Genomic DNA, 57671 nt, shown 5'->3' with positions numbered 1-57671 from the left:
CGGTGCCAGCTGGTTGGCGCACGCCACCCTGTTGTCCGGGCTGTGGGTGGACAACAACCAGCGCTACCGGAACCTCCTGGCCACGGACCGGCTCACTCTCGGTGACGCGTTCCGGCGCGCCTCCTGGCGTACGGTCGGTGTGATGCCGGCGGTGAACCAGCCCTGGCCGGAGGGGGCGTTCTACGGCTACGAGCAGTTCTACAGCGGCCCCGACCTGGAATACCAGGGCCCCAAGTTCGCTTTCGCCCCGATGCCTGACCAGTTCGCCATCCATCGCTTCCACCAGCGGGAACTGGCTGGGCAGCCGGCCCGACCGGTCATGGCCGAGTTGGCCCTCGTCTCCAGCCACTCCCCCTGGACGAAGGTGCCCTCGCTCGTCGACTGGGACACCATCGACGACGGTGAGGTCTTTCGGCGGGGCATCATCGGCACACCGACGGCGCAGGCCCGTACCGGTTACCGTCACTCGGTCAGCTACGCCCTGCGTACCCTCGTCTCCTACGTGGAGCGGTACGGCAACGACGACACGGTGCTGGTCTTCGTCGGTGACCATCAGCCGGCGCCGGTGGTGACCGGCGAGAACCCGAGCCACGACGTGCCGATCCACATCGTGGCCAAGGACCCGGCGGTGCTGCGACAGATCGACGACTGGGGCTGGCAGGACGGTCTCACCCCGGACCCGAACGCGCCGGTCTGGCCGATGAACGAGTTCCGCGACCGCTTCCTCACCGCCTTCACCCCCACCCCCCGCTAACCCCCTCCCCACCCACCCCCGGCACCCCTGTTGATCATGAGGTTAGCGGCATCATGGAGATCAACATCGCCGTCAACCTCATGATCAACAAGGAGGGTGGGGGTGCAGGGTGGGGTGGGGTGGTCAGTGGGGTTTGTGGGCCACCAGGACGTCGCGGACGATGGCTTGGTCGACGCGGTGGGAGAGGGCCCGCCACGGACCGGCGTCCAGGACAGTGAGGCCGGCTGCGGTCAGGCGTTCGACGGCGGCCTCACGCCGGGCCACATTGGTGTTCCACGAAATGCCCAGTGCGCCACCGGGACGCAGCACCCGCACCCACCCGGGCACGGCGGCGGTGAGCAGGGCCAGCGGGTCGCGGGCCAGTCCGTTCTCGGCGGTACGGCTGCCGTGCTGCACGCCGTACGGAGCGTCGGCCACCACCACGTCGATGGTCTCTGGGCGGAAGAACTCACCGACCCGGGTGGTGTCGGCGTTCACCACGTCCACCGACTGCGTGTCGCCGGCCTTGTGTGCCTCCTTCGAGGCGGCGACCTCCACCCGCAGTCGCCGGCCGACCACTTTACGCTCCCGCCGGATCGGCCCGGACTCCAACACCCGGTGCTTGATCCGTTTGCGTTTGAGCCAGGTACTCAGGAACGTCTGGTACGCCTCGAAGTCCTTGCTCTCGCGATCCAGGCCGGCGGCGTCGAAGCCGTACATCATCGCCTGGTTGAGGGTGGTACCCCGGCCGCACAGCGGATCGAGTACCCGGAACCGCCGGGTCAGCAGGTCACCGGCTCCGTCCGAGGCGAGCAGCGTGACGTTGAGCAGCAGCTTGGTGAACTGCTCGTTGGTCTTGCCCGGGTACTTCTGGATGGTGAGCAGGTCGTCGTCGAAGCGGTCCAACCGGGTCACCGGCACCGGCCGTAGCAGGTCACCGACGAACTCGAAGATCGCGTACGCGCCGGAGAGGTTGCCGAGCAGCGCCGCGTCCCGCTCACTCAGGCCACCGTCGGCGTCGAACGTCACGTAGCGCGCCCCGCCGATCGTCGCGGTCGCCACGTCGCCGATGCGCCCGCCCAGCACCGCGTCGCCAAAAATCGACAGCTCCGCCCGGGTCAGTTCCACCGCCGCTCCCGAGTACACCCGGTTACCCGACGGCAGACTCAACACCCCATACCTAGCCACAACCGCTCACTATCCCACCCCCATCCCGCCCCACCCGCCCCGCCCCGATCATGCGGTTGCGGCACCCGGAACAACCCGTTCCGCGGAGTTCCTGAGGCACTCGACCAGATGACCGGCAGCGGTGCCGGGCGGGGCTGTCAGGCGGGGAGGCCGCCGACGACCTCACCTGCGCTTACGCCGCCCCCGCCCGCCAGACCGTCGGCTCACCCGCGGTTTCGGCAGGACGAGCGTACCGGCCTCACCGCCCCGCACGGACCTGCCCCGCACGGCGGGGGCAGGTCCGACCGGGACCGTGTCGGGCAGCCGCCGTTCGATGTCGGCGATGATCGCCTGCACCCGGGCCAGTTGCTCACGTACCGACGGCTCGTCATCGGCCTGCCGACCCGCCGCACGTACGCCACGCTGCGCGGCGACCTGCTCGTCCTGGTGCGCCTCCTGCAGGGCGGTCAACACCAGACCCACCAGCAGATTGGTAAGCAGGTAACAGGCGGCCACCATGTAGGAGACGTAGTACAGCACCGCCCAGTCGGTGACATCGCGGCCAGCCTGAAGGGTGTCGGTGATCCCGTCCAGCGACAGCAGCAGGAACAGGGTGAGCATCGCACGGCCGACGGTGCCGTAGTCCTGCGGGTAGGCCGCCCCGAACAACATCCAGCCCAGCATCGCGTACCCGTACAGCAACAGCGCGGTGACCAGCAGGAAGCTGGCCAGTCCGGGCAGGCTGCGGCGGATGCCGACCAGGATCACCCGTAGGCTCGGAAAGAGCCGGAACGCGCGCACGATGCGGGCCAGTCGCAGCAGCCGCAACAGCGTCACGTTCTCCCGCACGCCGGGCAGCAGCGGGGCGACGACGATGAGCAGGTCGAAAACGTTCCACCGGTCCCGAAGGAACCCGCCCGGAGCCGGGACGTGGGCGCCGAACCGGATCAACAGTTCGAGGACGAACAGGGCCACACAGGCGTACTCGACCGCGCGCAGCGCTCCACCCACGGCGGCCACGACGTCGCCGTACGTCTCCAGGCCCAGCGCCGCCGCGTTGGCGATCACCACCGCGAAGCTGGCGAGGTTGAACCAGCCGGCGGCCACGACGGCCTGACACCGCCCGGCGAGCCGGTGCAACGGAGTACGGACAGCGCGCGTCATGGATCTCCTCGACCGGCATCGAACCGGACGCAGCCTATGACACCCCGGGACCCGTCGGACGGTGGGACCAGCCACATCGGACGGTGGGATCAGCCACACAGTACGGACGACCTCGACCAGGTCATCCTGCTGCGCGGTGATCCTGGTCGAACGGCCCGAGTGCCGGGGTCTACTCCTTGCCGGCCCGGCTCAGTCGGGTGTCGTCGCGGTCGATCCGCAGTTCCCGTTCGAGTTCGACGATGAGCGTACGCAGGTCGTCGAGACGTTGACTGATCGCGATCCGGTCCACCTCGTCGGCCACCCCGTCGCCGTCGGAGTCGTAGCCGTGCCCCAGGCCCTCGGTCATCTCCAACCGGCGTGCCTCCTCCATCGAGTTGACGAAGACCGCGACCAGGATGTTGAGCAGCAGGTTGACGGTGATCACCACGAAGCTGCCGTAGTACAGCACCGTCCAGGGCGAGAACGCCATGCCCTGCTCGATGAGGTCGGGCAGCGTCTCCAACGACAGCAGGACGAACAGCGTCAGCAGTGCTCGACCGATGTCGCCGTACTGCTCCGGATAGACCTCGCCGAAGATCAACCAGCCGGCCATGCCGTACACGTAGAGCGTCACCACTGCCAGCGCGAAGAAGCCGCCGATGCCGGGCAGGCTGCGCCAGAGCGCGGAGACGATCGTTCGCAAGCCAGGTGAGAACCGCACCAACCGCACGATCCTCAGCACCCGGACCACCCGCAGCAGCGCCGAGTCGCCGTGCAGACCGGGGATGAAGATCGCGGCGATGACCAGGAAGTCGAAGACGTTCCAGCCGTGCCGGAAGAAGTCCTGCGGGCGGCGACCGTACGCCAGGATCCGGATGCTGATCTCGGCGACGAACACCGCCCGGAACGCCCACTCCGACGCGCGCAACGCAATGCCCGCCAGACCTGTGTGGTGGTACGTCTCCAGACCGAGTACCACTCCGTTGGCGAGGATGACGCCGACGATCGCGATCTCGAAGGAGCGCGACGTGGCAAGCCGGGCGCAGAGACCGACCACCCCGGTCGCGCGGGCCGACCCACGTCGAGGAACCGGCACGGGCGGCTTTCTCACCGCGCGGCCAGCAACGGCGTACACGGCAACCGTACGTCATGGTCTCGCTGACGTACGGCAATCATGGGTGACAGCCTACGGGGCGACGCGAACGACGCTCAGCCGCCCACAGGCACGACGGTCCATGGCAGGTCCATCCGGGTCGCTCTCCATCGGACAGTCGAGGTGTCAGTCGGCCGAGGAACGGGTCACCGGTAGGTCGAAGTAGGTGTCCGGCCAGGGTTCGTCCCGGTAGCGGAAGTGCCACCACTCCCGGTCGTAGCCGACGAAGCCACCATCGGTCATCAGCCGCCGCAGCTGCCGCCGGTTCTCCACCGCGACGGGACCGACCTGCTCGGAGTCGGTGTGCGACAAGGGGTCGAAGCAGTCGAAGCCGGTACCCATGTCCACGCTGTTGTCGGCGGGACGCTGCGACGTCGCCACGACGCACTCCACCACCGGCTCTGCGGGGCGACGTTGGTCCGGCTCGGTAGCCGGCAAGTCGACGAGCGTGAGATCGACCGTGCTGCCCCGGCTGTGCGCACTCGGTGCACCGAGATAGCCCCGGGCGACGAGCTCCGCCTTGGGCACCCGGGGGTAGAAGGCAGTTTTCATCGCGTCCTGCCCGGGCTGGCCGGCCCAGTGCAGAAAGTCGTCGGTGGCCCGCTGCGGGCGGTAACAGTCGTACACCTTGAGGCTGCGTCCGACCGCGAGCGCGGCGTCCTGCACCCGGCGCAGGGCCGCAGCGGCCGGGGCGGTGAGCAGGCACAGCGGTTCCTGGTAGCCGTCGACACGGCGCCCGAGGAAATTGTCCGCCGAGGCGTACCGGATGTCGGCGAGAATCCGGTCGTCGACATCGGACAGCACGACGAAGCCCGGCGACACCGACGGCGCCGGTACCGGTGACGACGGTGGTGCCGGCGTGGGCCCACCGCCCGGTCCGCAGCCACCGGTGACGACCAGCAGTGCCGCAACCACCGTCGGGCTCGTCCGGGCGAGCAGACGCGACGAGGTCACCTCAGTGCCGACCGGCGCGTGTCCCGGCGGTGCGCCGCCGCCAGCGACGGCGGTCGACCAGACTGGTTCTCACAACCAGCGACGCTATCGGGTGGATTCCGACGAGTCCGTCGAATCGGCAGCCCGTACCTGGTCGGGCGCGGTGAGCGGCATCGGCGGGCGACGAGGATCGCCAGGGTGATCGCTAGCGCTCCGACGGCCAACGCCACGAACGTGCCCGCCCCCGGCCCCTCGGCCGCAGCGGCGGTGCCCACCGTCTCCGCTGACGTAGCCCCGGCTGGCAGTGTCGCGTCGACCGGCCGGGTCGGTGCCGGTGACGGTTCGGCGTCCAACTCCCCGGGCTCGATCAACCGTCCGACGCTCACCTGCCGGGGTAGTGCGAAGCCCCAGTCGAGGAGCGCGGCGCCCTGCTCCCAGCCGCGTTGCGGCCGAGGCTCGGCGCCGAGCAGCGTGACGACCAGGCGACGACCGTCCCGTTCGGCCGCGCCGACGTAGGTGTGTCGCGCGTAGTCGGTGAAGCCGGTCTTGCCGCCGAGCGCGCCGGCGTATCGGTACACCAGTGGGTTCTCGTTCTGAATCTCGAAGCCATTGGCCTTCAATGCCCGCTGAGCCGGGATTCGGGTGCGCTCCGTGAGCGCGTACCGGCGGAAAGCCGGATCATCGAAGCAGACCCGGGCTATCAGGGCCAGGTCGTACGCGCTGGTGAACTGCCCAGGGGCGTCCAACCCGGACGGGGTCACCGCGTGGGTCTGGTACGCGCCGAGCAGCCTCGCCTGCTCGTTCATCGCCCGCAGCCCACCGGTCACACCGTCGGCACCGCCACCGAGGCGGGCCAACGCGTTCGCCGCCTCGTTCCCGGATTGCAGCAGCAGCCCCAACCATAGTGTCTCCACGCGGTACCGGCCGCCCGGTAACAGGCCGACCGCCGAACTACCCGGAGCGATGTCCAGGTCCTCCTCGGTGACCGTGACGACCTGGGTCGGATCGAGTTTCGGCAGCATCGTCGCGGCCAGCAACAGCTTCTGCACACTGGCGGGGGTCGCGTGCTCGTGGGGACCGCAGCCACCCAGCACCTCCGCGGTGTCCAGGTCCGCCACCAGCCACGAGGTCGCCGTCACCTTCGGTGGGGTCGGTACACCGGGCGGCACGACCAGCCCAGCAGAGGCGAGGGCGGGGCCGCCGACCACCCGGTGTTCCGGCACGGGTGGGGGTGGCGTCGGCTTCGGTGACCGGACGGCCTTCGGTGCCACCGCCCGCGGGCAGGGCACCACCGCCGAGGTCGGCGTGCTGGTGTCCGCTGCGGGTGGCGGCGTCACGACTGGTGGTGACGCGACCGGACCGACAAGTCCGGAACCGACAGTGATCGCCGCACCGCCAGGTGTAGCGGACATCGTGACGACGACGATGGTTGCGCAACCGGCGGCCAGGGCCCGGATCTTCATGAACACGCAGACTATCGGCATTGTTCGCACCGTCACCCGCTCCGTCCCGGCCGGGTCGGGCTGGCCGGGCGCCGCGATCTTCACGTGGAACGTTGAACTGTTCGCCCGCACCCCCCCGTACTCACGGCCGAACACACAGGACGTCCGGACCTGCGACGGGAGCGCTCCCGCAGCTCGATCCGACGTCGCCCGTGAGGGGCTATCGCGCACCAGCCGGCGGGCCGAACCGTCGGGCGGTCAATCATGAGGAGAGAAGCATGGTCAGGCGTACGCAGCAGCACCGAAAGCACGCTGCCCTGAAGCTCGGCGGCGTCGGTGTCCTGGCGGTCGCGCTCCTGGGCGGCGGCCTGACGCTGGCCTCCGCAGCCGACGACGCCGCCCAGCCACAGACGGCGAATTGCCCGACGGTACGGGACAAGCTGTCGGATGTGCCCGCCGCCGCCGTCGCCGGCGTCGAGCAGGAGTTGGCCACCCTCGACAAGCAGATCGCGGAGGCCAACGCCCGCCTCGCCCAGCAGGCCGCCAACCCTCAGGGTGGCGCCAACTTCGTCCAGAACGCCATCCTCGGCCCTCTCGCCAGCAAGCGAACCGCGGCCCTGGACCGTATCGGTATCAACATCGCCCGGGTCGGCGGCGAACGCCCCGACCTCGCCAGCTTGGCCACCTGCGGTCTGAACGCCGCAGGAGTGCCGAGCGCCGTCAACGGCGACGCCGGAGCTGGTGACGCGGGTGCAGACGATGCCGGGGCGGGCAACGGCGACCCGGGTGACGGGAACTCCGGTGCGGGCGATGCCCAGGCCGGCGTGGCGCAGCGGGTGAGCTGCCCGACGGTGGCGGACCGGCTGCCAGCGGTGCCGGCTCAGGCGGCGGCCGAGGTGCAACGCGAACTGGCCAACCTCGACAAGCAGATCGCCGAGGCTGACGCCCGACTGGCCCAGCTGGCCGTGAACCCTCAGGGCGGCCCGAACTTCGTGCGCAACGCCATCGTCGGTCCGCTGGAGGACAAGCGCGTGGCGGCGATCAACCGCATCGCGACCGCGATCGGTCGGGTCGACGGGAACCGGCCCGACGATCTGGTCAACCTGGCCAGGCCCTGCTCGGCGAGCTGACCTGACGAACGGACCGATGGTGCCGGGGGCGATCGGCCTCCGAACGCCACGTTGACGGCACGCTGCGCAGGTTGTCCGCCGACGGTCTGTGTGCCTGTCCCGACAGACGTCGACGGTAGCTCAGCTGGACCGGGGTGCCGACCGGGCGGGAGTCAGCGCTCAGACTCCCGCCCGGTCGGCTGTCGGCCATCGGACCAGACGCTGCGGTAGATGGTGCCCTCACCTGGGAGCCCCCGCACCGGGCGTCCACTCCTGCGGTACCCGGATCCGCACCACCGGTCAGTCCTCCGGCAGGCTCGCCTCGAACCGGTCCAACACGTCGATCACCCGTTCGGCGAGCCCGGCGGAGAGTCGACCGTGGTCCACCTCGTCATCCAGACGCTCCCGCAGCTCCTCGAGTCGTTCCTCCTGATCCGTCGGCCTGACGCCGACCAGTTCGATCAGTTCCTTCCGCAGCCGGTCGGCGGCTTTCCGCTCGATTTCTCCGGTGAGCTGCGCCTCGGTGAGCAACGCGATGAGTTCGGCCGCCGCCCGTCGCAGACTCAGCGGCTCCGGCGGGGTCGCGGTGGCGGGTCGTGGTGCTGCGGCGGGTGCCGCAGAGGTCGGCCGGGCTGCCGGGGACGTGGGTGCAGCGGCGGTCGGCTGCCCGTCGCCGCGACCGTCGAGGACAATCATCACGCCCAGACCCAGGAGCAGGACCAGCGCGAACGTGACAAGTGCGCCGGCCGGTGGGCCGGTACGTCCCCGCCGGCCCACCGGCCCGCCGTACGCCGGGACGAAACGGCCGGGCAGTGGCCCATGCGTCGCGGATCGTGCGCTGCGGGGCACGGCGGTCGCCGGGCGGGCCGCCGGCTCGATCAGGGTCGGTGGATGATGATGCCCCGCACGACCGGCCGTCGCCTGCCGTCCGCCGCCGGCAGCCGGCCCGGTCACCGGCCTGTCGACCGTGGTCGACGCCGCCGCCGCGGTGGCGAAGCGGGCGACCAGTCGTCCGGCCGTGGGACGTCGCTCCGGATCGGGGTCAAGGCAGGCCAGTACCACCTCGGCGAGGTCGGTCGGCAGGTCGGGCACCTGTGGGGACGCCACCGCCGGACGGTCGGCGTGCACCCTGACCGCGTCCTGCCAGCTGTGCACGGGCAACGGCACCTCACCGGTCAGAGCGCGGTACAACAGCACGCCGAGGGCGTACACGTCGCTGGCCGGGTGGGGCGGGGCGCCGCTCAACCGTTCCGGCGCCAGATAGGCGGGCGTACCCATCAGGGTGCCGCCCGCCGGTCGCCCATCTGGGGTGGGCGACCCGGCGAGGGCGGCGATGCCGAAATCGAGCACCTTGGCCCCGTTGTCGGTGAGCATGACGTTGCCCGGTTTGATGTCGCAGTGCACCACACCGAGACGGTGTGCGGCGGCCAGGGCGGCAGCCACCTCGGCGGCCATCCGCAGGGCCGGCCGCCAGGGCAGCGGGCCGTCGGTCAGCCGGTCGGCGAGGTTCCTCCCGACGACCAACTCCATCACCAGGTACGGCACGATGTTGCCGTCGGCCAGGGCCGCCTCGCCGTAGTCGTACACCTGGGTCACGTGCGGGTGGGTCAGGCGTGCCGCAGCGCGGGCCTCCCGCCGCAGGGTCGCCCGCAGGTCCGGATCGACGGCGAACGTCCCGGCGAGGACCTTCACCGCGACAGACCGCCCCAGGACGTCGTCGTCCGCGCGCCACACCTCGGACATTCCGCCGAGGCCGACACGTTCGTGCAGCACGTAGCGGTCGTGCAACCGCAGGCTGGAAGAGAACGGCGACATGGGCTTCCAGTCTGCCTGGTCGACGCCCCGGCGCACCACCCGCCCTGGATCGCAGCAGCTCCACCGGTCAGCGGTCGAGGTCGTCGATCATCCCCTCCAGGATCTCCGCAGTACGCTCCGGTGGCTCGGCCTCGACGCAGAGCCGCTCCATGGCCACCGCGTAGAAGTCGAGGTCCTCCCGCTTGTCCAGATAGATCGCACTGGTCAACTGTTCGATGTACACAATGTCGGGCAGGTCCTGGTCACCGAAGCGCAGAATGGTGAAGGCGCCCCCGGCGGCGGCGTGCCCGCCGGCAGCGAACGGGATCACCTGGAGCCGGACGTTCGGTGTACGGGTCGCCGTGAGCAGCGCCTCGAGTTGGCCACGCATCACCTGCGGGCCTCCGATGGGCCGGCGCAGCGCCGCCTCGTCGACGACCGCCCACAGGCGAGGCGGACGGGGACGGGCCAGGAGTTCCTGCCGGCGCATCCGCAGATCCACCCGACGATCGATCTCCTCGGGACCTGCCGTGCCGTGGCCGAGCAGCACGACGGCTCGGGCGTACTCCGGGGTCTGCAGCAGGCCCGGGACGAACTGGACCTCGTAGCTGCGGATGAGGGCGGCTGCGGCCTCCAGGCCGAGATAGGACTGGAACCACGACGGCAGGACGTCGCCGTACCGGTGCCACCAGCCCGGATTGTTCGCACCGCGGGCCAGCTTGAGCATCGCCGCGCGTTCCTGCTCGGCGGTGACGCCGTAGAGCGTGAGCAGATCGGCCACGTCGCGTTCCTTGAAGCCGACCCGACCCAACTCCATCCGACTGATCTTCGATTCGGACGAACGGATCTCCCAGCCGGCGCTCTCCCGGGACACGCCACGTGATTCCCGCAGGCGTCGCAGTTGAGCACCGAGCAGCATCCGCAGCACGGTCGGGCCGGCCGCCGGGCCCTCCTCGGCGGAAACCATGGTCACCTACCGTCCTCCGCATGCCGAAAGCGGTCGAACCAGTGATCGTCTCGACCGACGTGTAAGCATGCCATGGACCGTCAGTGAGGTGAACCGCCCATCCCGTACGAGAAAATTCCGCTGATGGGATGTGCCGTCATCCGATCAGGTGATCGAAGTCACCATCCCGTGCGCCGAGGACGAATGCGGCGATCTCGTCGACCGTGTAGATCAACGCGGGTCCGTCAGGGTGCCGGGAGTTACGCAGGGCGATGCCCGCCCCACCAGGTAGTTCCGCCAGCTCCACGCAGTTTCCACTGGGATTGCTGCGCCGGCTCTTCTGCCAGGCGAGGGGCGGCAAGTGGTCGACAGGAACACCGTTGGGCGGCTGCTGCATGAGGGGCTTCTGTTCTTTCCGAGTGGCGCCGGTGCCATGGGAGGAGCGGTAACGGCTTGACGGGCGTAGGTCGGCTCGTAATGCACGTGCATCTGCTATTGCATCTGCAATTGACACCGGGGATGATAACGCACGTACGTGGCGCCGACCCGGCGCGTTCCGTCCCGCGAACCTGATCACCATCAGGGGAAACGAGGTGTCTGACAGCGTCCGCCGATCGGCGCCGGGCGCATGTCGCGGAGAAGGGAGATGGTGGTGCCGGATCCGCTGACCGTCGCGTCCGGTATCTGCGCCGCGGGAGCACTGCTCTCCTCCTGGCAGTTGGGGCGCCGGGCCGTACGTGCCGAGGCCGAGATCGGGCGCCTCCAGGCCGAACTCACCGCCGAACGGCACGCCGCCAGCCACGACCCGCTCACCGGCCTACCGAACCGGCGAGCCTTCTACCGGCTCGCCGCGACACTGCTCACCGACCGTTCCGGCTGTCACCTGATCGCCGTGGTCTGCGACCTCGACGACTTCAAACAAATCAACGACCGGTACGGGCACGCCGCCGGAGATCAGGTCCTGATCAGTGTCGCCCAGCGACTGGCCACCTTCGCCGGCGAAAACCTGGTGGCCCGCCTCGGCGGCGACGAGTTCGCCGGGCTGTTGACCAGCCCGACGCTCGACCGACGATGGATCGACCACTCCACCCGACGGTTGTACGACATGCTCGCCGCGCCGATCCCGATGGGCACCGTCACCCTCCGGGTGACCGCCTCCGTGGGACTGGCACCCGTGCGGGACAGCCAGCTCACCGAGGCCCTCGACCGCGCCGACGCGGCTATGTACGAAGCCAAGGCGCTCGGCAGCGGCCGACCAAACCGGGCGCTGCGCGACACCGCACATCTCGCCGAGTGCTGACGTCACACCGGCTACGGCCGGGACCCATGCGTCAGCGGCCCTCAACCGGGTACTCCGCACTGATCAGACTCGCCCGACGGAGGGAAGATCATGGCGGATATCCGGGCGCTGGTACTCAACTGCACCCTGAAACGCTCCCCCGCCCCGTCCAGCTCCGAGGTGCTGGGCCAGGAAGTGCTCGATGCACTCGGCGAGCAGGGGGTCACCGGCGAGCAGATCCGGGTCGTGGACCACGACGTCCGCTTCGGTGTCTCCACCGACGAGGGAGATGGCGACGCCTGGCCGCAGATTCACGCGAAGCTGATGGCCGCACAGATCCTCGTGATCGCCACCCCGATCTGGCTGGGCCAACCCTCCAGCGTGTGCAAGATGGTCCTGGAGCGCCTCGACGCGCAGCTCAGCGAGACCGACGACCAGGGTCGGCTGCTCACCTACGGCAAGGTCGCCGCGGTGGCGGTGGTCGGCAACGAGGACGGCGCGCACCACACGATCGGGCAGGTACAGCAGGCTCTCAACGAGGTCGGCTTCACCTGCCCGGCGTCCGGCGCCACGTACTGGGTCGGCGAGGCACTACAGAAAACCGACTACATCGACGCGCGCCCCAAACCCGACACCACCGGTCGGACAACGCAGGCGCTGGCACTCAACAGCGCCCACCTGGCAAGGCTGCTCACCGAACAGCCGTACCCGCCGCCGGACACCCGCGACGCCGCAACCGGCCAGCGCTCCGGCTGAGGCGACCGACCGCACGGCGCAGGCCGTCCGCTCCCCGGCGAACAGGGGCAGCAGGGCGGTCAGCGCCAGCCGTACCCCGCGCGCAGAGCCTGTCCCACCCGGTCGAACCGGGCCCGGTCCAGCACCGCGCCCTCCCGCCGGATGCTGTCCTCCCGCATGGTCAGCACCCGGTCCAGGCGCACCCAACTCGGGCGGCGGTCACGGTCCCACTCCCCCGGCCCGAGGGCCAGCCAGTGCCGGTCGCCGTGCCGGTCCTGCTGGCTGGAGAGCATCAGCCCGAACAGCGTCCGGCTGTGCCGGCCCACCACGAGCACCGGACGGTCCTTCCCCTGCCGGGGGTCGTCCTCGTAGGGCACCCAGGTCCAGACGATCTCACCCGGGTCGGCCTGACCGTCGGGTTCCGGGGCGTACGACAACTCGCGGCGCTGCAACGCGCTGACCTGACGCCGACGCGCGAGCCTCGCCGGGGTGGGCCCGGCCGTGCGGGGCCTCGGGATCACCGCGCCGACGCGGGACGCCATACTCCTGAACAGACCTGCCACGGCGGCAGCCTATCCGCTGTCACCGGTCACCCCGCAGGCAGGGAGTGTGCCCTGCCCGGTCGCGTGGTCGTTGCGGCTCACCCGACCGTCGGGTCGGTGTCACCACCGTCGGTCGGCAGCCGCGCCACCATCTCCCGGAACTCGTCGACCGTCACGGTCTCGCGAAGGGTGGCGAACACGGCGGCTGCCCCGGCTGCCGCCGTGTTCTCGTCGACGCCGGCCCGGTCGCCGACCCGGCGCAGAAAGTCCGCCGGGCCGCCCGGCGACACCGCGTCGGTCAGCTCGGTCGGTAGGTACCCCGTCGGATCGTCCGGCGCGGTGCCGGTCATCCGCTCGACGACGGTCTGCAGAACCGCGCGCACGACGAAGGCCGCGGGTTCGGGCGCCAGCCCGGAACGACGGGACACCGCGGCGACGAACAACGGGAATCGCACGGCGCCCTCCTGTCGTCGGCGCGCGGAATACCCTCGCCGGCAGCTGACAAACGCCCCTGTCCGCCTGGCGCCGGGCGGGCCCGTCGGGGACCGACCACGAGCGAGGTCGGTGAGGGGCGGGCGCCGCCCGGAGGTCTCTCGGCCGACGCTGCGGCTGCCACGCGCACGTCGCACCCCCGTCTGCCACCACGTGTGCGTGCTCGAAAGACCACGCTGGCAACCCGTCGGATCGGAACTTTCCGACCGCCGGGGGCACCAGTCGCATGACATGGTACGCGTACAGTTAGGAGTCCTGTCAATGTTGTGTTCCGGCTCCGCCCTTTGTGTAAACAAGGTGTTCCGCTGCGCGAGGGGCCTCCATGGCTGAGCAGCCGCACCACCCCGGCGGGACCTTCGCCGAGCGCCTCGACTGGCTGTTCCGCACCACCCCGGATCCGACCGGCAAGCCGTACAGCGTCCGCCACGTCGCCGGCGAGTTGACCCGTCGCGGCTGCCGGATCTCTCACACCCATCTCAACAACCTGCGCCAGGGGCGGGCACCTGACCCGCGACGTTCCGTGATCGAGGCGATAGCCGGCTTCTTCGGACGGCCCTGCTCGTTCTTCACCGAACCGACCGACCGGGAACCCGACGACGACCTCGCCCGCCTGCTCGCCGACCCGGCCATCCGGCAGGTGGCGCGGCGACTGGTCGACGCCCGCCTGTCCCCGGAGGGGCACGCGGTGGTGGTGGCGGTGATCGAGCAGGTTCGCCGGCTGGAGATCGCCACTGGCCTCCGGCAAACCGGCGCCACCCGAGGGGCCGGGAGCCGAACGTCGCGTACCGGCTGACACCGCCGGCCGCCGCTCACCCGTCCCGGCGCACCTGCACACCCGCCGACGCGCGCTCGTCGCCACCGCGCCCCCCCTGCGAGTCGACGCCCCGTTCCTCGTGTCGCTCGGCGGTGCCCACCGGCAGCACCTCGGGCGCGCCCGGCTCGTGACCCCGCAACCGTGCCTCCTGCCAGCGTGCGGCACGTGCCCGGTCCATCGTGTAGCACAGTTCCCGAGGGGACTCCGGCCGCCCCGGCACCCGGTCGAAGGGGAATCCTCGACCCGCGTAGTCGTAGTGGGCCTTCAGCAGCCTGGTCAGGCCCGCCATCGCACCAATGATCTTCTTGCGGGGCCGTCCAGTGCCCTCGGCGAGATCCCCCACCGTGAACAGCCGACCCGGCTCGGCGGCGAGCGCGTCGAGTACCGCGGCGACCGTCCGGTGGGTGGCGCTGCGTCCCTGGCCGAGTCGACGCAGATCCTCGACCGTCCAGTCCGACTCCGCCGGACGGGCCACCGGTTCGACCCGCCGTCTGGGTACCGACCCGACCCGCTGCCGGGCGTCGAGGTCGGCCAGCAACCGCGCCACGTGCGGCAGGTACGCCAGGGGGACCGCCACCAGGACCATGCCCTCCGTCGGCGGGTACGGTGGCAGCGCCGGTGTGTTCACGACGTGGTCGGTGTTGCCGTGGTCTGGGCTGGCACGAACCGGTAGCCCAGACCGCGTACGGTCACGATCATCGGTGCCTGGTCCGCGTCCAGGGCCAGTCGTCGACGCAGCCGCTTGATGTGCACCGTCAAGGTGTTCGACGTGTCGTCGGCGATACCACCCCAGGCCGCGGCGAGCAGCTGCTCACGGGTGACCGTCCGCTCCGCGTGGCTCATGAAGTAGTAGAGCAGGCGGAACTCCTTCAGCGGCAGGGCGACTGTCCGGCCGTCGAGACTCACCTCGAAGGTGGCCGGGTCCACCCGCAAGCCACCGATCTCGATCGGTGGATCGAGAGCGCCGGAGGTCTCCGGGCGGATGGCCCGCAGGATGGGCAGCACCTCCTCGGACCGGTAGGGACGTCGTACGCAGGCCGTCGCACCGGCCTTCAGCGCGGCGGCAGCCACACCGCCGTCCTCGTCACCCACCCCGACGACCGTGGCGATGCCGGCCCGACGGGCGAGCAGCCGAACCAACTCGGTGCAGCTCATCGTGGACAGGCCGGCGGCGACCACGGCCGCGTCCGGTTGCAGCGCCCCGGCGGCCAACAGCGCCTCGGCGGCGTGCGTGAAGTGGTGGCCGCGGACCCGATGGTCGGCCAACTGGGCGACCATCGCGGCACCGACGCTCTCGTCGTCGTCCGCCACGAGCAGCACGAAACGCCCGTCGGATCGATGGTCACCTCTGGTGACCTCGACGAGATTGTTCATCGCACACCGGCTCCGGTTCAGTTCAGGCCCGCCGCGACACCCTCGGTCGCGCCGGGCGGTCCCCCGCACTACAGGTCGGCAACGGGCGGCCGGACCCGGCTGGGCGTCACGACGCAACCAGCCACGCCCCGGTGGGTCACCCTTGACCAACGGGGACCCACCGTCGACCGTCACGTTCGGCCTCAGCCGAAACGACCGGTGATGTAGTCCTCCGTACGCTTGTCCGCGGGGTTGGTGAACAGCTTGCCGGTCTGGCTGAACTCGACGAGTCTGCCGTGCCGTTCCTGCTTCTCGTCCACCTCGGCGGTGAAGAAGGCGGTGTAGTGGCTGACCCGGGCCGCCTGCTGCATGTTGTGCGTGACGATGACGATGGTGTAGTCGCTGGCCAGCTCGAACATCAGGTCCTCGATCTTCGCGGTGGCGATCGGGTCCAGCGCCGAGCAGGGCTCGTCCATGAGGATGATCTCGGGTCGGACCGCGATGGTCCTGGCGATGCAGAGACGCTGCTGCTGGCCGCCGGAGAGCGACAGACCGCTGCTCTTCAGCTTGTCCTTGACCTCGTCCCACAGGGCGGCGTCGCGGAGCGCCTTCTCCACCAGGTCGTCCATGTTGTCGACCTTCATACCGGTGACCCGCGGCCCGTACGCGACATTGTCGTAGATCGACTTCGGGAACGGATTGGGCTTCTGGAAGACCATACCGATACGACGACGTACCTCGATCGGGTCGACATCCTTGGCGTACAGATCCTGCCCGTGATACGTGACCGAGCCGGCGACCCGGGCACCCGGGATGAGGTCGTTCATCCGGTTCAGTGCGCGCAGGATCGTCGACTTCCCGCAACCCGAAGGGCCGATCATCGCCGTGATCTGCTTCTCCTGGATCGGCATCGCAGTGTCCCGGACGGCCTCGTAGTCGCCGTAGAAGACGCTCACGCCATCGAGTTCCATGACCGGGACGGTCGACGTGGGCTGGTGACCCGCGGTGTCGGTCGTGTTGGCGGCCGAGATGCTCACCGCGGGGCGACTGGCGGTACCAGGTTGGTTCACAGGGGTCACCTCTGACTCATGGTTGGGGCGGTGCAGCTGCTCGCTGGTCACGGTCACCACCGCTTCTCGAAGCGGTTCCGAACGAAGATCGCGATCGAGTTCATCGCCAGCACGATGGCCAGCAGCAGAACGATCGCGCCGGCCGCGAGTTCGGTGAACTCGGCCTGCGGACGGGTGATGAAGGTGAAGATCTGGATCGGCAACGCCGTGTAGGCGCTGTCCAGACCGTTCGGGTTGAAGGTGATGAAGGTGACCGCGCCGAGCACGATCAGCGGGGCCGCCTCACCGATCGCCCGGGACAGGGCCAGGATGGAGCCGGTCGCGATACCGGGCACGGCCGAGGGCAGCACCTGCCGCGAAACGGTCTGCCACTTCGTGGCACCAAGGGCGTAGGACGCCTGCCGGATCGACTGCGGCACGGCCCGGATCGCCTCACGGGTAGCGATGATCACCACCGGCAGCACCAGCAGAGACAACACGATCGCGGCGGTGGTGATGGTGAATCCGAAGCCGAGCGCCCGGGCGATGATGCCCAGGCCGAGGATGCCGAAGATGATCGACGGCACCCCGGCGAGGTTCTGGATGTTCAGCTCGAGCAGTCGGTTGTACCAGCGGGTGTTGTCGGCGTACTCCTCCAGGTAGATGGCGGAGAGGATACCGATCGGCAGGCAGATCACCGCGACCAGCGAGATGATCCACAGCGTACCGACCAGGGCGGACTGCACCCCTGCGCCGTCGAGTCGGCTGGTCAGACCGGTGGGCATCTCGGTCCACAGTCGGGAGTCCAGCCGGTTCCAGCCCTTGATCAGGACCCAGGTGAGCAGCCCGGTGAGCACGCCGAAGGCGACCACCAGACAGGCCTGCATGGCCAGTCGGAACGCCAGGTCTCCCGGTCGGCTGCGGCGCTGGGTCAGCGCTGCACCCGGCGCGGAGGGGTCCGGCCGGGTGGAGGTGAGGGTGGGGGCGCTCACTCGTAGACCTCCCTGAAGCGACGGACCATCCGGATCGACACGGCGTTGAGCGCGAAGGTGATGAGGAACAGCAGCGCGCCGACCGCGAAGACCGAGTCGTAGTCGAGCGACCCGATCGGAATGTCGCCGGAGGAGATGTTGGCGATGAACGCGGTCATCGTGGCCGCGCCGTCAAGCGGATTGATGACCACCCGGTCGGAGGTCAGACCACCCGCGATCGTGACGATCATCGTCTCGCCGACGGCGCGGGAAATGCCCAGCACGATCGCTGCGACGATGCCCGAGATGGCCGCCGGGACCACAACCCGGGTCGACACCTGCATCTTCGTCGAGGCCAGCGCGTAGGCGCCCTCCCGCAGACTGCGCGGCACGGCGGCCATCGAGTCCTCGGAGATACTGGCGATCGTCGGCACGATCATGATGCCCATCGCGATACCCGCGATGAGCAGATTCTGGAAGGCTGGGCCGTCGTCGGCTGGCCACCACTTCTGCAGCAGCGGATTCAGCGCGAACAACGCGACGAATCCGTACACCACGGTCGGGACACCGGCGAGCAGCTCGACGATCGGCTTGAGCAGCTTACGGACACCCGGCCTGGCGTACTCGGAAAGGTAGATCGCGGAGCCGAGCCCGATCGGCACCGCGATCAGCAGCGCGATGACCGTCACCACCAGGGTCGCCGAGACCAGCGGCAACACACCGTACGCCTTCTGCGCGAAGGTGGGCGTCCAGCTGGTGCCGGTGACGAACTCGACGATGCTGACCTGCCGGAAGAAGCCGATCGTCGGTTCGGCCAGCGCGATCACGATGCCGACCGTGGTGATGATCGACACGAAGGCGGCAGCGACGAGCAACGCCTTGACGATGCTCTCCACGGGGCGGCGCCGGCCCTGCCGCAGGGAGTTCCCTGCGGCAGAACCGGCGCCGTGGATACTGGTCGTCACGTCAGATCGACGCCTTCAGCGCGTCGAACTCGGACTTCAGCGTGCTCTTCTGCTCCTCGGTCAGCGGGACGAACTTCGCCTCCTTGACGATGTCGTCGATCGACTCGATGTAGAAGGTCACGAAGTCGGCAACCTGCGGCTTCTTGGCGCCGGAGTCGCTGACGTAGATGAACAGCGGACGGGAGAGCGGCTTGTAGGCGTTGCTCTGCGCGGTCTCCAGGCTCGGCTCGACGCAACCCTCGCCACCGTCGACCTTGAGCGCCTTCAGCTTGTCGGCGTTCTCCTCGAAGTAGGTGAAGCCGAAGTAGCCGAGGCCGCCCTTGGTGCCGGCCACACCCTGGACCGTGACGTTGTCGTTCTCCGAGGCGGTGTAGTCGGTGCGGCTGGCACCCTCCTCACCATTGATCTCGTCGGTGAAGTAGTCGAAGGTGCCCGAGTCGGTGCCCGCGCCGAACAGCTCCAGCGGCTCGTTCGGGAAGGACGGGTCGACCTGGTTCCACGAGGCGACCTTGGAGTTGGGCTCCCAGATCTTCTTCAGCTGGTCGACCGTGAGGCAGTCGGCCCAGGTGTTCTCCTTGTTGACCACGACGGTGAGGGCGTCGTTGGCAACGATCAGTTCCTTGTACTGGATCCCGGCTGCCTCGCAGGCGGCCTTCTCTTCGTCCTTGATCGGGCGGGAGGCGTCGGAGATGTCGGTCTCGCCCTTGCAGAACTTCTCGAAGCCACCGCCGGTGCCGGAGGTGCCGACCGAGACGTTCACGCCGGGCTGCCCGGCCTCTTCGCCGTAGAACGAGGCGGCAGCCTCGCTCAGCGGGGCCACGGTGCTCGATCCGTCGACCTTGACCTCGCCCGAGAGCGCCTCGCCACTGCCGGCGGTGTCGCCATCGGTGTCACTACCACAGCCGGTAAGCGCGAGCGCCGCCAGCGCGACGCCGGCAAGGACGCGCCGCGAGAGCACGTTGCGGTTCACCAGGTAAGCCTCTCTATCGGGGTGCATCAGCCCGTCCGGGCCGTACGCGAGTCAAGGTAGGAGGCGCAGGTAGCCGGACTCCCGGGCACAGGTGAACGAAAAGTGAACTTGGCGGCTCGGAGCTGGCCACCCGAAAATCGGGATGTGACGTTGCGGGCGGGGCGTACCGGATGTCCGAAATGACACACCGGTGCTGCCGCTGATGTGCCTCAGAGACGGATGGTGCCCGTCACCAGGTAGACGATCTGACGTGCGACGTTGACCGCATGGTCGGCGTAGCGCTCGTAGTACCGGCCGAGCAGGGCCAGGTCGATCGCCGACTCCACCCCGTACGGCCATCCGGAGACGAGCATCGACAGCAGACGTTCCTGGGCGGCGTCGACCTCGTCGTCGTCCAGCCCGAGCTGTGTCGCGTCGAGCTGGTCGCGGGTGGCCAACACGAGTGCGCTCTTGTCCCCCACCCGCGCCGCCGCCTCCGCCAACGCGGTCATCACCGGCATCGCCGGCTCCGGCACCACCCCGATCGGATGCCGGCGCAACGCGACCTTCGCGACGTGCACCGCCAGGTCCCCCATTCGTTCGAGGGCACCGGCGATCCGCAGCGCACACACCACCAGGCGCAGATCCGAGGCGACCGGCTGGTGCCGCACCAGCACCTCGGCGATCATCGCCTCCACCTCGGCCCGACGGGCGTCCAGCAACGCGTCCTCGGCGAGCACCGCCTCGGCCGCTCCCCGGTCCACCTCCAGCAGGGCGACGCTGGCCTGCCGAATGGCCGCGCCGACGTCGCGACTCATCACCGCCAGCACGCCGGTGAGCCGGTCGAGCTGCTCGTCGTAGCTGTCCCGACTCATCGCGTGTCCCTCCCGTCCAGCCTGGCCCCACGTACCGGTGGCACCGCAACCGGTGCGGCGAGCGGCACTGGACAGCAACCTACCTTCCCCTGCGGGCAACACCACCCGCCGCGTCACCCGGCATGTGCGCGGGCGGTGGCGTCGCCCAGTCGGCCAGTACCTCCAGCAGCAGGGCCGCCGTCCAGCTGAACGCCGGTGAGCCCAGCCCGGAACCGTCGTCCGGGTGGAAGTACTCGTGGCAACCGGCCGCCGACACAAGGTCGATCATCGAGGTGCGCAGTCCGGCCGCCAACCGGTCGTGTCCGTGCAGCAGCAGTCCATGCCGGACCAACCAGGTGACGTTCATCCAACTCGGACCGCGCCAGTAGCGCAGCGATTCGAAGTCGGGAGCGGTACGGTCGTGGCTGGGCAGCGGTCGGGACATCCGGTCGGCGAGACCGAAACGGGCCGAGCGCGCCTCGGTGAGCACCGACTCGACCTGTCGTGCCGGCAGGCCGGGCAGGATCAGCGGGGTCAGGCCGAGCACCGTGCGGGCCGGGGTCAGTCGACCGGTACGCACATCACGCGGGCGGAAGGTGCCGGTGTCCGGGTCGTACAGCCGGGTCACCACAGCTTCGGTGATCGCGACCGCCCGTTGCCGGTGCGGACCCGGATCGCCACCGACCGCCTCCGCGATGCTTGCGAGCGCGGACTCCGAGGCGCCCATGGCCGCGTTGAACAGCGGACACTCGACCAGGAACGGATGCCGGTCGATCAGGCTGTCGTCCCGGTAGCCGCCCGCGCGGTAGGCGGTGACGATCGAGACGTACCGCGCGTAGTCCAGGTCGGTGGGTCGGTGTGCGGGATCGGCGTGCACGAGGTCACGCCGTCGGTAGGTGCGCATCGCCGCCGCCTGCGCCGGCACCGCGGACATCGGCGCGTCCCAGGCAGGACTGTTGTCCAGCCCGGACTCCCACGGGTGCACGATACTGGCCAGCCCGGCGCCACCGGCATCACGGCAGGTGGTGAGATAGTGCTGCTGCGCCACCAGACGTGGGTAGAGCCGACGCAACGCGGCCCGGCTCTCCTGCGTCGGCGCGCGACGGTAGGCGTGCCAGGCGGCCAGCGCGTGTACGGGCGGCTGCACCAGGCCGGAGGTGGCCACCGGGGGTGTCCCCTCGATGGATTCCGAGGACCAGAATCCCGGCCCGGGAAAGTAGGCGCCGCCGGACACGGACGGGTTGAACACGATGTGCGGCACCCTGCCGTCCCGCCACTGGGCGCGGAACAGACTGGTCAGTTCCATCCAGGCGCGGTCCGGACGGACGTGGGCCCAGCCGATCGCGATGAAAGCGGAATCCCAGCTCCACTGGTGTGGGTACAGGGTGCGCGACGGCACGGTGTGGTCGTGTTCCCAGTTGCCGTCGAGGGTCCTGCGGGCCAATTCCCTCAGCCGGGCGTGCTCGGCGGTGACGGTGCGGACGGCACCAGCGCTGGCAGCCGGTTCAGACCCGGCCGACGGAACAGTTCGATTCACCATCTGTCACAGCATCGTAGCGATGCGCCCCGGGTCGTGCCAGTACCCCGTGGCCCGCGCCACCGACCCCCTGTGCACCTGCGGTGAGATCCTGACCGAGACCCGACCGCCCGCAGCAGTCCGGATACGGTGCAGGCATGACCAACCCGACGCGTTGGGCCACCGACACCGGGCCCGAGCACTCGCAGTGGTACGTCGACCGGTTCCGCCAGTTGGCGGCCGAAGGGGCGGACCTGGCCGGTGAGGCCCGGCTGATCGACGCGCTGGTGCCGCCGGCCGCCCGGATCCTCGACGCCGGCTGCGGCACCGGTCGCGTCGGTGCCGAGTTGGCCGCCCGCGGACACGCCGTCGTCGGGGTGGACGCCGACCCGGTCCTGATCGACGCCGCTCGCGTCGACCATCCCACGCCCCGCTGGCTCGTCGCCGATCTGGCCGAGCTGGACCTCGTGGCAGCTGGCGTGGCCGAACAGTTCGACGCGGCGGTTCTCGCCGGCAACGTGATGGCCTTCGTCGCCGCCGGCACCGAACGTCAGGTGCTCACCCGCGTCGCCGCGCACCTGCGTCCGGACGGAGTGGTGGCGGTCGGATTCGGCACCGACCGAGGCTACGCGCTCGACGACTTCGATGCCCACGCGGTCGGCGCCGGACTGCGCCTGGAACACCGGTTCGCCACCTGGGACCTGCGCCCGTGGCGAGACGACGCGGATTTCGCCGTCACCGTGCTGCGTCGCCCCACCTGATCGTCGCTGCCCGCCTCCGCCGCGTCGGGAGTCGGCCCCCGGGCTCCGATCGGCGTGGCAGCGGCACCAGTCTGACCGTAATCTACATCGATGCCCCCACAGATCCCTCATGCCGAGCCGGGCACGCCGGACACGAGGGGACCGTTGAGGTTCATCTGGTGGCTGGTCCGCTGCCAACCGTGGCGGGTGTTGCGCGGCAGCCTGGTCGGCACCGCGTGGATGCTCGGGTTGTCGGTCCGGCCGTACCTCGTCGCCCACGCCATCGACGACGGCCTGCGCACCGCCGACCATCGGGCTCTGGCGTGGTGGGTGACGGCGATCGTCGTCGCCGGTGCGGGCCTGGCCTACCTGGGCATCATGCGACACCGGACGATGACGTTCGTCCGGGAGGACGCCTCCGCCCGGTCAGCCGGTGTCCTGCTGCGACACCTGTCCCGGGTCGGTGCCGTGCTGCCCCGCAGGCTCGCCGCCGGAGAGGTCGCGACGGTGGGTGGCGCCGACATCACCAACACCTCGGCGGTACTGACGATGACCGGGCCGGGCGTCGGGGCGGTCCTCGCATACGGCCTCGTCGCGGTTCTGCTGTGGTCGGTTTCTCCGCTGCTCGCGATAGTGGTGCTGCTCGGTGTGCCGACGGTGGTGCTGCTCCTCGGGCCGTTGCTGCGCCGCCTCGAACGGGTCGAGTCGGTCTACCGCCACCAACAGGGTCTGCTGACCACCAGGGCTGCCGACATCGTTGCCGGGCTGCGTGTGCTCGCCGGAGTCGGTGGGCGGGGACTGTTCGCCCGCCGGTACGCGGCCCGCTCGCAGCGGCTGTTGGCCGAGGGCTACCGGGTCGGCGCCGTGAACAGCTGGATCGAGTCGCTGACGATCGTCGTTTCGGGCGTGTTCCTGGCCGCCGTGGTCTGGCTGGCGGCCCGGATGGCCTCGGCCGGTGACATCACGATCGGGCAGATGGTGGCCGTCTACGGTTACGTGGCGGTCCTCGTCGTGCCGGTGGGGTTCCTCCTCGAAGGCGGTTATCAGGTGATTCGGGGGCGGGTCGCCGCCCGCCGGATCATCACGCTGCTCAACCTGGCACCCGACGAGGTGGGGCCATCGGCCCCGGTCGCCGGGGCGGCCACGCCGCCGGTGCCGGACCGGCCCGCCGACCTGCACGATCCCGCTACCGGACTGACTGTGCCCTCCGGGCGGTTGCTGGCCGTCGCGGCCGACGACCCGGCCGAGGCCATCGCGCTGGCCGACCGGCTGGGTCGTTTCGTCGCCAGCGCGGTGACCTGGGGTGACGTACCGCTGGCCGGCATCGCGCTCGACGAGGTGCGGGCCAGGATCTTGGTCGCAGACCACGAGTCCTACCTCTTCGCCGGGACACTTCGCGAGATCCTGCACCCTCGGGCAAGCGACGACGACCTGCGCGCGGCGCTCCGGGCGGCCTCGGCGGAGGATCTCGTCGACGGCCACCCGGCCGGTCTCGAGTTGCCTGTCGGCACACGGGCCCGGACCCTCTCCGGCGGCCAGCGGCAACGCGTACGCCTGGCCCGTGCCCTGCTCACCGAGCCGGACGTGCTGGTCCTCGTCGACCCGACATCGGCCGTGGACGCGCACACCGAAGCACGTATCGCGCAGCGGCTACGGGCGGTGCGGGCCGGGCGGACCACAGTGGTGCTGACCACCTCACCGCTGCTGCTGGGTAGCGCCGACCTGGTCGCGCACCTGCGCCATGGCCGGATCGTGGCTATCGGAGGTCACGTCGACCTGCTCGACGACGATCCGAGCTACCGGGCCCTGGTGTCCCGGGGCAGCGAGTCCGCCGACGCCGACGGGTCAGTGCGGTGAGCGGGCTGCCTGTCGCGGACCGCAGGGTCGTCCGCCGTTCCGTGCTGCGCCTCGTCACCGAGGACGGCCGCGCGGTCGCCTTGGTACTGGTGCTGCACAGCGCCGCCGCGGTCGCCGGGCTCGCCCCGCCGTGGCTGTTGGGCAGGATCGTCGACGAGGTCACGGCCGGTGGCGGTACCGCCGCCGTGGATCGCCTGGCCCTCGCGATAGCCGGCTGCGTACTGCTCCACGGGCTGCTCGCGCGCTACGCCCAGTACACCGGTCACCGGTTCGGCGAGCGTGCCGTCGCCCGGCTCCGTGAGGCGTTCGTCGCGCGAGCGCTCGACCTGCCCATCTCCGTCATCGAACGCGCCGGCACCGGCGAACTCGCCACCCGCAGCTCGGTGGACGTGACGACCGTCGGGACGACGGTGCGCGACGTGACGCCCGTCATGGTGATCGCGGGGACGCAGTTGTCGTTGCTCTTCGGCGCGATCTTCCTGCTGCATCCCCTGCTCGGTCTGGTCGCCCTGGTCGGGCTGCCGTCGATCGTCGGGGTGACCCGCTGGTACCTGCGTCGCGCCAGGTCGGCGTACCTAGCCGAGGGGGCCGCCACCGCCGAGCTCACCGAGGCGCTCACCACGACAGCGGAGGGCGCCCGCACCGTCGAGGCGTTACGCCTCGGCGCCGACCGGGTCGCTGACGGTACGCGGCGTATCGGTCGGTTGTGGGCCACCCGCCGGGCCACCCTGGCGCTGCGGTCGGTGTTCTTTCCGGTGGTGGAGGCGAGTTACGCGCTGCCGATCGCGATGGTGCTGCTGTTCGGCGGGCTGCTGTTGGAGCACGGCATGGTGACTCTCGGCGAGGTGGTCGCGGCGGCGCTCTACCTTCAGCAGGCCATCGAACCCCTCGATCGACTGCTGCAGTTCATGGAACAGGCGCAACGGGGCCTCGCCTCGTTCGCCCGGGTGCTCGGTGTCGGCCAGTCGACCGGAACGGCCGCCACACCGGCCGCTGCCGGGGCACCGCGGCCACGGGCCCCGACGTCCGCCGGACCTGGGCGACTCGTCGTGGGCGGTGCCCGCTTCTCGTACCCCGGCGGCCCCGAGGTGCTGCACGGGATCGATCTGGTGGTACTCCCTGGCGAACGTCTCGCCGTCGTCGGTCCCTCCGGCGCGGGGAAGTCCACCCTCGCCCGGCTGCTCGCCGGGATCGACGAGCCACGCGAGGGTGTGGTGCGCCTCGACGGTGTCGCGGTCACCGATCTCGACCCGGCCGAGCGGTGTCGGCGGATCGCCCTGGTCACCCAGGAACATCATGTCTTCATCGGTACGGTGCGCGACAATCTCGCCTTCGCCGCACCCGATGCCACCGACGAGCAGATGCGCGCCGCCCTGCTCGCCGTGCACGCCGACTGGTACGCCGACCTGCCCGCTGGGCTCGACACGCAGCTCGGCGACGGTGCCCGCGAACTCGGCGCCGCCGACGCCCAGCAGCTGGCGTTGGCCCGGCTGGTGCTGGCCGACCCGGACACGCTGATCCTCGACGAGGCGACGGCCGCTCTCGACCCGACGACCGCCCGTCGCACCGAGCGGGCGCTCGCCGCCGTGGTCGTCGGGCGTACCGTCGTTGCCATCGCCCACCGGTTGAACACCGCGCACGACGCCGATCGGGTGGCGGTGCTGGAAGACGGTCGGATCACCGAACTCGGCAGCCACGACGAACTCCTACGGGCAGGTGGCGCCTACGCCGCCCTCTGGCGCTCCTGGCACGGCTGAGCTGGTCCCCCACTGGACGGGTCATCTCCGGCCGTGCTTGAATCATCTGGTGCTGATATCACAGCTGCCTGATGTATCGCGCCTGTTGGCGGATCCCCTTCGCGCGCAGATCGTCGCGCTGCTCGCTGACGGGCCGGCCTGCACCTGCCACCTGGTCGCCGACACCGGCGCGAAACAACCGAACGTGTCGAACCATCTACGGACGCTACGGGAAGCCGGCCTCGTCGTAGCCGAACCACACGGCCGGTTCACCTACTACCGGCTGCTGCCCGAGGTCCTCGAAGCAGCTGCCGCCGAGCTGTCCCACCTTGCCCACCGGGCAGTCGTCAACTCCGAATCCCGCCGGGAGTGCTGATGTCCCCCACACTCGACACCGCCGGGGCACCAGCGGAACAGATGACCCGGCTTTCCCGACTGGACCGCCTGCTGCCGTTGTGGATCGGCCTTGCCATGGCTGCCGGACTGCTGCTGGGTCGCTGGGTGCCCGGGCTCGACCGGGCCCTGGAAGCGGTCAGGATCGGCGAGATCTCCCTGCCGATCGCGGTCGGGCTGCTGGTGATGATGTACCCGGTACTGGCCAAGGTCCGCTACGACAAACTCGACACCGTCACCGCCGACCGCCGACTACTGGCCTGGTCGATCGTGCTCAACTGGATCCTCGGTCCGGCCCTGATGTTCACGCTGGCCTGGATCTTCCTGGCCGACCACGCCGAGTACCGCACCGGGCTGATCATCGTCGGGTTGGCCCGGTGCATCGCCATGGTCATCATCTGGAACGACCTGGCCTGCGGCGACCGGGAGGCCGCCGCCGTGCTCGTCGCCCTGAACTCGGTCTTCCAGGTGCTCGCGTTCGGCGTACTCGGCTGGTTCTACCTCTCGGTACTGCCCGAATGGCTGAACCTGTCCGGCGCGGCGCTGGAGGTATCCGGCTGGGACATCGCGGTCAACGTCCTGGTCTTCCTCGGCATCCCGCTGCTGGCCGGTTACCTCACTCGTCGACTCGTCGAACGCGCCAAAGGACGCACCTGGTACGAAACCGCGTTCCTGCCGCGCATCGGCCCGGTCGCCCTGTACGGACTGCTGTTCACGATCGTGCTGCTGTTCGCTCTGCAGGGCGAGGCGATCACCGGCAACCCCTGGGACGTGGCACTGATCGCGGTACCCCTGTTCGCCTACTTCGCGATCATGTGGGCCGGATCATTCGCCATCGGCTGGGCCATCGGCCTGAACTACGCCCGCACCACCACCCTGGCGTTCACCGCCGCCGGTAACAACTTCGAACTGGCGATCGCCGTTGCCATCGGCACCTTCGGCGTCACCAGTGGACAGGCCCTCGCCGGTGTCGTCGGCCCGTTGATCGAGGTGCCGGTCCTCGTCGGCCTGGTGTACGTCAGCCTTGCGCTGCGCCGCCGAATCTTCCCCGACACCACCGGGGCGGGCACGTCATCTGCGCCATAAGCCCAGCATCCCGTTGAACGGCACACAGGCCGAGCCCGTCCACCCAGCACCCGCACCCGGAGGTACCCGACCCGATGTCCGACAAACCCAGCGTCCTGTTCGTCTGCGTCCACAACGCCGGCCGCTCCCAGATGGCGGCCGGCTGGCTGCGTCACTTCGCGCGCGACACGGTGGAGGTCCGCTCCGCCGGTTCCGCACCCGCTGATCAGATCAACCCGGCCGCCGTACAGGCCATGGCCGAAGTCGGCATCGACATCACCGACCAGACCCCGAAGAAGCTCGAGTACGAGACCGCCGAAGCAAGCGACGTGATCATTACGATGGGCTGCGGTGACTCCTGCCCCGTCTTCCCCGGCAAACGCTACGAGGACTGGAAACTCGATGACCCGGCCGGCCAGGGTGTCGAGGCCGTACGCCCGATCCGCGACGAGATCCGCCGCCGGGTCGAACAGCTCCTCCGCGATCTCGCGCCGTCACCTGCGGCGTGACCGGACGAGCAGGTACCTGACACCGGTGGCCACCACCGGGCCCGGCCGAACGGGCCCGGTGGCCTCGTCAGCGAACGACGTCGTAGACCAGCTTCTGGACCCCGTTGGCGTAGGACTCGCTCTCGACCAGCTTGAGGTTCTGCTTGTCCCGGTCGGTGTCGGAGAACAGCCGCTTGCCCGCCCCCAGCAGCACCGGGAACACCAGCAGATGGTAGCGATCGATCAGGCCGGCGTCGGAAAGGTTGCGGTTCAGCGTGGCGCTACCGTGGATGCTTATCGACCCGCCCTCGGTCTGCTTGAGCGCGGCGACGTCGTCGAGCGACCGGAGGATCACGATCTCCCCCCAGTTCGACACCAGGTCCTGCTCCTTGAGGCTGGTCGACACAACGTACTTCGGCATCGCGTTGTAGCCGGCGAACTCCACGGTCATGCCCGGCCACACCGGCGCGAACGCCTGGTAGCTGACCCGGCCCAGCATCATCGCCGTGGCCTCGTCCTGCTCGCGGCTCTTAATTTCGTAGGCGGCCTCGTCGAACGCGACGTCGTTGAAGGTCCAGCCCGAGTTACGGTAGCCCGGCTCCCCGCCGGGCGCCTCCATGACGCCGTCCAGCGAGACGAACGCGGTGGCGATCAGGGTGCGCATCTGGTTGCTCCTTGATGTGGGCCTGCCGTCCTGCCATCAGGACGACGAGCGCGAGTCGCCGGATTCGACAACCGACGCCAGAGGATGTTTCTACCACCGCCCGGTGGTGTCCGCGCACATCAGGCGGGGGCCACCCGACGGCGGGCCGCATCCGGGTCGAGCGGAGCGCCGGCGGGTACGAGACTGACCACGCCGGCGGGCAGCCGAACGGGCCGCACGTCGGCGTAGCCGAGCATCCCGCTCACGTCGGGGCCGGCGAACGCGTACCGGCGGCCGAGGTCGGTCACCACGGAGATCGCGCCGCCGGTGGCACCCGGCGAGGCGACGGACTCGACGACCGCGCCCCGCCCCGGCTCCACCAGCACGTGGTCGGCGTTGACCGGGGCGCTCGACTGCTCCGGCGCCCCGGTCAACGCCGGCAGTTCCACATCCAGCCACAGCTCGCCCGGCCCGGTGTCACCGCCGATCCGCACGCAGACCGTCGACGGGTCCGTCGCGACCAACCGGGGCGGGACGGCCGGCGGCGCGTCCGGCCCCACGGGAACAAGGTCCGACACGTGGGGCAAGGTGGCGAATCGGCCGAGGCTCAACTGCTCCGGTTCCCGCTGGCCGGTCCGCGTGAGCAGCAGACCTGCCTGCAGTTCGGTGATGCCGGCGAGTCCGTCGCGCAGCACCACGGCGTACTGCCGTCCGCCGCTGGAATTGCTCACCACCAGCACATCGCCGATCCGGGCCCCGGCGACCCGGGACGAGTGCCGACCCAGACCGGGTGGGTTCAGCGGGGCCAGGTCGAGGCCGGCCGGCACCGAGTTGAGCAGGGCTGCGGCCACCGGGACGGGCCGGGAACGGGTGGTGGCGAGCGCGGCCAGCACCCGGTCGGTGTCCCGGATGTGGAATCGCCGCTGCTGCCAGAGCAGATGCAGCTGGCCATCGGGATCCCGCAGCAGCAGTGCGTCGCGGCTGAGCGGTCGGCCGCCGCCACCGCCGCCGCCGACCAACAGCACCGACCGGACGGCCAACTCGGGCCCGGCCGAGGACACCGAGCAGACCGTCCACGGCGCGGTCGCCAACCGGGCCGCCGGAGGCAACGAATCGGGGGCGTCGCGGATGCCCAACGGCAGGCCCCTCGGCACGCCCTCGATCGACCGGCTGGACACCAGTACGGTCCTTGGTCGCTGCGTACCGACGATGAGCAGCGCGGAGGCGTAGTTGAGCACCGGGTGCAGTCGCTGCTCCCGGTAGACGAACCGGGCGCCGGACTCCTTCTCGACGATGACCACTCCCGCGTCGCGCCAGGTCCCGCCGCCCCCCTCGACGAGGCCGTACAGGGCGGCGGCGCCCAACCCGATGACCGCCACCAGAGTGCTCGCCATCGCGGCTCCGGCGAGCCGACGCATCGGCGATCGGGCTGGGTCGGATTCCCGGGTCACCAACGCGGCCACCGTCCGCTGGACGTTGAACTGGTACGAGTGCAGTTGGTCCTGCCGCGACGGCATCGTTCTCCCCTCCGGCGAGACGATCAGGCACAGGATATGCGCTGCGTCGATGTCCCGCGGTCCGGGTGGCACGCCACGACGGCGGTCAACCGGTGGGTAACATCCCGGCGGTGAACGTACGTTTCGAGGAGCTGGCGTGGCGGCTCACCCCGATCGGCGAGATCAGTCTGCGCCGACGTCGCGATCCCCGGCTCGACCTGGACGTGTACGAGGTCAAACTCGACGACGAGTTCCTCATGTCGAGCCTGTTCACCGCCGGTGAGGTCGAGCTGGCCCGGTTGGGGTTGGCGCCGGTGGCCGGCGACCGCCTCGACGTCGTCGTCGCTGGGCTGGGCCTCGGCTACACCGCCCGCACCGCGCTGGCGGACGACCGGGTCGCCTCCCTGCTGGTGGTGGAGGCAGTCGAGGACGTCATCGACTGGCACCGGCACGGCCTGTTGCCCTTCGCCGCCGGGCTGGCCACGGACGCGCGTACCCGGTTGGTGCGGGCCGACTTCTTCGCCCGAGTCGCCGGTCCGGGCGGCCTCGACCCCGACGACGCCGGGCGTCGTTTCCACGCGGTGCTGCTTGACGTCGACCACTCCCCCCGGCACCCGCTGCACCCGAGCCACGCGGCGTTCTACCGGCCGGACGGCCTGCGCCGACTGGCGCGGCTGCTGCATCCGGGTGGCGTGTTCGCCCTCTGGTCGGACGACCCACCTGACCCGGACTTCGAAGCAGACCTGGCCGCCGTGTTCCCCGCCCACCGCAGCCACGTGGTGCGGTTCGCCAACCCGCTGACCGGTGGCGAGTCGGCGAACACCGTCTATCTGGGGCAGGTGCCCGACTGATCCCGGCCACGTCCCCGTACGGACCGCATGATCCGGGTGTGAGCGGGTAGCCGGTCCGGCAGCCGCGCCCGGAACGACCGGCCGGCCGGGTGGAGGTGGAGATGCGTACCCTGCTGTGGGTTGTCGGCGTGGTCGCCGGGGTGCTGGTCCTGCTCGGGCTGCTCCTCGAAGCGGCTCGCTGGCTGATGATCATTGGACTCGTCGCACTCGCCGCGGTGATCGTGCTCGCCTTCGTCAAGGGCCGTCAGTCGGCCCACCACTACTCCAGCCGTCACTGACCTGTGCCGGCGGTCAACTCGTCGTCGTAGCGGTCCAGGGGTCCGTCGACGCGACCTCCGCTGCGCTGCCGAGCACGAGACAGCGCCGTCAGGCCGGTGACCGGTAACCACAGCTCGCAGGGGGCCTGCGTCGCGGCGTACCTCACCGGGCCCGACGCCGTGGACGGCCCGGAACGCGCGTCCGAACGCCTCCGAAAAGCCGTGCCCGTACCGCACCGCGATGCTGAGCAGACCGTCCTTGCCGCGGACGACGTCGGCGACGGCGACGGTCATGCGCCGTCGGCGTCCGTACTCCGACAGCGGCATGCCGGCCAGCGACGAGAACATCCGGCGCAGGTGGTACTCGGTCGTGCCGAGGGCCGCCCCCGTGACGTCCAGTTCCTCGGCGAGGTGCTCCTCGACGAGGTCGACAAGCCGGTTGAGTGCCGAGATCCTGTGCACTCCTTCCGCATGTCAACGCGGGCCTACGTGCCCCCTGCCCCGCCCGATCGTGCTGGCCCGATCTGATCGTCCAGGTGTGCGCGGGAGCGTCACCGCAGGGCGGGGCGTTCCACCATCGGCTCCAGGTACAGCGGAAGATGGCTACCTGCCTGCGCGACGAACATGGCCACCTCGTACGCCATGTCACCGACCTCCGCGTCGCCGTCGATACCGACGGCGAGCACGGCACCGTTGCCGGTGGTGGCGTGAAACAGGAACGCCCGCGACATCTGCACCACCACCTGGTGCAGTTCGCCGTCGCCGCAGACCCGCGCGGCAGCCAGGCCCAGCGCCCGAAGCCCGCACACCATGCTCGACAACTGGGTGGCGAGTTCGTCGTCGATGCCACGCGAGGCCCCCACCAACAGCCCGTCCGGGGAGAGCACCACCGCGAACTGGGCGCCCGGTACGCGGTCGACGATGCTGTCGAGCGCACCACTGAGGTTGTCGGCGGTGGCGACGGCGAAAGTCATGGCGGATCCTCTCGTTTGCGGAACCGGCGGACGGGGGCCGGTCCGAGGCTCAGTCCGCGGCTCGTCGGAGCCACGGCTGTCCGTCCATCATGTACGACGCGCCAGCGGAACGGGTTCAAAGCAGGGCAACCGGTCGGGTATGGCACTGGTTACCTGCCGTCGGGTTCTACATCCTGTCCTGAAGCAACGCGCCCATCCGCAGTGCGACCTCCTTGCGTCGGTCCGACTCGCCGATGTCGGCCTTGACGCCGCAGTACATGCCGCTGCCACACGGGAACCACAACTCGCCATGGATGTCGTCGTAGACGGCGCCGTCGGCGGAACCGCTGACCGGCTCCCCGATCTCGGCCACCGCCTCGTACTCGTCCTTGGACAGCACTGACGCGTGGATCGCCGCACCACCGGAGTCCGCCGTCCACACGCAGCCACCTAGCTGATAGTCGTGCTGGCCACCGTCGTGGGCTCCGATCGCCTCCGCGACCTCGTCGGCGGAGAGGCGTTCACACTCCGCCCCCTCCGGCTCGGTGAGGGAGCCGGGCGCATCGTCGACGGCGCCCACCGCGTCGGGCGACTCGCTCGACGTCGACGAATCTGAGCCGGCGTCGTACCCGCACGCCATAAGCATGGTGAGCATCGCACCGAGGACCGCAGCCTGCACCAGCCTCTTGAGAATCTCCATGCCCCACTGCAGCACGACCAGCCGGAACTTGAATCGGTGGATTCCCCATCCTTTGCCGGGGTGCGCTGCGGGGGTTCGTCCCGTCGAGCAGTCCACGGGTGGGGTCGCGGGCCCGGTCGGCCCGGTCGTGCAGGATGTTGACACCGGCGGTGGGCCCGGTAGGTGTTCGCACACCGGTTGAGCGGTTGTCAGGATCCGCAGGTCAGGGTGCCCTGGCCAGCACCTCACGCATCCGGTCGATCTCGACACCCTGCTCCACCACGACACTGCCGGCCAGTTCGTTGACGGTCACGTCCGAGCCGAGCGCCAACGCCTCCCTACCCATGTCGATCGCACCCTGGTGATGATCGGACATCATGGCCACGAACAGGCGATCGAACTCGGCCCCCCGGGCGGCGGTGAGGCGGTTCAGCGCCTCAGCCGACTGCATGCCGGACATCTCGTGCCGATGGTCACCACCGGAGTCACGGTCGAGTCCACGGTCGGCCAGCCATGCCTCCAGGACCTTTATCTCCGGCCCCTGGGCAGCCAGGATCCGATCCGCGATGATTTTCAGCTGCGGGTTCTCGCCCCGCTCCGGCGCCAATCGGGCCATCACGAGCGCCTGCTCGTGATGCGGAATCATCATCGTGACGAAACGGACATCGGTGTTGTTGTGCGGTGGGCGTGGCCTCGCCGACATCTCGTTCGCCGGCAGTGACGCCGCCGGCTCACCGGGACGTCCCGGCATCAGCACCGGCGCCGTAGCGTCCGGCACCCCCGGCAGCTCGATCGGCGCAGGCGTACCCGACGTCGTCGCCGGCTCCGGGTCGCCATCCGGCCACCGGAGGACCAAGGTCACCCCGAGGGCCAGCAACGCCAGCACCGCCAACTCGATCAGCACCAATCTGCGCGATCGCCCGAGCAGCTCCCGGACCCGTAGACCCAGCACCACGTGACTCCCGCCGTCGGTCGAGGTTGGCCGGATGCTAACGCGGGCTAAGCCGGGACGCCACCGCTGACCCGCCGATGACCACAAGTGGTTCGGTCGTTGTCCGACACCCGCGCCGACGACGGTTCCCCCCGGGTGGCCGGCCACATCCCGGGCCGGCTGGTCAGGACGCCCCGGCGGTGAGCAAGTAGTCATCCACCTCGGGGCTCCACCGCAGGTCCACGGCCCCGTCCGTGGCGGCGGCCTTGCAGAACTGCAGAAAGCTGCGATAGCCGAGCTTCTTCTCGCTGAAGTCCGGCCGCACCCGCCGGAGCTGGTTCTTCAGCCCGGACAGCGCCACCTCACCGGTGTTCCCGCCGATGTCACGCACCACGGAGCTGAGCAACACGAAGGCTGATTCCCGATCTCCGTGTTCCGGCAGGGAGACCTCCGGGTCGCCCTTGGCCGGGCCCTCCGCCAACTCCACCACCCGCAGCTCACCGAGATGACGCAGCAGCTCACCGAACGTACGGAAGCCGTGGTCGGACTCGCTGAAGGTGGGATCCTTACGCAACAGGGTGCGCTTCAGCCGCGAAGCGGTGACCTCCCCGCCGGAACTGCCCTGCAGACCCGCGACGGTCTGCGCGACGAGGACGGCGAGCGCGTCAGCGTCCCGGGCCGGCTCCTCGGTCGACGGCGTCTCGGGTTCCGCCTGCTCGACGGGCTGCGGCTCCGGCTCGGGCAGCCGGGCCGGACGGGGCCGCCGCCCGTGTGTCGGCAGGATGTCGACGCCCTCCAACCGGTCGTAGTACAGGAACTCGTCACACGCCGGTGGCAGCAGTGCCGAGGTGGAATTCTCCACTCCGACCCCGATCACCTGCTTGTTGAGCTCCCGGAGCTTGTGCACGAGTGGCGTGAAGTCGCTGTCGCCGGTGCAAAGGACGAAGGTCGAGATGTAGCCGCGTTCGAAGGCCAACTCGATCGCGTCGACGGCCATCTTGATGTCGGCGGCGTTCTTCCGGGTCACACCCATCCGCTGCGGGATCTCGATCAGCTCGACATGCGAGCGGGTGAGCATCCGCCGATCCTCGTCGAAGTACGACCAGTCGGCGTACGCCCGACGCACCACCACCCGGCCACGTTCGGCCAGTGCGTCGGCGATCGGTCGGAAGTCGAACATCGCCCCGCCGTGGTGGTCGCGCACCCCCAACGCCAGGTTCTCGTAGTCAAGGAACAGGGCGATCCGGTCTTCATGCTCCACCGGGGCAGCGTACGTCGGTCTGGGCCACGACCGGGCCGGGGCCGGGGCCACCGCGCCGACGCCGGGCCGTCACCCACGACGGCTACCATCACCCGATGGATCTTCGCGGCACGGTCAGCCCGGACCGTCCACTGCTCGTCCTAGCCATCGCCGAAGAGGCCGCGTACCTCGACGCCGGGCTTCCGGTGCTGCTGACCGGGATGGGGAAGGTGAACGCCGCGGCCTCGGTCGCGACGACGCTGGCCCGCTTCCCGCTACCATCGATGCTGGTCAACCTCGGCACCGCGGGCGCCCTGCATCCGGGGTGGACCGGCACCCACGAGGTGGGCAGCGTCTTCCAGCACGACCTGGACACCGAGTTCATCCGGCGGTACACCGGTCGGGACGTCGGCGCGCCCCTGGCCCTGGGTGACGGCCCGACGCTGGCCACCGGCGACCAGTTCATCGCCGACGACCAGGTCCGGGCGGCGTTGGGTCGCCGCGCCCACCTGGTGGACATGGAGGGGTACGCGGTGGCGTCGACGGCACACCGGTTCGGGGTGCCGGTCCGGATGGTGAAGCAGGTGAGCGACGAGGCCGGCGACGGGGCGGAACGCAGCTGGCAGGAGTCGGTGGACGGCTGTGCCCGCGTCCTCGCCGGTTGGGTCCGGGACCACCTCTGACAGGTCCGGTGGACGTGAGCCCGCGACCCACGGCGGACCGGCACGAGGCCGACGGGCCCCGGGCGATCATCGGTGATCACCGCCCGGGGCCCGTCTCGATCGTCTCGGATCAGGCGAGGTCGAACCGGTCGAGCTCCATCACCTTGGTCCACGCCGACACGAAGTCGGCGACGAACTTGCCGCGCGCGTCGTCGCTGGCGTAGACCTCGGCGAGCGCCCGGAGCTGGGAGTTGGAGCCGAAGACCAGGTCGACCGCGGTCGCGGTCCACTTCACCTGGTCGGTGGCCACGTCACGGATCTCGTAGACGTGCTCGTCGGTCTCCGACGCCTTCCAGCGCGCACCCGTGGCGAGCAGGTTACGGAAGAAGTCGTTGGTGAGCATGCCAGGCCGGTCGGTGAGCACGCCATGCTGACTACCGCCGACGTTGGCGCCGAGGCAGCGCAGGCCACCCACGAGCACGGTCATCTCCGGCGCGGTCAGGTTGAGCATGTACGCCCGATCGATGAGCAGTACCTCCGGCTGGGTCTTCTCACCCGGACGCAGGTAGTTGCGGAACCCGTCGGCACGAGGCTCCATGACCCGGAACGACTCGACGTCGGTCTGCTCCTGGCTGGCGTCGGTGCGGCCCGGATGGAACGGCACCGTGACCTCGACCCCGGCGTCCCGGGCCGCCTTCTCCACCGCCGCCGAACCGGCCAGCACGATCAGGTCGGCGAGGGAGATCCGGGCTTCGCCCGACGAGTTGAACTCCCGCTGAATGTCCTCCAGGGTGTTCAGCACCGACGCGAGCTGCTCCGGCTGGTTGACCTCCCAGCTGCGCTGCGGCTCGAGACGGATCCGGGCACCGTTGGCTCCGCCGCGCTTGTCGGTGTACCGGAAGCTGGCAGCCGAGGCCCAAGCCGTGGTGACCAGCTGGGCGGTGGTGAGCCCGGACTCCAGGATCTTCGCCTTCAGCGCCGCGATGTCCGCCTCGCCGACCAGCGCGTGGTCGACGGCCGGCACCGGGTCCTGCCACAGCTGGGGCTCCGGCACCCACGGCCCGAGGAACCGGCTGACCGGGCCCATGTCCCGGTGCAGCAGCTTGTACCAGGCCTTGGCGAAGGCCAACGCGAACTCGTCCGGGTTCTCCAGGAACCGACGGGAAATCTTCTCGTACGCCGGGTCGACGCGCAGCGACAGGTCGGTCGTGAGCATCGTGGGCTTGTGCTTCTTCGACGGGTCGTGGGCGTCCGGAATGATCGCCTCTGCGTCCTTGGCCACCCACTGTTTGGCACCGCCGGGGCTGGTGGTCAGCTCCCACTCGTAACCGAAGAGGATCTCGAAGAAGCGGTTGCTCCACTGCGTCGGCCGGTCGGTCCAGGTGACCTCGAGACCGCTGGTGATGGTGTCGGCGCCCTTGCCGCTGCCGTGTGTGCTGAGCCAGCCCAGGCCCTGCGTCTCCAGCGGCGCGCCCTCCGGCTCCGGGCCCACGTGGTTGTCGGCGACACCGGCACCGTGGGTCTTGCCGAAGGTGTGGCCACCGGCGATCAGCGCGACGGTCTCCTCGTCGTTCATCGCCATCCGGGCGAAGGTCTCCCGGATGAAGTGTGCCGCCGCGAGCGGGTCGGCGTTGCCGCGCGGGCCCTCCGGGTTGACGTAGATCAGGCCCATCTCGGTCGCGCCGACGCCCTGCGACATCTCCTTCTCGGAGACGTAGCGCTCGTCGCCCAGCCAGGCGTCCTCCGGGCCCCAGAAGATCTCTTCGGGCTCCCAGACGTCCTCACGGCCGAAGCCGAAGCCGAAGGTCTTGAAGCCCATCGACTCCAGGGCCACGTTGCCGGCGAGCACGAGCAGGTCGGCCCAGGAGATCTGCTGGCCGTACTTCTGCTTGACCGGCCACAGCAGGCGGCGCGCCTTGTCCAGGTTCGCGTTGTCGGGCCAGCTGTTCAGCGGGGCGAAGCGCTGCCCGCCGTCACCGGCGCCGCCGCGCCCGTCCTCGATGCGGTAGGTGCCCGCAGCGTGCCAGCTCATCCGGATCATGAGGCCGCCGTAGTGGCCGAAGTCGGCCGGCCACCAGTCCTGCGAGGTGGTGAGGACATCGGTGATGTCCCGCTTGAGCGCCTCGACGTCGAGCTTGGCGAACTCCTCGGCGTAGCTGAAAGCCTCGCCCAGCGGGTTGCCCTTCGACGAGTGGGCGTGCAGCACCGAGAGGTCGAGCTGGTTGGGCCACCAGTCCCGGTTCGTGCGGGGACGACCACCGGTTTTCGGGGTGGGCGAGTCGATCGCCGGGTTCTCGCTCTCGCTCCCGTGCGCGGTCACGGAGTCGTGCGCGACCGGGCAACCGGCCGCTGCCTTGGCGTCCACGCCTTGGGCGCTGGACGGAGCGTCGTGCTCTGCGTTACTCAATGTGCTTCCTTCCGACCTGGCGGTTCACTGGTGGTGCGTACGGTCGCGCAGTCGGGGCAGGTGCCCCAGTAGACGACCTCCGCCTCGTCGACCGCGAACCCGTGGTCGTCGGAGGCGGTCAGACAGGGGGCGTCGCCGATGGCGCAGTCCACGTCGGCGATCACACCGCAGGAGCGACACACGACATGATGGTGGTTGTCCCCCACCCGGGACTCGTAGCGGGCGACCGCCCCGGTGGGCTGGATGCGCCGCACCAGACCGGCGTCGGTCAGCGCCCGGAGCACATCGTAGATCGCCTGGTGGGACACGGTGGGATGATCGGCACGTACCAGCCGGATCACGGTGTCGGTGTCGACGTGCGGGTGTTCGCGTAGCGCCGCGAGCACCGCCAACCGGGGCCGGGTCACGCGCAACGAGACCGCCCGCAGCTGTGCCTCGAAGTCGGCCGTCATGCCGACCACGCTAGCCGACTCTTCTGGAACGAATCAAGTTTCTGCGCGGTCAGGTGTCCGTGTCACCGTTGGTCGAGGACGTCGGCGTGGCGGAGGTCACCTCGGTGGCGGGGGACTTCTGCCCGGGAGTGGGAGTCGCGGTCCCGGCAGGCTCCGTGGTCGGTGCGGCAGTCCGATCCGGCGGCGGGGACTGCGTCGGCGGCGGGGTCACCGACGGACTCGACGTGGCGGTGGCGCTGGGCGCGGGGCTGACGGTCAGCGAAGGGCCGGGAGCGGCTGGTGAACCGGACGTGGCCGGTGTCGAGGGAGCCGGCGCCGAGGTGCCCGGCGCGGCTGACGCTGTCGCCTCGGGTCGACCCGCCCCGCCCCCACCGCCGCTCGCAGCCGTGCGGTCCCGGTCCGTCGTACCCGACCGACGCCGGGGTGTCTGCACGGGCGCGGCGGCGGGCTCGGCCGACGCGGAGGCCAGCACCGAAGTTCGGACCCGGGTGTCGGCCTGCTCGCAGGTTACACCCGCCAGGCTGAACCGCTCCGGGGGCTCATGCCCACCGGACTCGACGCGGCCGTGCAGGGTCGCCGTCACATTCGTGCCCGGTCGCGAGGGGTCACCCAGCCGCAGGGCGACCCGTTGCTCGTCGTGTGTCCAGGCGACGCCCCGCACGTCGAGAAGGCGCTGGCTGGCCGGCAGGGTGAAGGTCAGCGCCTGTGTCCCACTCGCGGGCCGTCCGGTACCCGTCACGCTGATCTGCGCCACGAACCGTCCGTCGGCCGACTGCTGGGCCCGGTACTGCACGGTGCAGCCGGCCTCGATGGACGGCGGGTCCGCCGAGCCCTCCTCAGCGGCGAGCAGTCCCGGCAGGATCCCGACCAGGGCGGCAGCCGCGGCGGCGGGTGCGGCGACCAGCAACCCCCGCCGGCGCCCGGCCACCTCCGGCCGCCGGGCGGGCGCACCGACCGGCCTGGTGGGTTCGGTGACTCCCCGGCCGGGCACGGCGGCTGCGGCGGGCGGTGACACCGATGCCGCCCGCACGGTCATGCTCGCCTTGCCCAGGGCCTCGGCGAGTTCGGCTGCGCCGGGACGCCGGCCCGGGTCGGTCGCCAGACACCGGCCGATCAGGTCCGCGCGGGAGGTGGGCAGTCCCTCGACGGCAGGGACGGACACCGGTTCGTGCGGGGACCGCCGTACCGCCCGGCCGGTGAGGCACTCGGTGAGCACGACACCGAGAGCGAACACGTCGCCGGCCGGCACCGCCTCCGCTCCGGCGGTCAGCTCCGGCGGCAGATAGCTCGGGGTACCCCAGAGCTGGCCGTCCGGCTCGACCGGGTCCTCCCCCGCGCCGGCCGCGATACCGAAGTCGACCACCTTCACACCACTATCGGTGAGCATGATGTTTCCGGGCTTGACGTCCCGGTGCACGATGCCCTGCTCGTGTGCGGCGGCAAGTGCCTCCGCCACCTGCTCACCGAGACGCAGCACCTCGTCCGGGGGCAGCGGACCGGCGGACCGTAGGCGGGCGGCCAGTGTCGAACCGGCCACGAACTCCATCACCAGGAACGGGGTGGGCGTCCGGGTCAGGTGCCGTTGCTCACCGTAGTCGTAGACCCGGGCGACGCCGGGATGGTCCAGCCGCGCGGCGGCCAACGCCTCGCGCCGGATGCGGTCGCGGGCCGCCGGGTCTCCCAGGAGCGGCGCCGACAGCAACTTCACCGCCACGGTGCGCTGCAGCCGCAGATCGTAGCCGCGCCAGACGGTGGCCATGCCACCGCGGCCGACCGGTTCGTCGAGCCGGTAACGCCGCTGTAGGCATCGCACGAGCTACAACCTCCCGCTCCGGTCGCGCACCCCCGAAGGGGTGTCGAGTCGGCGGAACCTGCCGTCACCGCCCTGGTCGACTATCGCGCTACCCCCGGCCGGAGACGGGAAAACCACCATTCGACCAGTTGGCCGGCAGCAACCCGCGATGTCACACGGCCGTCACACGTTCGCGGGGCGGGCTTCATCCCGGCCGTGAGGTCGTGACCCGGGTGCCCCGCGACTCACCGGCTGCCGGGATGGTCGCTCCGTGCCGGTGGTCCGGCGGCGACCACGGTAGCCACGGATGACGCGCTGCGGTGGCGTCAGGAGGCCTGGCGGACGGCCGGTTCGGCCAGCCAGACCTCAGCCAGGTGGGCGAGGGGAACGTCCAGGGCATGACTGAGACGGACCACGGTGCCGAAAGCCGGTGCGGGCAGCCGGCCGGCCTCGATCTTGCGCAGGGTCTCGGGAGAGATACCGGCGGCCAGGGCCACGTCGACGAGACTACGACCGGCCCGAGCGACCCGCAGAGCGGCTCCGAGGCGCTGGCCGGCGGCGACCTGTTCGGCGGTGAGTGGTTGACGCACCATGCGGAGACACTATCCCGCCCGGGTGGCCCCACCCCTGATGTGGTATAAAAATACCGCTCAGGTGAGGGAGGATCATGATCGAACTCAAAACGGCCGAAGAGATCGACCGGATGGCAGTGACCGGCCAGTTCGTCGGCGAACTACTCGCCGAGCTGAGTGACGTCGCAGCGGTCGGCGTCAATCTGATGGACATCGAGCACCATGCCCGCCGCCGGATCACCGAACGCGGCGCGGAATCCTGCTACTGGGACTACGCCCCCTCGTTCGGTCGCGGCCCCTTCCGCAACGTGCTGTGCCTGTCGGTCAACGACGCGGTACTACACGGCCTCCCCCACGACTACGTCCTGCGTGACGGCGACCTGCTCAGCATCGACATGGCCGTCGGCATCGACGGCTGGGTCGCCGACTCCGCACTCTCGATCATCGTCGGCACCCCGGACCCGGCCGACGTACGGTTGATCGAGGCCACCGAGGTCGCGTTGGAGGCTGCCATCACCGCCGCCCGGCCCGGCGGTCGCCTGGGCGACGTCTCGGCCGCGATCGGCGAGGTCGCCCAGGCCTACGGCTACCGGGTCAACGGCGAATTCGGCGGCCACGGCATCGGGCGCACCATGCACGAGGCCCCGCACGTGGCCAACAGTGGCCGTCCCCGTCGCGGCCTGAGACTCGACCCCGGCCTGACCATAGCCATCGAGCCCTGGCTGTGCCACTCCACCGACAAGATCCGATACGACAGGGACGGCTGGACGATCCGGTCGGCCGACGGCTCCCGCACCGCCCACTCCGAGCACACGGTCGCGATCACCGCCTCCGGCCCCCGGGTCCTGACCCGCCGCCCCGGCCAGGGCACGGCCTCCACCGACGCCGACGGACGCTCCGCCACCCGATCCCGACCCGCCGGACCACGGCCTCGGTGAGCCGGTACGCGCAGCTCAGGGAGCGGTCTCGATGACTGTCTCGACACCGGCTGCCGGTCGGGTGCCGTCGAGGACCGGCATCCTCCTTACCCCTCGCCAGCCGGACCAGGAACGCGACGGCCTCCGGATCCTCCGACGCCAGGTCGAAGTACTCCCGGCCCCGCCGTCCCCAGCACTCGCTGGACAGCACGGCGACCGGAAGCCGGGTCACCTGGACATCGAAGCCGCTGGCGCGCCCGGGGCGGCCACCGGCACCACGCCACCGTTGCGTACGCCCGCCGGCAACTCGGCCCGGTTGACGTCCACGGCCTGGTACATCACACCCTCACCGGCCAGGGAACGCCCCATGGCGCCCACCCGGGTCAGGTCCACCCGGCCTCGGAAATCGGTGCGGACCGGCCGGCCCGTGTCCGGCTGACGGACACCACGACGAACCCGTCCCGGGCGAGGGCTCGCCCCAGGTGGCCGTACCCCCGGTGACTGGGGTACGGCTGCACTCCCGATGGGCAAGGCCACTGCCAGTCCCGCTCGTCGGCGGAGGAGCAGGTCAGCTGTTGAGGCGTGCAGGGGACGATCATCGGTGCGCTGCCGCTGAGTCGCACGGGATGGTGCACCACCGCTTTGATCTCCGACTCGTACGGCCAGTGTGGGGGGTCGGTGAAGACATGGTCGTTGCCCAGGTCGTACGCCACGACCGCGATGTCGCCGGGGCAGGACATGGCGTTTGCGTCGTCAGCTGAATTTCGTGACCGTCCCGAGCTGGGTGGCACCTGTGTGGAACTTGTCAAGATTGAAACCGCCCCCGGACCGCGGCACGACCAGGAAATACGAGACGCGCTGGCCTTGATATGAGCGAAGTGATATAGATCTACCTCTATCGTATTCGGGTTAGGTTGGCGGTGGCCCACCTGATCAGGCTGACGCCCCGCCGAGGCGCCCGGCAACGGCACCGGCCAGGTCAACGGGCTCTGGCGCCCGCAGTACCGTCGCCCAACCCCGAGGGCGGAGCGCAGCGGGCCGTCCCGCCCCGGTCGCGGCGCACCCCCGTTAAGCGCCGCCTTGTCACAGGAGGCAATAGATGAGACGCGTACTCACCTTCGCGGCAGCAGCGATCCTGCTGCCCGTCGGTGCCCTTGCCGTCGCGGTGACCCCCGCCGCGGCAGCCCCGCTACCCGCCCCCGGCACCGCCACCGCCACCGCGGCGGCCGCATCGCCGGAGATGCTCGCCGCGATGCAACGGGACCTCGACCTGAGCCCGACCGAGGCCCGTACCCGCATCGCCCGCGACAGCAAGGGAACCCGGACCGACGCGAGCCTGCGCCGGACCCTGGGATCGTCCTACGCCGGTGGTTGGATGACCGACGACGGCCTCGTCGTCGCTGTCACCGGCAAGGCCGCCGCCAACCGGGTCAAGGCCACCGGCGCACGGGCAACCGTCGTCGAACGCAGCGGCGCCGAGCTGGACCAGATCAAGGCGAGCCTGGACCGCCACGCCGCCAAGGCACCAGCCGGCGCAGTTCCGGGCTGGTACGTCGACGTCACGACCAACACCGTCGTGGTCCTCGCCAACGGGAACACCGCCGCGGCCACGGCATTCGTCCGGGCGAGCCAGGTCGACGCCAGCGCCGTCCGGATCGAGACCACCACCGAATCGCCCCGGACGCTCTACGACGTGCGTGGCGGTGACGCCTACTACATGGGTGGACGCTGCTCGGTCGGCTTCTCGGTGACCGGCGGCTTCGTCACCGCCGGGCACTGCGGACGTACCGGCACCGCCACCCAGGGCTACAACCAGGTCTCCCAGGGCACCTTCCGTGGCTCGTCGTTCCCCGGCAACGACTACGGCTGGGTCCAGACCAACTCCAACTGGACGCCGCAGCCCTGGGTCAACAACTACTCCGGCGGCACCGTGACGGTGGCCGGTTCCACCGAGGCCGCCGTCGGCGCCGCCGTCTGCCGTTCCGGCTCGACCACCGGCTGGCGGTGCGGCACCATCCAGGCCAAGAACCAGACCGTCAACTACGCCCAGGGTTCCGTCAGCGGGCTCACCCGCACCAACGCCTGCGCCGAGCCGGGTGACTCGGGCGGCTCGTGGCTGTCCGGCCAGCAGGCCCAGGGCGTGACCTCGGGAGGCTCCGGCAACTGCTCCATCGGCGGGACCACCTACTTCCAGCCGGTCAACGAGATCCTCTCGGCGTACGGCCTCACGTTGCGCACCAGTGGTGGCGGAAACCCGCCGCCACCCACCGGGTGCAGTGGCTACGAGGCGACCTACACCGGCAGCATCTCCTCCGGCCAGCGCCGGTACCAGCCGAACGGCAGCTACTACTACTCGTCCTCCGGCACCCACCGTGGCTGCCTGGACGGGCCGACCGGGGTCGACTTCGACCTCTACCTGCAGAAGTGGAGTGGCTCCGGCTGGGTCGACGTGGCCGGCTCGTACAGCTCCGGGCCTGACGAGTCGCTCACCTACACCGGCACCGCGGGCTACTACCGCTTCGAGGTGCACGCCTACAGCGGCTCCGGCAGCTACACGATGGGCATCACCAACCCCTGATTCCCGCGCGACACGGCGGCGGGGTGCGGACCGGATCCGCACCCCGCCGCTGTTCACGAGTGGAGCAGCCCCCCGACCAACCAGATGTTCACGTAGCGTCTCGGCGTCCTCGGTGGACACGAGGCGACGCGGGATCACTGTCGCGGGCATCCGACCCACATGGGCGATCCAGAATTCCGAGGTCGCCCGCACCTGGCTCGCCCCTGCCCACGCGAAGCCACGTGACGCCACGAGGCCGCCCGCGCCCAGACGATGGTGCCCCACCTGCCGCACGGTCACAGATGTCCACGGTGCCACGCGCTGACCGCCTCCTCGACCACCCGCTCCTCCGCACGAATGGACGCCTTGACCCGCGCCCGCGCGCGGGCGCCGCTGAAGCGTTGCACGATCACGAGTGCCACACCCGCCACTACCAGCAGGAACAGCGAGACAAGCGGGTTCAGCACGGCCGCCGGCATCATCAGCAGACCGATCAGGACCGCCAACACCAGCGTGCTGGACCGCAGCCGCCGGAATGTGCGCAGGACGACAGCCACACCTGCCAGCAGATAGAGGACGACCCCGCCGTACAGAACGGCGACCGCGGGGCGGGACAGGTTCTCGTCCTCCGGCGTGGCCACCGCCTCGGTGACGAGCTTCAGTCCGAGAGCGACTCCGACGATGCCCACGACGACCGCGAAGTGCAGGTAGGTGAAAACGTCACGTGCGAGCGTGACCCGCTCCGGGCCACGGGTGCCGTGCATGGCCTGCTCGACGCTCGGCAACAGCGCGTCGAAGTGCAACCACCACAGGACGGCCAACAACGCGATGCCCAGTACGGAACTGATGATCACCGGTACGGTGAGTGTCAGCAGATCGGACTGCCCCGGGCCGAGTCCCAGCGAGATGACGGCCTCCCCGAGAGCGATGATGACGATCAGCGCATGCCGCTCCGCCCAGTGCCCGGCGGACGCCACGGCCCACCGGGCATACGGCAGGAACAGGCCGACCGAGTACTCGACCAGTAGCGCGGCCGTCCACAGCACGAGGCGTACGTCGACGACGTTCTCCTCGGGCACCCACCACCTGGCGGTAGCCGCGAATCCGATGAACGTGGCAGCCACCACCGCTGGTGCGGTGATCATCACCAGAGTCCACCGGCGACGACCGGCAGCGCTGAGTGCCCACAGGAAGGCGATCTGGGTCAGGGCGCGCAGGGCCAGGTAGGCGCCGGCGAACACCACCGGGCCGGTCAGGTCGTCCGGCTGGTTGAGAAACGCCTGCGGGATGGCGATGGCCAGCACGAAAGTGGCCGCCATGATGCCGAATCCGAAGACGGGAAGCAGGCCGTGGTCGGCGCGGACCACGTTTCCCAGCGAAGCGAACGTCGTCCAGCACCACCAGAGCAGGGCGAGCACCACCACACCGGACAGCAGTGACTGCGCGGTCACCTGCGCGGACACGAGATCCGCCACGTTGAGGAAGGCGAAGACGAAGATCAGGTCGAAGAACAGCTCCAGCCGGGTGACGCGGGATCCTGGCATGACCGACCGCAGCCAACGCGATCGACGCAACAACGGTGGAGCACTCACCTGGCCATTCTGCGCGGACAGCCGCCCGATATGGTGGATTTGTCCTTCTGGGCCAGCGACCGGCGGTGCACCCCGGAGTCACCCGTCAGCGCCCGCCTGGTCAGCCGCGCGCGACCTGACGGCCGAACGCGCCCATCGCCAACGCGCCGACCAGCGGGCCCGGGACCAGCAGCAGGAACGCCCAACGCCAGCCGACCGCCCCGGCCAGCACGGGCACGAGCTGGATGGTGACGACCGTCAACGCGAACCCGATGGCCGTCTGCGCGGTCAGCGCCGTTCCGACGTACCGCTTGTCGGTCACCTCACTCAACGCGGTGGAGAAGACACCCGAGTCCGCGATGACCGCCGCACCCCACACCACGCCCAGAAGCACGACGGCACCGGGCGGCGCGGTGAAGAACAGGGGTGAGATCAGGCAACACGCCCCGCTCACCGCGAGGGCGGTGACCGCCGCCCGGGGCCGGCCGAACCGGTCGGCGGCCCAGCCGCCGGCGAGGCAACCGGCGACACCGGCGACACCGATCGCCAGGAACGCGAGCAGACTGACGTTCACCTGGTCTCGGCCCACCCGCGCCGCCGCCCCCGCGATCAGGAAGCTGGGCAGCCAGGTCCACAGCGCGTACAGCTCCCACATGTGCCCGAAATAACCCAGGTTCACCAGTCGGGGGCCACGCTGACGGAACATCGCCAGGGCATACCGGGGATACGGACGCGGTGGCGGACCGGTAGCGAACTGTGGACCTTCCCGCACCAGTGTCACGGCCACCACCGCACCGACGAAGGCGCAGACCGCCGCGGTACCCATCACCGCCCGCCACGGCAGGTCTCCCAGCCCGCCGATCAGGTGCGGCAACGCCGAACCGAGCGTCAGTGCTCCGATCATGACGCCGAACGCGAACCCGCGACGGGCCGGAGGCGCCCAGGAGCCGGTCAACTTCATGCCGACCGGGTACACCCCGGCCAGGAAGACGCCGGTAAGGAAGCGCAGCGGGATCGCACCCGCCAGCCCGTCGACGGCGGTGGCGAAGGCACCGGTGCACACCGCGGCCAACATGGCACAGGCGGCCATCAGGAGCTGTGGCCTCATCCGGTCGGCCAGGTTCAGCACCGTCGAGGTCACCGCACCGACCACGAACCCCAGCTGGACGGACGCGGTGAGCCACACGGACGCGGCCGCGCTGATCTGCCACGACTCCCGCAGCGCCGGCACCACGGCGGAGGCCGAGAACCACACTGCCAGGCCGAGCACCTGGACGGCAGCGATCAGCGCTCGCTGCACCCCCGGTCGTGACGTCATCTGCGCTCCTCGACTGCCACCGTAGATCATCTTGATGGGCAGTGGGCTGAGGTGTGTGTCACCAAACCGCGCGAATTCTTCACCGCTGGTCTCTGCTCGGTAGTGGGCGTTCACACCTCGCATGGCGTCCTAGGACACTAGGTTTAGGGTGGGGGCTGTCGGGCGAGCTGGCACGACGTCAGCGGCCGGCACCCACCGACAGCACCTGATGTGGCCGCTTCGGGTGCGGTGTACCCGAAGCGACGGCGCCGTGCCTCCTCGACAGTGAGCCGCACCCCCTCGGTCAGCCCGATCGTCGAATGCCAGCCGAGATGGGTCATCGCCTTGCTGGTGTCGAGTGCCATCCGGCGAACCTCCAGCGGATGGGGATGCGGAACGTGGTGTGCCTCCGCTTCGACACCGAGCACGGTACGCGCCACACGGTAGAGGTCGTTGATACTGGTCTGCCGACCGGTGGCGATGTTCACCAGCCCCGCACCGGGGCACTGGCAGGCACGAACCACCGCTGCGGCGACGTCGACGACATGGACGAAGTCGCGGGTCTGCTCGCCGTCGCCGTGGATGGTCGGCAGGCGACCGTCCAGCAACGCCTCCGTCAGCAGGGCCACCACACTGGCGCCACCGTGGACCGGCGGCGGGCCGTAGACGTTACCGAAGGCCAGAGCGGTATAGGTCAGACCATGTTCACGCCGGTACCAGTCCAGGTAGTGGACCCCCACGGCCTTGCTGATGCCGTACGGGTTCGTTGCCGCCAGCGGGTGGTCCTCCCCGAGGGGGAGGCTGTCCGGTCCAGGCTCGCCGTAGACGGCGCTGCTGGCCGCATGGACGAGCAACCGAACACCCCCGCGCACGCAGGCATCGGCAATGTTGACGGTCCCGAGGATGTTCACGTCAGCGTCGAACAGAGGAGAACGTCGAGCGGCAGGCAGACTGCTCTGACCTGCGAGATGCACCACGACATCGGGTCGCCACCGACCGATCATCTCGGCCGCCTGGGCGGTGCGGACATCGCCGCGAAACACATCGGACGCCGTCAGCCCACGCCGCATGGCCTCGGCGAGATTTTCGATCCGGCCGGTGGAAAAGTCGTCGAGCACCCTGACCTGGGAACACGTCAGCAGCAGGTGTGACACGACGTGGCTGCCGATGAATCCGGCACCGCCGGTCACCAGCACCCGACGCGGAGCCGCACCCTGCGGTGGCGACGGCGTGACCACGGTCGACGGATCGTCCATCGCGAAACTCCTCGACGACAGGATGGTTGAGGCGACTTCTCATCGGGCGGGCACTGGCCCCGTAAGCCGTATTCTTCCATATTTGCCGTTGATACCCCACGACGATAACAATTCGAACATTCCTTACTTTGACTGTTCTGCCACATTGGCTTGTTGTGTACTCCATAGTGCTGTTTAACGGCTTTCACGCCGGCATCGAAGGCAGGCGGCGAGAGGAGGTGTCCCACACGTGGAGAAGCCAGCGGTCGCCGTCCAGCAAACGAGGACTCCGGAAACGACGTCCAGTCGCCCCGTACGCCCACCCGGCCCGGCTACCGCACTCGACGACTCCGCCTCCGCCGACGACCACCGGGCGCCGGCGAGCGTCCGGATCCGCGTACTGGTGATCGAACCGACGGACTCCCCGGCCCGCCCCGACCGGCTCGACGACGAACTCGACGTGGTCCTGCGGATGCCGGCACCCACCCAGGCCGAACAGCTCACCACGACGTTGCGGCAGCTACGCCCCAGGTTTCTCCTGCTGAAGAACTCACTGGACAGCATCGACGAGCCGATGGTGGCCGCCTGCCAGCACCTCGGTGTGGAGATCCTCGTACTGGCCCGACCGGTCTACGGACTGCTGCCCAATCCTCGTCTCCGACGTTTCGGCGGACTGCCCTGGATCCGGCTCCGCTCAGGTCAGCCCAGCCGTGGTGAGCGCGCCAAACGGTGCCTCGACCTCGGCATCATCATGCTCAGCGCGACGCTGGTGCTCCCCCTGATCCTGACCATCGCCGTGGTGATCTCGTTCACCGGGCCGCCGTTCTACCGGCAGCAGCGGGTGGGTGCGGGCGGACGCCTGTTCTCGATGGTCAAGTTCCGCACCATGCGGCCCGGCGCGGAACGTGAGACCGGGCCGGTGCTCGCCCAACCAGGCGACACCCGGGTCACCCGCATCGGGCGAGTGCTACGGCGTACCCGGCTCGACGAGTTGCCGCAACTGTGGAACGTCGTACGTGGAGACATGAGCCTGGTCGGTCCCCGCCCCGAACGGCCCGAGTTCATCGCCGAGTTCCGGCGACTACCCCACTACGACCTGCGGCACCTGGTCCGCCCCGGACTCACCGGACTCGCCCAACTCACCGGCGGCTATGCCGCCACGGTCGAGGAGAAGCTCCGCTGTGACCTGCTGTACCTCAACTGCCGGTCGCTGCGGATCGATCTGACCCTGCTGGCGCTGACCGCCCGGGAACTACTCCGGGGCTTCCCCCGTGGGTAGCCCGACCAGCGCGGTCCACGGCCGGCTGGCCCGCAACACGGTGAGCATGCTGGGCGCGCGGATCGTGATGGCGCTGGCCGGCCTGGTCACACTGCCCATGGTCTACCAGCACCTCGGTCCCGAGGCGTTCGGTGTCTGGGTGCTGCTGACCGGGCTACTCGCCGTCGCCGCGCTCTTCGACCTCGGCCTCGGCTCGGCGCTGGTACGCGAGGTGGCGGCGGTGCCGGTGCCGACCGAGCCCGCCGACGTGACCCGACGGCTGCTCGGTCTCGGCCTGACCTGGGGGCTGCTCCTGGGCGGGCTGACCCTCTCCGCGATCACTGCCGGCTGGCCGTGGATCGCCCACCTGCTCCGCCTCGGCGAGCTGACCCGCGACGCGTGGCACGCCACCCTGTGGTTGCTGCTCGCAGTGGTGACGGGCGGATTCGAGTTGCCCTGGCGGGCCGTCCTAGAGGGAGTGCAGCGCTACGGCACGCTCGCCCTGGTCAGCACCGTCACCGCGGTGGTCGGCGCGGCACTCACCATCGCGGTGGTGCGGCTCGGCGGCGGCCTGGTCGCACTTGCCGCAGCCACCGCGACGACAAGCACGATCAGGACCATCCTGCTCGCCGCAGCAGCCGAACACCGGCACCGGAACCTGACACCCCGCTGGGGCCGACTGCCCGTCGACGAACTGCGCCGGGTGGGCGCGTACGGGCTACGCGTCCAGGTGTCCAGCGGTGCCGCCGCCGTCAACGTGGAACTCGACCGGCTGGTGCTCGGCGGATTCTTCGGCCCGTCGGTGACCGGAGACGCCGACCTCGGCACCCGCCTGCTCAACCTCTTACGTCTGCCGCCGGGCTTCGCGCTGCTGGTCCTCTTCCCGGCCGCGGTCCGCCGAGCGGCAAGCGGCGGACGTGCCTGGCTCGACATCTTCTACCTGAAGGCGGTGCGCTACCTCGCCGCCCTCATCGCACCGGCGGCAGCCGCACTCGTGGTCAGCGCCGAACCGCTCGTGCGGCTGTGGCTGGGACAACCGGTCCCCTGGGCCGCAGCGACGATCATGATCCTCGCTCCGGCGTACGCGGTGAACCTGATCATGGGCGCCGCCACGATAGTGACCCGGGTCGAAGGCCGCCCCGGCCTGGAAACACGCTACGTGCTGCTGTCCGTCGCGCTCAACGTCGCGCTGACCGTACCGCTGCTGATGCTCACCGGTCCGCTCGGTGTGCCGACCGCGACGGCGCTCGCGGTCGTGCTGTCCACGGTGTACTTCCTGGTCCACTTCCACCGGGCAACCGCCCGTCCGCTCCGGCCCGTGCTCCGGACGCTCTGGCCGCCGACACTCGCCGCGACGCTTGCCGCAGCGTCGACAGCGGGCCTGACCGGGCACCTACCCGACGGTCCCGGACGGATGTCCGCCGCACTGGCCGTTGCCACGCGGGTCGGCCTCACCATGACGATCGCCGGCGGGCTACTCGTCCTCGGCGGTCACCTGACGGCCCAGGAACGATCCCGGCTACGGACGCTCGCCCTGCGGGCCCGCACCGCGCTCAGCCCCGGAGCGCGCCGGTGAACGCCGACACTCCGGTCGGCGCGTGCCTCAACTGCGGACACGCCCACCCCAGCCGGGACGACTTCGGGGGTCTCGTCCGCCGCTGCACCTCCTGCGGACTCGGCTGGACCGTCAGGGATCCGACCACCACGCCGGCCCGCTACGACCTGGACTACTTCACCGGCGGCGGCTACGACGACTACTTCCGCGACGCGCCGCGCCGGTTCGAGGCGGGGCGACGGCTACGGTGGCTGTCCTCGATCACCCGCCCATCGGTACTCGTCGAAGCCGGATGCGCCGGCGGCTACTTCCTCGAAGCCGCCCGCAACGCCGGATACACCGCCACCGGCATAGAGGTATCCCACGCCGCCACCACCTACGCCACCCAACACCTGGGCGTACCCGTCCGACACGGCTACTTCGAACACATCGCACCCACACTGCACGCAGACATCGTCTGCGCCTTCCACGTCCTCGAACACGTCGACAACCCCCGCACCTTCCTCCACGCCGCACGACACACCCTCACCCCAGGCGGCTGGCTCGCCCTCGAAGTACCCAACATCGCCTCCGCCGCCGCCACCCGCCTCGGCCACCACTGGCCCGGTCTGCAACCGGAGTACCACCCCTGGCACTTCACCCCGACATCGCTGGTGAGACTGCTGACCGCCACCGGCTTCGAGGTGGTCCGGCAGGACACGGCGGTGTTCCGCTACTACATGCCGCTGCGCTATCGCATCCGACACGCCCGGCGGCTGCTACCAGCGGACTGGCTCGACGTGCGCTCACCCCGCCTGACGCACCGGCGACGGGGAGACCTGCTGCGGGTGATCGCGCGCAAACCGCGACCCGGACGGAGCGACCGATGAAACTGAAACACGACGCACCCACCACCTGTGCCCTGTGTGGTCGCGACGACCGGTCACGTCCGGCCCTGGACGGCGTGCTACGTCGCTGCGCCGACTGCGGCTTCGTCTGGACCGCCGAACCCGGGCCACCACCCGACGAGCTGTACGACGAGGCCTACTACCTGACCGACGGCTACCAGGACTACTTCGCCTCCAGCCGGCAGCGCCGGTTCGAGGCGGGGCGACGGCTACGGTGGCTGTCCTCGATCACCCGCCCATCGGTACTCGTCGAAGCCGGATGCGCCGGCGGCTACTTCCTCGAAGCCGCCCGCAACGCCGGATACACCGCCACCGGCATAGAGGTATCCCACGCCGCCACCACCTACGCCACCCAACACCTGGGCGTACCCGTCCGACACGGCTACTTCGAACACATCGCACCCACACTGCACGCAGACATCGTCTGCGCCTTCCACGTCCTCGAACACGTCGACAACCCCCGCACCTTCCTCCACGCCGCACGACACACCCTCACCCCAGGCGGCTGGCTCGCCCTCGAAGTACCCAACATCGCCTCCGCCGCCGCCACCCGCCTCGGCCACCACTGGCCAGCCGTGGCACCCCGCTACCACCGCTGGCACTTCACCCCCGACACGCTGCGCCGGATGCTGCGCGAAACCGGCTTCGAGGTCGTGGCACACGACACCGTCTTCTCCCGGTTCTACTGGCGGCCACTGGCCCGCATCCGCCACGCCCGCGGCCTGCTCGTCGCCGACCTCGCCGCATCCCGGTCACCCCGGATACGCCACCCGCACCTCGGTGACCTGTTGCGCGTCCTCGCCCGCCGAGGCCCGGCGGGGGTGACCGGATGAACGGCACCGACCGGTCGCGAGCGGATCGAACCACACCGCCGACGCTGTCCGTCCTGCTGATCAGCTGGAACACCCGGGAGCAGACCCGACGCTGTCTGGAGTCGCTTGCCGAGACGGTCGCCGCCGACCTCGACTACGAGGTGGTGGCGGTGGACAACGCCTCCCGAGACGCCTCAGCAGACCTGCTGGCACAGTGGCCCCGCGTACGCCTGATCCGCAACTCCCGCAACGTGGGCTTCGCCGCCGCCGTCAACCAGGCGTACCGCGAAGCCCGGGGAGAGCTGATCCTGCTGCTCAACAGCGACGTCGCGTTTCATCCCGGCGCGCTGTCGACGATGGTCGCGTTCCTGCACGACCGGCCCGAAGTCGCCGGTGTCAGCCCCCTCTACCTCAATCCGGACGGCACCTTCCAGCAGCACTACGTCCAGCAGCCCAGCTTTGCGGCGGCGCTGGCACTCGTCACCGCGCTGCGGCGGGTCCCCGGATTCCGGCATGCCTTGCACACGTTCCAGATGCGCGGAGAGGACTTCAGCCGACCACGGCAACTGGCCTCGGGCAGTTGCATGCTGCTGCGCCGCTGCGCGCTCGCCCCGGACCGCATCTTCGACGAGCGGTTCCCGGTCTACTGGAACGACGCCATCCTCGCCCGGCAACTCGACCACGCCGGCCGCGAGCTGTGGATGATCCCGGCGGCGGTCGTGACCCACGTCCGGGGCGCCTCGTGCCGGTTGCTCGGCCCCGCCATCCGTTTCCGGCACCTGCTGGGCAGCCTGGTCGGTTACCTGCGGGTCACCCAGCCCCGCCACCGCGTGACGGTCTTCCGACTGGCCGTCCTGACCGACCACGTGGTGAAGCGGATCTGCGGACGTCACGTCCAGCTCACCCTCACCGACCTCCGGGCCGCCCTGCGCGGCGACGTCGGTCCGCTGCCCGACGGCGACATCCGCGACTGGCTGATCGTGTTCACCCGGACACCAGCAGCAGCCCCGGCAGTCGGGACGGCACCCCTGTCCGACACCCCGAATCGACGCACCCTGCTCGTCGACCCGCCCGCGCCCCGCCCCCGGTGGCGCAGCCGGATCGACCACGTCGGCGACACGACCTGGCGTCTCATCCCACCGACCCCGCTGCCGTTCGGCACCCGGCTGCGGACCGTGGACACGGTCAACCGGCGCTTCGCCGCCGCAGCCGTCCGCCGCTGGCTCGACCGGCAAGCAGGGGCACGGCTACTCCGGCTCGACGACGAGTCCGCCCGGCCGGTCCTCGGCCACGTCGGTGAGGACGAGGTGCTACCGGCGACACGCCGGACACCGGTCCGGCAGTGGGCCGGCCGTGACTGACCTCCGCAGCCAGCCGCGGCGCGGCGCACCCGGTACGGTGGCCGCCGGTGGCGACTGGGTCGTCTACTTCAGCGCGACCCCGTGGCGCGGCGGCGCACACCGGCAGCACGCCCTGGCCCGGCAACTCGCCACCAGGTACCGGGTACTCTTCGTCGATCCCCCGGGTCTCCGGATCCGACCGGGAGGCACCATCCGCCCGGTGGAGACCGGCATCTGGCACGCCGTGCCGCCCACCCCCGCCCCCCTCGGTCGCCACCTGTCACTGGCCAACATCGTCAACCGCCGCGTCGCCGTCGGTGTGCTCCGGCGCTGGCTCGGCCACGCCGCCGGGCGTGTCCGTCTGGTCTGGCTGGACGAGGACCTGGCCGCACCCTGCGCGGCCCGATTCGCCGCCGCCGTCGTCTACGACGCGGCCGACCTGGACTGGACCTTCACCAGGTGGTGGAACCGCGGCCACCTCCGCCGCAGCCTGGGCCGGGCGGTCGCCGCCGCCGACCTGGTGCTGGCGTCCTCGACGGCACTACCGGCCCGGATGCCGGACGCCGGACGAACCCCCGTGGTGTTGCCGAACGCCTGCGACCCCGATCACTTCACCCCGCACGGGCCGGTCGCGCCCCGGCCGGTCGCACCATCGCGGCCACTTGTCGGTTACAGCGGCGCCATCGACACCAGGGCCTTCGACGGTGACCTGGTCGCCGCCGTGGCGCGGGCCCAACCCGACTGGACGTTCCTGCTGGTCGGACCGCACACCCGCGCCGGTCGGGCACCGCTTGCCGGTCTGGCCAACGTGCTGCTCACCGGCCCGGTCCCGTACGCCGACCTGCCCGCGACGCTGCGCGCCTGCGACGTCACGATCATTCCGTACCGGGTCGGCGGACGCATCGACTACGTACACCCGAAGAAGTGCTACGAATACCTGGCGCTGGGCAAACCGGTGGTCGCCACCCCGCTACCGGCGCTGACCCGGCTGGCCGATGTGGTGCACCTCGCCGACGGCGTCGACACCTTCACCACAGCCATCGCGACGGCCCTGGCCGACACCGCGGCCAGCGAACAGGCGACCCGACGGCGGGCGGTGGCGACGGCGAACAGCTGGGCGGCCCGGGGCGACGAGCTGCACCACCTGCTCGCCAGGACGGTCCGGTGAACCGGGCCGTGGCCGGTGTCGGCGTGCTACTCGGTGCCGCCGGGCTGAGTGCCACCGTGTCCCTGGCCGCCCTGCTACCCCCGGTGGCGGCGCTCGCCGCCGCCGGGGCGGTGGTGCTCCTCGTCGTCTTCCTGATCTGGCCCTGGGCCGTGCTACCGGTGGGAATCCTCGGCGGCACGGTGGCCGGCGGTCTCGTCGGCCGAGGCGACGTAGCGAGCTACGTGCTGGCGCACCTGCTGGTACTGGCGGTCGGCGCAGCGGCTCTGGTGATCCGGTCCGCCCTGGGCGTCGGTCGTCCCGGCCGCAGGACCGCCGCCGACCGCGGGATGCTGGTGATGGTCGGGCTCACCGTCGCGGGAGCCGGCTACGGTCTCGCGGTCGGAAACCTGCCCACCGAGGTCCTCGTCGCGGCCTATCAGATCGCGATCCTCCCGACGTACTTCTTCCTCGCCACCCACACACTCACCAGCACCCGACGCATGGTGGCCGCTGGGCTGCTCTACGTCGGCGTCGTGACCGTCCTGACAGCCATCTCGATGACCGTTCCGGGTCGGCACGGTGGTCTGCTCACACTGTTGGCGATCCCGACGCTGATCTGGTTCGCCGGCCGGGCAACCGGGTGGCGGAGGACGGTGGCGGTGCTGGTCGCCGCGTTCCTCGCCGTCGACGTGGTGCTCGCCTCGTACCGGGGAATCTGGCTCGCCGCCGGGGTGACGCTGCTGGTCATGCTCGGTCTCGGCGGGCGGGCGGTACGAACCGGAACCGCCACCACGGTAGCGGTCGGTGGTGTCGCCGCCGCCCTGCTGGCCCTGCAGCCCGGCGTTCGGGTCCGCGCGCAGGAGGTCGCGGTCGGGCTACAGCAGTCGGCCGGCTACCGGGCGGCCGAGTCGACGGTCGGTCTCGACGTCTTCGCCCACCGGCCCGTTCTCGGGGCCGGGCTCGGACAGTCCACCACCGACATCTACCTGGCCGGATTCGCCCTCACCGACGTCGGTCCGGTGTACCACGCGTACTACGTGACTCTGCTGGCCAACGTCGGACTGCTCGGCCTGGCCCTGGTGCTCTGGCCGGTGCTACGCGGCATCCGGGCCGGGCTCGTCGACCGCACCGGACCGGCCCTGCCGTTCGCCGCCCTGTGCTGCGGTTTCCTCGCCTCCGCCATGTTCGCCGCCCCCACCGACGGGCACTGGGAACTCGGGCTGCTGCCCGCGCTGGTGCTGCTGACCACCCGGGCGAAGACGGTCAGGGAACCGGTACCCGCGCCGCTGCCGCTGCCCGCCAGCCCGGTCGGGGTGACGTGCCGATGAGCAGCATCGACGCGACCGCGATCCTGGTCACCCACAACTCCGCCGGGCAGGTCACCGCCGCGCTGACCGCGCTACGGCAGGCCGGGCTGCCGGTCCGGTTGGTCGACAACGGCTCGACCGACCGCACCGTCGAGCTGGTCCGGTCCCGTTTTCCCGAGGTGCTCGTGTCGGCCGGCACCGACAACCCGGGGTTCGCCGCCGCCGTGAACCGGGCCGCCGCCGACGTCGGCACACGCGTACTGCTGCTCGTCAATCCCGACTGTGTCGTGCCACCAAAGACCACCCGGACACTTGTCGAGACCCTGCTCAGCAGGCCGCAGGTCGGGATCGCGGGGCCACGGCTGCTGGACTGCACCGGCCGTACGGCGGTCAGCGCGCACCCCTTCGAGAGCCTCACCACCGTGGTGGCGAGCCGATTCGGCGGGGTGCTGATACCGGTGCCGGTACGGCGGTGGCTCTCCGGACGACACCGCAGGCGGGCGTACGACGCCTGCCTGCGAGGTGGCCTGCCGACCGGGGTCGACTGGGTCTCCGGCGCGTGCATGGCCATCCGCACCAGTCTGTTCACCGCCGTCGGCGGACTGGACGAGGAGTACTTCATGTACTACGAGGAC

Annotated in this window: 56 protein-coding genes and 3 pseudogenes (2 of these 59 cut by a window edge); 24 read left to right on the top strand and 35 right to left on the bottom strand. The window is 70.2% G+C overall.

Going from position 1 to position 57671, the window contains the following annotated elements; all coding sequences use genetic code 11:
• On the top strand, positions 1–754 hold the 3' end of the coding sequence (locus tag HCA58_RS09405; protein WP_205808129.1) for a sulfatase-like hydrolase/transferase. The gene continues 1091 nt to the left of window position 1, outside the view; 754 of the gene's 1845 nt are visible here — the last part of the coding sequence; its start codon lies off the left edge, out of view; its stop codon occupies positions 752–754.
• A gap of 123 nt (positions 755–877) precedes the next feature.
• Here HCA58_RS09405 and HCA58_RS09400 read toward each other — a convergent pair whose 3' ends face one another.
• The 5 genes and pseudogenes from HCA58_RS09400 to HCA58_RS09380 all read right to left on the bottom strand — a co-directional run.
• Entirely contained in the window at positions 878–1906 is a 1029-nt protein-coding gene (locus tag HCA58_RS09400) for an SAM-dependent methyltransferase (protein ID WP_346775937.1), read from the bottom strand.
• Positions 1907–2083: 177 nt separating this feature from the next.
• The gene (locus tag HCA58_RS09395; RefSeq protein WP_169597384.1) at positions 2084–3064 is read right to left on the bottom strand and encodes an ion transporter; all 981 of its coding nucleotides are present in this window, start codon (positions 3062–3064) and stop codon (positions 2084–2086) included.
• A gap of 169 nt (positions 3065–3233) precedes the next feature.
• Positions 3234–4139 (bottom strand): ion transporter, encoded by a 906-nt coding sequence (locus tag HCA58_RS09390; protein ID WP_169597383.1) that lies wholly within the window; start codon positions 4137–4139, stop codon positions 3234–3236.
• Between the two features lie 183 nt (positions 4140–4322).
• Positions 4323–5150 carry a M15 family metallopeptidase gene (locus HCA58_RS09385; protein WP_346775928.1) on the bottom strand — a complete coding sequence of 276 codons (828 nt, stop codon included), beginning with the start codon at positions 5148–5150 and terminating at the stop codon, positions 4323–4325.
• A gap of 299 nt (positions 5151–5449) precedes the next feature.
• Positions 5450–6592 (bottom strand): annotated as a pseudogene (locus HCA58_RS09380) (serine hydrolase); the annotation flags it as partial.
• Between the two features lie 257 nt (positions 6593–6849).
• Here HCA58_RS09380 and HCA58_RS09375 point away from each other — a divergent pair.
• A complete protein-coding gene (locus HCA58_RS09375; RefSeq protein WP_205808125.1) occupies positions 6850–7701 on the top strand; it encodes a hypothetical protein in 852 nt (283 codons plus the stop codon).
• Positions 7702–7980: 279 nt separating this feature from the next.
• Here the strand turns inward: HCA58_RS09375 and HCA58_RS09370 are convergent, their stop codons facing one another.
• The 3 genes from HCA58_RS09370 to HCA58_RS09360 form a co-directional block, all read right to left on the bottom strand.
• Positions 7981–9495, bottom strand: a complete 1515-nt coding sequence (locus HCA58_RS09370) for a serine/threonine-protein kinase (RefSeq protein WP_205808123.1) — start codon at positions 9493–9495, stop codon at positions 7981–7983.
• Between the two features lie 67 nt (positions 9496–9562).
• Positions 9563–10447, bottom strand: coding sequence for a Scr1 family TA system antitoxin-like transcriptional regulator (locus HCA58_RS09365; protein ID WP_169597380.1), 885 nt, complete (start codon positions 10445–10447; stop codon positions 9563–9565).
• A gap of 130 nt (positions 10448–10577) precedes the next feature.
• Entirely contained in the window at positions 10578–10817 is a 240-nt protein-coding gene (locus HCA58_RS09360) for a DUF397 domain-containing protein (RefSeq protein WP_164449783.1), read from the bottom strand.
• Positions 10818–11072: 255 nt separating this feature from the next.
• Here HCA58_RS09360 and HCA58_RS09355 point away from each other — a divergent pair, with 255 nt between their 5' ends.
• Positions 11073–11720 carry a GGDEF domain-containing protein gene (locus HCA58_RS09355; RefSeq protein WP_169597379.1) on the top strand — a complete coding sequence of 216 codons (648 nt, stop codon included), beginning with the start codon at positions 11073–11075 and terminating at the stop codon, positions 11718–11720.
• Positions 11721–11810: 90 nt separating this feature from the next.
• Positions 11811–12455 (top strand): NAD(P)H-dependent oxidoreductase, encoded by a 645-nt coding sequence (locus HCA58_RS09350; protein ID WP_169597378.1) that lies wholly within the window; start codon positions 11811–11813, stop codon positions 12453–12455.
• A gap of 59 nt (positions 12456–12514) precedes the next feature.
• On the opposite strand, the gene HCA58_RS09345 is transcribed toward HCA58_RS09350, so the two are convergent.
• Both HCA58_RS09345 and HCA58_RS23460 read right to left on the bottom strand, forming a co-directional pair.
• Positions 12515–12997, bottom strand: coding sequence for a type II toxin-antitoxin system PemK/MazF family toxin (locus HCA58_RS09345; protein ID WP_169597377.1), 483 nt, complete (start codon positions 12995–12997; stop codon positions 12515–12517).
• Between the two features lie 77 nt (positions 12998–13074).
• Entirely contained in the window at positions 13075–13431 is a 357-nt protein-coding gene (locus HCA58_RS23460; protein WP_169597376.1) for a DUF2267 domain-containing protein, read from the bottom strand.
• 359 nt (positions 13432–13790) lie between these two features.
• On the opposite strand from HCA58_RS23460, the gene HCA58_RS09335 reads away from it, so the two are divergent.
• Positions 13791–14261, top strand: a complete 471-nt coding sequence (locus tag HCA58_RS09335; protein WP_169597375.1) for a hypothetical protein — start codon at positions 13791–13793, stop codon at positions 14259–14261.
• 16 nt (positions 14262–14277) lie between these two features.
• Here HCA58_RS09335 and HCA58_RS09330 read toward each other — a convergent pair whose 3' ends face one another.
• From HCA58_RS09330 to HCA58_RS09295, 8 genes are all read right to left on the bottom strand, one after another.
• Complete coding sequence (locus tag HCA58_RS09330; protein WP_205808118.1) at positions 14278–14910, bottom strand: hypothetical protein; 633 nt, start codon at positions 14908–14910, stop codon at positions 14278–14280.
• The gene (locus HCA58_RS09325; RefSeq protein WP_169597374.1) at positions 14907–15656 is read right to left on the bottom strand and encodes a response regulator transcription factor; all 750 of its coding nucleotides are present in this window, start codon (positions 15654–15656) and stop codon (positions 14907–14909) included. The genes HCA58_RS09330 and HCA58_RS09325 overlap by 4 nt, the downstream gene beginning before the upstream one ends.
• Positions 15657–15838: 182 nt before the next feature.
• Positions 15839–16756, bottom strand: a complete 918-nt coding sequence (pstB, locus tag HCA58_RS09320; protein ID WP_346775927.1) for a phosphate ABC transporter ATP-binding protein PstB — start codon at positions 16754–16756, stop codon at positions 15839–15841.
• A gap of 2 nt (positions 16757–16758) precedes the next feature.
• Positions 16759–17676 (bottom strand): phosphate ABC transporter permease PstA, encoded by a 918-nt coding sequence (gene pstA, locus HCA58_RS09315; protein WP_169597372.1) that lies wholly within the window; start codon positions 17674–17676, stop codon positions 16759–16761.
• Positions 17673–18620 carry a phosphate ABC transporter permease subunit PstC gene (gene pstC / locus HCA58_RS09310; RefSeq protein ID WP_169597371.1) on the bottom strand — a complete coding sequence of 316 codons (948 nt, stop codon included), beginning with the start codon at positions 18618–18620 and terminating at the stop codon, positions 17673–17675. Before pstC ends, pstA begins: the two co-directional genes overlap by 4 nt.
• 1 nt (position 18621) lies before the next feature.
• Positions 18622–19590, bottom strand: a complete 969-nt coding sequence (locus HCA58_RS09305) for a PstS family phosphate ABC transporter substrate-binding protein (RefSeq protein ID WP_169597370.1) — start codon at positions 19588–19590, stop codon at positions 18622–18624.
• Positions 19591–19799: 209 nt separating this feature from the next.
• Complete coding sequence (gene phoU / locus HCA58_RS09300; protein WP_169597369.1) at positions 19800–20444, bottom strand: phosphate signaling complex protein PhoU; 645 nt, start codon at positions 20442–20444, stop codon at positions 19800–19802.
• A 79-nt stretch (positions 20445–20523) separates the two neighbouring features.
• Positions 20524–21963 (bottom strand): hypothetical protein, encoded by a 1440-nt coding sequence (locus tag HCA58_RS09295; protein ID WP_240955790.1) that lies wholly within the window; start codon positions 21961–21963, stop codon positions 20524–20526.
• A 134-nt stretch (positions 21964–22097) separates the two neighbouring features.
• Here HCA58_RS09295 and HCA58_RS09290 point away from each other — a divergent pair, with 134 nt between their 5' ends.
• From HCA58_RS09290 to HCA58_RS09265, 6 genes are all read left to right on the top strand, one after another.
• Entirely contained in the window at positions 22098–22700 is a 603-nt protein-coding gene (locus tag HCA58_RS09290) for a class I SAM-dependent methyltransferase (protein ID WP_169597368.1), read from the top strand.
• 90 nt (positions 22701–22790) lie between these two features.
• Positions 22791–24536, top strand: coding sequence for an ABC transporter ATP-binding protein (locus HCA58_RS09285; RefSeq protein WP_169597367.1), 1746 nt, complete (start codon positions 22791–22793; stop codon positions 24534–24536).
• On the top strand, positions 24533–26293 hold the full coding sequence (locus HCA58_RS09280) for an ABC transporter ATP-binding protein (protein WP_169597366.1): 1761 nt from the start codon (positions 24533–24535) through the stop codon (positions 26291–26293). Before HCA58_RS09285 ends, HCA58_RS09280 begins: the two co-directional genes overlap by 4 nt.
• 49 nt (positions 26294–26342) lie before the next feature.
• Positions 26343–26648, top strand: a complete 306-nt coding sequence (locus HCA58_RS09275) for a metalloregulator ArsR/SmtB family transcription factor (protein WP_169597365.1) — start codon at positions 26343–26345, stop codon at positions 26646–26648.
• Positions 26648–27751, top strand: a complete 1104-nt coding sequence (gene arsB / locus HCA58_RS09270) for an ACR3 family arsenite efflux transporter (RefSeq protein ID WP_277351224.1) — start codon at positions 26648–26650, stop codon at positions 27749–27751. The genes HCA58_RS09275 and arsB overlap by 1 nt, the downstream gene beginning before the upstream one ends.
• 74 nt (positions 27752–27825) lie before the next feature.
• Complete coding sequence (locus tag HCA58_RS09265) at positions 27826–28239, top strand: arsenate reductase ArsC (RefSeq protein ID WP_169597364.1); 414 nt, start codon at positions 27826–27828, stop codon at positions 28237–28239.
• Positions 28240–28306: 67 nt separating this feature from the next.
• Here HCA58_RS09265 and HCA58_RS09260 read toward each other — a convergent pair whose 3' ends face one another.
• Entirely contained in the window at positions 28307–28882 is a 576-nt protein-coding gene (locus HCA58_RS09260) for a dihydrofolate reductase family protein (RefSeq protein WP_169597363.1), read from the bottom strand.
• 119 nt (positions 28883–29001) lie between these two features.
• Positions 29002–30378: a type VII secretion protein EccB gene (gene eccB, locus HCA58_RS09255; RefSeq protein WP_169597362.1), complete on the bottom strand. Its 1377-nt coding sequence runs from the start codon at positions 30376–30378 to the stop codon at positions 29002–29004.
• A 110-nt stretch (positions 30379–30488) separates the two neighbouring features.
• On the opposite strand from eccB, the gene HCA58_RS09250 reads away from it, so the two are divergent.
• Both HCA58_RS09250 and HCA58_RS09245 read left to right on the top strand, forming a co-directional pair.
• Entirely contained in the window at positions 30489–31208 is a 720-nt protein-coding gene (locus tag HCA58_RS09250) for a spermidine synthase (RefSeq protein ID WP_169597361.1), read from the top strand.
• A 101-nt stretch (positions 31209–31309) separates the two neighbouring features.
• Entirely contained in the window at positions 31310–31486 is a 177-nt protein-coding gene (locus HCA58_RS09245) for a hypothetical protein (protein WP_169597360.1), read from the top strand.
• 144 nt (positions 31487–31630) lie between these two features.
• Here HCA58_RS09245 and HCA58_RS23855 read toward each other — a convergent pair.
• The 5 genes and pseudogenes from HCA58_RS23855 to HCA58_RS09220 form a co-directional block, all read right to left on the bottom strand.
• Positions 31631–31927: pseudogene (locus HCA58_RS23855) on the bottom strand (AraC family transcriptional regulator); the annotation flags it as partial.
• 89 nt (positions 31928–32016) lie between these two features.
• Positions 32017–32439, bottom strand: a complete 423-nt coding sequence (locus HCA58_RS09235) for a roadblock/LC7 domain-containing protein (RefSeq protein ID WP_169597359.1) — start codon at positions 32437–32439, stop codon at positions 32017–32019.
• Between the two features lie 166 nt (positions 32440–32605).
• Positions 32606–33118 (bottom strand): hypothetical protein, encoded by a 513-nt coding sequence (locus HCA58_RS09230; RefSeq protein WP_169597358.1) that lies wholly within the window; start codon positions 33116–33118, stop codon positions 32606–32608.
• A gap of 202 nt (positions 33119–33320) precedes the next feature.
• Positions 33321–34052, bottom strand: coding sequence for a DUF305 domain-containing protein (locus HCA58_RS09225; RefSeq protein WP_346775926.1), 732 nt, complete (start codon positions 34050–34052; stop codon positions 33321–33323).
• 160 nt (positions 34053–34212) lie between these two features.
• The gene (locus HCA58_RS09220) at positions 34213–35289 is read right to left on the bottom strand and encodes an NYN domain-containing protein (RefSeq protein ID WP_169597356.1); all 1077 of its coding nucleotides are present in this window, start codon (positions 35287–35289) and stop codon (positions 34213–34215) included.
• Between the two features lie 95 nt (positions 35290–35384).
• Here HCA58_RS09220 and HCA58_RS09215 point away from each other — a divergent pair, with 95 nt between their 5' ends.
• Positions 35385–35951: a nucleosidase gene (locus HCA58_RS09215; RefSeq protein WP_169597355.1), complete on the top strand. Its 567-nt coding sequence runs from the start codon at positions 35385–35387 to the stop codon at positions 35949–35951.
• A gap of 109 nt (positions 35952–36060) precedes the next feature.
• Here HCA58_RS09215 and katG read toward each other — a convergent pair whose 3' ends face one another.
• The 4 genes from katG to HCA58_RS09195 form a co-directional block, all read right to left on the bottom strand.
• The gene (katG, locus tag HCA58_RS09210) at positions 36061–38337 is read right to left on the bottom strand and encodes a catalase/peroxidase HPI (RefSeq protein WP_169597354.1); all 2277 of its coding nucleotides are present in this window, start codon (positions 38335–38337) and stop codon (positions 36061–36063) included.
• Entirely contained in the window at positions 38334–38789 is a 456-nt protein-coding gene (locus HCA58_RS09205) for a Fur family transcriptional regulator (RefSeq protein ID WP_169597353.1), read from the bottom strand. Before HCA58_RS09205 ends, katG begins: the two co-directional genes overlap by 4 nt.
• Positions 38790–38838: 49 nt before the next feature.
• A complete protein-coding gene (locus tag HCA58_RS23850) occupies positions 38839–40602 on the bottom strand; it encodes a serine/threonine protein kinase (RefSeq protein ID WP_169597352.1) in 1764 nt (587 codons plus the stop codon).
• Positions 40603–40907: 305 nt separating this feature from the next.
• A complete protein-coding gene (locus HCA58_RS09195; protein WP_169597351.1) occupies positions 40908–41174 on the bottom strand; it encodes a helix-turn-helix transcriptional regulator in 267 nt (88 codons plus the stop codon).
• Positions 41175–41248: 74 nt separating this feature from the next.
• Here HCA58_RS09195 and map point away from each other — a divergent pair, with 74 nt between their 5' ends.
• Complete coding sequence (gene map, locus HCA58_RS09190; RefSeq protein WP_169597350.1) at positions 41249–42091, top strand: type I methionyl aminopeptidase; 843 nt, start codon at positions 41249–41251, stop codon at positions 42089–42091.
• A 207-nt stretch (positions 42092–42298) separates the two neighbouring features.
• Here the strand turns inward: map and HCA58_RS09185 are convergent, their stop codons facing one another.
• A complete protein-coding gene (locus HCA58_RS09185) occupies positions 42299–42439 on the bottom strand; it encodes a hypothetical protein (RefSeq protein ID WP_169597349.1) in 141 nt (46 codons plus the stop codon).
• 14 nt (positions 42440–42453) lie between these two features.
• Entirely contained in the window at positions 42454–42810 is a 357-nt protein-coding gene (locus HCA58_RS09180) for a hypothetical protein (protein WP_169597348.1), read from the bottom strand.
• A gap of 359 nt (positions 42811–43169) precedes the next feature.
• On the opposite strand from HCA58_RS09180, the gene HCA58_RS09175 reads away from it, so the two are divergent.
• Positions 43170–44648 (top strand): S1 family peptidase, encoded by a 1479-nt coding sequence (locus HCA58_RS09175; protein ID WP_169597347.1) that lies wholly within the window; start codon positions 43170–43172, stop codon positions 44646–44648.
• Positions 44649–44717: 69 nt separating this feature from the next.
• On the opposite strand, the pseudogene HCA58_RS23445 reads toward HCA58_RS09175, so the two are convergent.
• From HCA58_RS23445 to HCA58_RS09160, 4 genes and pseudogenes are all read right to left on the bottom strand, one after another.
• A pseudogene (locus tag HCA58_RS23445) lies at positions 44718–44873 on the bottom strand (YcxB family protein); the annotation flags it as partial.
• Between the two features lie 50 nt (positions 44874–44923).
• Positions 44924–46171: a low temperature requirement protein A gene (locus HCA58_RS09170; protein WP_169597346.1), complete on the bottom strand. Its 1248-nt coding sequence runs from the start codon at positions 46169–46171 to the stop codon at positions 44924–44926.
• A 148-nt stretch (positions 46172–46319) separates the two neighbouring features.
• Complete coding sequence (locus HCA58_RS09165; RefSeq protein WP_169597345.1) at positions 46320–47516, bottom strand: MFS transporter; 1197 nt, start codon at positions 47514–47516, stop codon at positions 46320–46322.
• 143 nt (positions 47517–47659) lie between these two features.
• Entirely contained in the window at positions 47660–48751 is a 1092-nt protein-coding gene (locus tag HCA58_RS09160; protein WP_169597344.1) for a GDP-mannose 4,6-dehydratase, read from the bottom strand.
• Positions 48752–48980: 229 nt separating this feature from the next.
• Here HCA58_RS09160 and HCA58_RS23440 point away from each other — a divergent pair, with 229 nt between their 5' ends.
• The 8 genes in view from HCA58_RS23440 to HCA58_RS09120 are tightly spaced (each overlapping or abutting the next) and all read left to right on the top strand, a layout consistent with a single transcriptional unit that may run on beyond the window.
• Positions 48981–50009 (top strand): sugar transferase, encoded by a 1029-nt coding sequence (locus tag HCA58_RS23440; RefSeq protein WP_205808114.1) that lies wholly within the window; start codon positions 48981–48983, stop codon positions 50007–50009.
• Positions 50002–51564 (top strand): oligosaccharide flippase family protein, encoded by a 1563-nt coding sequence (locus tag HCA58_RS09150; RefSeq protein WP_169597343.1) that lies wholly within the window; start codon positions 50002–50004, stop codon positions 51562–51564. The genes HCA58_RS23440 and HCA58_RS09150 overlap by 8 nt, the downstream gene beginning before the upstream one ends.
• Entirely contained in the window at positions 51561–52412 is an 852-nt protein-coding gene (locus HCA58_RS09145; RefSeq protein ID WP_169597342.1) for a class I SAM-dependent methyltransferase, read from the top strand. Before HCA58_RS09150 ends, HCA58_RS09145 begins: the two co-directional genes overlap by 4 nt.
• Entirely contained in the window at positions 52409–53263 is an 855-nt protein-coding gene (locus HCA58_RS09140) for a class I SAM-dependent methyltransferase (RefSeq protein ID WP_169597341.1), read from the top strand. Before HCA58_RS09145 ends, HCA58_RS09140 begins: the two co-directional genes overlap by 4 nt.
• Positions 53260–54603, top strand: coding sequence for a glycosyltransferase family 2 protein (locus HCA58_RS09135; protein WP_169597340.1), 1344 nt, complete (start codon positions 53260–53262; stop codon positions 54601–54603). The genes HCA58_RS09140 and HCA58_RS09135 overlap by 4 nt, the downstream gene beginning before the upstream one ends.
• Entirely contained in the window at positions 54596–55750 is a 1155-nt protein-coding gene (locus tag HCA58_RS24015; protein WP_169597339.1) for a glycosyltransferase, read from the top strand. The genes HCA58_RS09135 and HCA58_RS24015 overlap by 8 nt, the downstream gene beginning before the upstream one ends.
• A complete protein-coding gene (locus tag HCA58_RS09125) occupies positions 55747–57057 on the top strand; it encodes an O-antigen ligase family protein (protein ID WP_169597338.1) in 1311 nt (436 codons plus the stop codon). The genes HCA58_RS24015 and HCA58_RS09125 overlap by 4 nt, the downstream gene beginning before the upstream one ends.
• Positions 57054–57671: the 5' portion of a glycosyltransferase family 2 protein gene (locus HCA58_RS09120; RefSeq protein ID WP_169597337.1), read on the top strand. 330 nt of this gene lie beyond the right edge of the window; 618 of the gene's 948 nt are visible here — the first part of the coding sequence; it begins with the start codon at positions 57054–57056; its stop codon lies beyond the right edge, outside the window. Before HCA58_RS09125 ends, HCA58_RS09120 begins: the two co-directional genes overlap by 4 nt.

The sequence above is a fragment of the Micromonospora sp. HNM0581 genome (assembly GCF_012726175.1).
GTDB lineage: Bacteria > Actinomycetota > Actinomycetes > Mycobacteriales > Micromonosporaceae > Micromonospora.
Note: the sequence above shows the minus strand (reverse complement) of the source record. Positions and strands in the feature narration are given on the sequence as shown.

Excerpts from the sequence above, each read along its gene's own strand:
- HCA58_RS09360 (WP_164449783.1), bottom strand. The coding sequence starts at position 10,817 with ATGCAGCAGCCGCCCAACGGTGTTCCTGTCGACCACTTGCCGCCCCTC.
- phoU (WP_169597369.1), bottom strand. The coding sequence starts at position 20,444 with ATGAGTCGGGACAGCTACGACGAGCAGCTCGACCGGCTCACCGGCGTG.
- HCA58_RS09140 (WP_169597341.1), top strand. The coding sequence starts at position 52,409 with ATGAAACTGAAACACGACGCACCCACCACCTGTGCCCTGTGTGGTCGC.
- HCA58_RS09235 (WP_169597359.1), bottom strand. The coding sequence starts at position 32,439 with ATGACTTTCGCCGTCGCCACCGCCGACAACCTCAGTGGTGCGCTCGAC.
- HCA58_RS09295 (WP_240955790.1), bottom strand. The coding sequence starts at position 21,963 with ATGGTGAATCGAACTGTTCCGTCGGCCGGGTCTGAACCGGCTGCCAGC.
- HCA58_RS09335 (WP_169597375.1), top strand. The coding sequence starts at position 13,791 with ATGGCTGAGCAGCCGCACCACCCCGGCGGGACCTTCGCCGAGCGCCTC.
- HCA58_RS09395 (WP_169597384.1), bottom strand. The coding sequence starts at position 3,064 with ATGACGCGCGCTGTCCGTACTCCGTTGCACCGGCTCGCCGGGCGGTGT.
- HCA58_RS09350 (WP_169597378.1), top strand. The coding sequence starts at position 11,811 with ATGGCGGATATCCGGGCGCTGGTACTCAACTGCACCCTGAAACGCTCC.
- map (WP_169597350.1), top strand. The coding sequence starts at position 41,249 with ATGATCGAACTCAAAACGGCCGAAGAGATCGACCGGATGGCAGTGACC.
- HCA58_RS09260 (WP_169597363.1), bottom strand. The coding sequence starts at position 28,882 with ATGCGCACCCTGATCGCCACCGCGTTCGTCTCGCTGGACGGCGTCATG.
- HCA58_RS09325 (WP_169597374.1), bottom strand. The coding sequence starts at position 15,656 with ATGAACAATCTCGTCGAGGTCACCAGAGGTGACCATCGATCCGACGGG.
- arsB (WP_277351224.1), top strand. The coding sequence starts at position 26,648 with ATGTCCCCCACACTCGACACCGCCGGGGCACCAGCGGAACAGATGACC.
- HCA58_RS09245 (WP_169597360.1), top strand. The coding sequence starts at position 31,310 with ATGCGTACCCTGCTGTGGGTTGTCGGCGTGGTCGCCGGGGTGCTGGTC.
- HCA58_RS09195 (WP_169597351.1), bottom strand. The coding sequence starts at position 41,174 with ATGGTGCGTCAACCACTCACCGCCGAACAGGTCGCCGCCGGCCAGCGC.
- HCA58_RS09170 (WP_169597346.1), bottom strand. The coding sequence starts at position 46,171 with ATGCCAGGATCCCGCGTCACCCGGCTGGAGCTGTTCTTCGACCTGATC.
- HCA58_RS09265 (WP_169597364.1), top strand. The coding sequence starts at position 27,826 with ATGTCCGACAAACCCAGCGTCCTGTTCGTCTGCGTCCACAACGCCGGC.
- HCA58_RS09180 (WP_169597348.1), bottom strand. The coding sequence starts at position 42,810 with ATGTCCTGCCCCGGCGACATCGCGGTCGTGGCGTACGACCTGGGCAAC.
- HCA58_RS09285 (WP_169597367.1), top strand. The coding sequence starts at position 22,791 with ATGCCCCCACAGATCCCTCATGCCGAGCCGGGCACGCCGGACACGAGG.
- HCA58_RS09175 (WP_169597347.1), top strand. The coding sequence starts at position 43,170 with ATGAGACGCGTACTCACCTTCGCGGCAGCAGCGATCCTGCTGCCCGTC.
- HCA58_RS09230 (WP_169597358.1), bottom strand. The coding sequence starts at position 33,118 with ATGGAGATTCTCAAGAGGCTGGTGCAGGCTGCGGTCCTCGGTGCGATG.
- HCA58_RS09290 (WP_169597368.1), top strand. The coding sequence starts at position 22,098 with ATGACCAACCCGACGCGTTGGGCCACCGACACCGGGCCCGAGCACTCG.
- HCA58_RS09135 (WP_169597340.1), top strand. The coding sequence starts at position 53,260 with ATGAACGGCACCGACCGGTCGCGAGCGGATCGAACCACACCGCCGACG.
- HCA58_RS09165 (WP_169597345.1), bottom strand. The coding sequence starts at position 47,516 with ATGACGTCACGACCGGGGGTGCAGCGAGCGCTGATCGCTGCCGTCCAG.
- HCA58_RS09205 (WP_169597353.1), bottom strand. The coding sequence starts at position 38,789 with ATGACGGCCGACTTCGAGGCACAGCTGCGGGCGGTCTCGTTGCGCGTG.
- HCA58_RS09160 (WP_169597344.1), bottom strand. The coding sequence starts at position 48,751 with ATGGACGATCCGTCGACCGTGGTCACGCCGTCGCCACCGCAGGGTGCG.
- HCA58_RS09215 (WP_169597355.1), top strand. The coding sequence starts at position 35,385 with ATGGATCTTCGCGGCACGGTCAGCCCGGACCGTCCACTGCTCGTCCTA.
- HCA58_RS09185 (WP_169597349.1), bottom strand. The coding sequence starts at position 42,439 with ATGGGGCGTTCCCTGGCCGGTGAGGGTGTGATGTACCAGGCCGTGGAC.
- HCA58_RS09370 (WP_205808123.1), bottom strand. The coding sequence starts at position 9,495 with ATGTCGCCGTTCTCTTCCAGCCTGCGGTTGCACGACCGCTACGTGCTG.
- HCA58_RS09375 (WP_205808125.1), top strand. The coding sequence starts at position 6,850 with ATGGTCAGGCGTACGCAGCAGCACCGAAAGCACGCTGCCCTGAAGCTC.
- eccB (WP_169597362.1), bottom strand. The coding sequence starts at position 30,378 with ATGCCGTCGCGGCAGGACCAACTGCACTCGTACCAGTTCAACGTCCAG.